The 57,671-nt window shown below is 55.0% G+C and carries 48 protein-coding genes (2 of these 48 only partly in view); 32 read left to right on the forward strand and 16 right to left on the reverse strand.

Annotated elements, in window-relative coordinates; translation table 11 throughout:
* Window positions 1-903, forward strand: the 3' portion of a protein-coding gene (gene gsiD / locus SSARUM2_RS07615) for a glutathione ABC transporter permease GsiD (RefSeq protein WP_049233469.1). 6 nt of this gene lie to the left of the window's left edge; the window shows 903 of its 909 coding nt (coding positions 7-909); the start codon falls outside the window, past its left edge; its stop codon occupies window positions 901-903.
* Window positions 904-1,049: 146 nt separating this feature from the next.
* Here gsiD and fghA read toward each other — a convergent pair whose 3' ends face one another.
* Genes fghA through SSARUM2_RS07630 form a run of 3 tightly spaced genes read right to left on the reverse strand, consistent with a single transcriptional unit; the run spans window position 1,050 to window position 3,981 of the window.
* Window positions 1,050-1,892 (reverse strand): S-formylglutathione hydrolase, encoded by an 843-nt coding sequence (fghA, locus tag SSARUM2_RS07620; protein ID WP_060453200.1) that lies wholly within the window; start codon window positions 1,890-1,892, stop codon window positions 1,050-1,052.
* A gap of 14 nt (window positions 1,893-1,906) precedes the next feature.
* Window positions 1,907-3,031, reverse strand: a complete 1,125-nt coding sequence (locus tag SSARUM2_RS07625) for an S-(hydroxymethyl)glutathione dehydrogenase/class III alcohol dehydrogenase (protein WP_033637718.1) — start codon at window positions 3,029-3,031, stop codon at window positions 1,907-1,909.
* 29 nt (window positions 3,032-3,060) lie between these two features.
* A complete protein-coding gene (locus tag SSARUM2_RS07630) occupies window positions 3,061-3,981 on the reverse strand; it encodes a LysR family transcriptional regulator (protein ID WP_033654969.1) in 921 nt (306 codons plus the stop codon).
* 105 nt (window positions 3,982-4,086) lie between these two features.
* Between SSARUM2_RS07630 and SSARUM2_RS07635 the strand changes: the two genes are divergently transcribed.
* From SSARUM2_RS07635 to mglC, 7 genes are all read left to right on the forward strand, one after another.
* Complete coding sequence (locus tag SSARUM2_RS07635) at window positions 4,087-5,244, forward strand: YbfB/YjiJ family MFS transporter (protein ID WP_033654978.1); 1,158 nt, start codon at window positions 4,087-4,089, stop codon at window positions 5,242-5,244.
* A 244-nt stretch (window positions 5,245-5,488) separates the two neighbouring features.
* On the forward strand, window positions 5,489-6,154 hold the full coding sequence (folE, locus tag SSARUM2_RS07640) for a GTP cyclohydrolase I FolE (RefSeq protein ID WP_060453201.1): 666 nt from the start codon (window positions 5,489-5,491) through the stop codon (window positions 6,152-6,154).
* 79 nt (window positions 6,155-6,233) lie between these two features.
* Window positions 6,234-7,406, forward strand: coding sequence for a DUF418 domain-containing protein YeiB (gene yeiB, locus SSARUM2_RS07645; RefSeq protein ID WP_047568515.1), 1,173 nt, complete (start codon window positions 6,234-6,236; stop codon window positions 7,404-7,406).
* Between the two features lie 127 nt (window positions 7,407-7,533).
* A complete protein-coding gene (galS, locus tag SSARUM2_RS07650; protein ID WP_033646782.1) occupies window positions 7,534-8,571 on the forward strand; it encodes an HTH-type transcriptional regulator GalS in 1,038 nt (345 codons plus the stop codon).
* 264 nt (window positions 8,572-8,835) lie between these two features.
* On the forward strand, window positions 8,836-9,828 hold the full coding sequence (mglB, locus tag SSARUM2_RS07655) for a galactose/glucose ABC transporter substrate-binding protein MglB (RefSeq protein WP_033637723.1): 993 nt from the start codon (window positions 8,836-8,838) through the stop codon (window positions 9,826-9,828).
* A 99-nt stretch (window positions 9,829-9,927) separates the two neighbouring features.
* Complete coding sequence (mglA, locus tag SSARUM2_RS07660) at window positions 9,928-11,436, forward strand: galactose/methyl galactoside ABC transporter ATP-binding protein MglA (protein ID WP_033637724.1); 1,509 nt, start codon at window positions 9,928-9,930, stop codon at window positions 11,434-11,436.
* Window positions 11,437-11,447: 11 nt separating this feature from the next.
* Window positions 11,448-12,458 carry a galactose/methyl galactoside ABC transporter permease MglC gene (gene mglC / locus SSARUM2_RS07665; RefSeq protein ID WP_004938953.1) on the forward strand — a complete coding sequence of 337 codons (1,011 nt, stop codon included), beginning with the start codon at window positions 11,448-11,450 and terminating at the stop codon, window positions 12,456-12,458.
* Window positions 12,459-12,522: 64 nt separating this feature from the next.
* On the opposite strand, the gene sanA is transcribed toward mglC, so the two are convergent.
* The 8 genes from sanA to metG all read right to left on the reverse strand — a co-directional run bounded on the left by sanA (window position 12,523) and on the right by metG (window position 22,277).
* Complete coding sequence (sanA, locus tag SSARUM2_RS07670) at window positions 12,523-13,266, reverse strand: outer membrane permeability protein SanA (protein WP_039566829.1); 744 nt, start codon at window positions 13,264-13,266, stop codon at window positions 12,523-12,525.
* 169 nt (window positions 13,267-13,435) lie between these two features.
* The gene (locus SSARUM2_RS07675; protein ID WP_033637726.1) at window positions 13,436-15,133 is read right to left on the reverse strand and encodes an NAD-dependent malic enzyme; all 1,698 of its coding nucleotides are present in this window, start codon (window positions 15,131-15,133) and stop codon (window positions 13,436-13,438) included.
* Window positions 15,134-15,354: 221 nt separating this feature from the next.
* Window positions 15,355-16,239: a cytidine deaminase gene (cdd, locus tag SSARUM2_RS07680; RefSeq protein WP_049233460.1), complete on the reverse strand. Its 885-nt coding sequence runs from the start codon at window positions 16,237-16,239 to the stop codon at window positions 15,355-15,357.
* Window positions 16,240-16,376: 137 nt separating this feature from the next.
* Window positions 16,377-17,072, reverse strand: a complete 696-nt coding sequence (locus SSARUM2_RS07685; RefSeq protein WP_033646779.1) for a CidB/LrgB family autolysis modulator — start codon at window positions 17,070-17,072, stop codon at window positions 16,377-16,379.
* Window positions 17,069-17,476 (reverse strand): CidA/LrgA family protein, encoded by a 408-nt coding sequence (locus SSARUM2_RS07690; RefSeq protein ID WP_033654965.1) that lies wholly within the window; start codon window positions 17,474-17,476, stop codon window positions 17,069-17,071. The genes SSARUM2_RS07685 and SSARUM2_RS07690 overlap by 4 nt, the downstream gene beginning before the upstream one ends.
* Window positions 17,477-17,614: 138 nt before the next feature.
* Entirely contained in the window at window positions 17,615-18,829 is a 1,215-nt protein-coding gene (locus tag SSARUM2_RS07695; RefSeq protein WP_282488649.1) for an MFS transporter, read from the reverse strand.
* A gap of 130 nt (window positions 18,830-18,959) precedes the next feature.
* Window positions 18,960-20,027 carry a sugar ABC transporter substrate-binding protein gene (locus SSARUM2_RS07700; protein ID WP_060453202.1) on the reverse strand — a complete coding sequence of 356 codons (1,068 nt, stop codon included), beginning with the start codon at window positions 20,025-20,027 and terminating at the stop codon, window positions 18,960-18,962.
* 222 nt (window positions 20,028-20,249) lie between these two features.
* Window positions 20,250-22,277 carry a methionine--tRNA ligase gene (metG, locus tag SSARUM2_RS07705; RefSeq protein ID WP_060421520.1) on the reverse strand — a complete coding sequence of 676 codons (2,028 nt, stop codon included), beginning with the start codon at window positions 22,275-22,277 and terminating at the stop codon, window positions 20,250-20,252.
* A 159-nt stretch (window positions 22,278-22,436) separates the two neighbouring features.
* On the opposite strand from metG, the gene apbC reads away from it, so the two are divergent.
* Window positions 22,437-23,549 (forward strand): iron-sulfur cluster carrier protein ApbC, encoded by a 1,113-nt coding sequence (gene apbC, locus SSARUM2_RS07710; RefSeq protein ID WP_033646773.1) that lies wholly within the window; start codon window positions 22,437-22,439, stop codon window positions 23,547-23,549.
* A 45-nt stretch (window positions 23,550-23,594) separates the two neighbouring features.
* On the opposite strand, the gene SSARUM2_RS07715 is transcribed toward apbC, so the two are convergent.
* Window positions 23,595-24,224 carry a phosphatase PAP2 family protein gene (locus SSARUM2_RS07715; RefSeq protein WP_120150938.1) on the reverse strand — a complete coding sequence of 210 codons (630 nt, stop codon included), beginning with the start codon at window positions 24,222-24,224 and terminating at the stop codon, window positions 23,595-23,597.
* Window positions 24,225-24,455: 231 nt separating this feature from the next.
* Between SSARUM2_RS07715 and udk the strand changes: the two genes are divergently transcribed.
* From udk to dcuC, 4 genes are all read left to right on the forward strand, one after another.
* Window positions 24,456-25,097 carry a uridine kinase gene (udk, locus tag SSARUM2_RS07720; RefSeq protein ID WP_004938922.1) on the forward strand — a complete coding sequence of 214 codons (642 nt, stop codon included), beginning with the start codon at window positions 24,456-24,458 and terminating at the stop codon, window positions 25,095-25,097.
* Window positions 25,098-25,223: 126 nt separating this feature from the next.
* Window positions 25,224-25,805: a dCTP deaminase gene (gene dcd, locus SSARUM2_RS07725; RefSeq protein WP_004938917.1), complete on the forward strand. Its 582-nt coding sequence runs from the start codon at window positions 25,224-25,226 to the stop codon at window positions 25,803-25,805.
* A gap of 44 nt (window positions 25,806-25,849) precedes the next feature.
* The gene (gene asmA, locus SSARUM2_RS07730; protein WP_060429798.1) at window positions 25,850-27,682 is read left to right on the forward strand and encodes an outer membrane assembly protein AsmA; all 1,833 of its coding nucleotides are present in this window, start codon (window positions 25,850-25,852) and stop codon (window positions 27,680-27,682) included.
* 175 nt (window positions 27,683-27,857) lie between these two features.
* Window positions 27,858-29,210 carry an anaerobic C4-dicarboxylate transporter DcuC gene (dcuC, locus tag SSARUM2_RS07735; RefSeq protein ID WP_033654959.1) on the forward strand — a complete coding sequence of 451 codons (1,353 nt, stop codon included), beginning with the start codon at window positions 27,858-27,860 and terminating at the stop codon, window positions 29,208-29,210.
* A 31-nt stretch (window positions 29,211-29,241) separates the two neighbouring features.
* Here the strand turns inward: dcuC and SSARUM2_RS07740 are convergent, their stop codons facing one another.
* Entirely contained in the window at window positions 29,242-30,825 is a 1,584-nt protein-coding gene (locus SSARUM2_RS07740; protein ID WP_033654958.1) for a TerC family protein, read from the reverse strand.
* A gap of 609 nt (window positions 30,826-31,434) precedes the next feature.
* On the opposite strand from SSARUM2_RS07740, the gene galU reads away from it, so the two are divergent.
* Together galU and SSARUM2_RS07750 are read left to right on the forward strand one after the other, a co-directional pair.
* A complete protein-coding gene (galU, locus tag SSARUM2_RS07745) occupies window positions 31,435-32,331 on the forward strand; it encodes a UTP--glucose-1-phosphate uridylyltransferase GalU (RefSeq protein WP_033638708.1) in 897 nt (298 codons plus the stop codon).
* Window positions 32,332-32,384: 53 nt separating this feature from the next.
* On the forward strand, window positions 32,385-33,278 hold the full coding sequence (locus SSARUM2_RS07750; RefSeq protein ID WP_033637738.1) for a sugar phosphate nucleotidyltransferase: 894 nt from the start codon (window positions 32,385-32,387) through the stop codon (window positions 33,276-33,278).
* Between the two features lie 201 nt (window positions 33,279-33,479).
* Here SSARUM2_RS07750 and SSARUM2_RS07755 read toward each other — a convergent pair whose 3' ends face one another.
* On the reverse strand, window positions 33,480-33,791 hold the full coding sequence (locus SSARUM2_RS07755) for a hypothetical protein (protein ID WP_162091248.1): 312 nt from the start codon (window positions 33,789-33,791) through the stop codon (window positions 33,480-33,482).
* On the opposite strand from SSARUM2_RS07755, the gene SSARUM2_RS07760 reads away from it, so the two are divergent.
* The 16 genes from SSARUM2_RS07760 (at window position 33,727) to SSARUM2_RS07835 (ending at window position 53,822) form a co-directional block, all read left to right on the forward strand.
* Complete coding sequence (locus SSARUM2_RS07760) at window positions 33,727-34,863, forward strand: polysaccharide export protein (protein WP_033637739.1); 1,137 nt, start codon at window positions 33,727-33,729, stop codon at window positions 34,861-34,863. The genes SSARUM2_RS07755 and SSARUM2_RS07760 overlap by 65 nt on opposite strands.
* A 14-nt stretch (window positions 34,864-34,877) precedes the next feature.
* Window positions 34,878-35,312 carry a protein-tyrosine-phosphatase gene (locus SSARUM2_RS07765; RefSeq protein ID WP_033637740.1) on the forward strand — a complete coding sequence of 145 codons (435 nt, stop codon included), beginning with the start codon at window positions 34,878-34,880 and terminating at the stop codon, window positions 35,310-35,312.
* 12 nt (window positions 35,313-35,324) lie between these two features.
* A complete protein-coding gene (wzc, locus tag SSARUM2_RS07770) occupies window positions 35,325-37,472 on the forward strand; it encodes a tyrosine-protein kinase Wzc (RefSeq protein ID WP_033637741.1) in 2,148 nt (715 codons plus the stop codon).
* An 88-nt stretch (window positions 37,473-37,560) separates the two neighbouring features.
* The gene (locus SSARUM2_RS07775; RefSeq protein WP_060427949.1) at window positions 37,561-38,250 is read left to right on the forward strand and encodes an acylneuraminate cytidylyltransferase family protein; all 690 of its coding nucleotides are present in this window, start codon (window positions 37,561-37,563) and stop codon (window positions 38,248-38,250) included.
* A gap of 3 nt (window positions 38,251-38,253) precedes the next feature.
* Entirely contained in the window at window positions 38,254-40,494 is a 2,241-nt protein-coding gene (locus tag SSARUM2_RS07780; RefSeq protein WP_282488650.1) for an N-acetylneuraminate synthase family protein, read from the forward strand.
* A complete protein-coding gene (locus tag SSARUM2_RS07785; protein ID WP_033637744.1) occupies window positions 40,495-41,733 on the forward strand; it encodes an oligosaccharide flippase family protein in 1,239 nt (412 codons plus the stop codon). It abuts the gene before it with no gap.
* Window positions 41,730-42,236, forward strand: coding sequence for an acyltransferase (locus SSARUM2_RS07790; protein ID WP_071998120.1), 507 nt, complete (start codon window positions 41,730-41,732; stop codon window positions 42,234-42,236). The genes SSARUM2_RS07785 and SSARUM2_RS07790 overlap by 4 nt, the downstream gene beginning before the upstream one ends.
* A 47-nt stretch (window positions 42,237-42,283) precedes the next feature.
* Window positions 42,284-43,300 (forward strand): hypothetical protein, encoded by a 1,017-nt coding sequence (locus SSARUM2_RS07795; RefSeq protein ID WP_033646768.1) that lies wholly within the window; start codon window positions 42,284-42,286, stop codon window positions 43,298-43,300.
* Between the two features lie 28 nt (window positions 43,301-43,328).
* Window positions 43,329-44,468, forward strand: a complete 1,140-nt coding sequence (locus SSARUM2_RS07800; RefSeq protein WP_060418364.1) for a glycosyltransferase family 4 protein — start codon at window positions 43,329-43,331, stop codon at window positions 44,466-44,468.
* Window positions 44,468-45,802, forward strand: coding sequence for an O-antigen ligase family protein (locus SSARUM2_RS07805; RefSeq protein ID WP_033646766.1), 1,335 nt, complete (start codon window positions 44,468-44,470; stop codon window positions 45,800-45,802). Before SSARUM2_RS07800 ends, SSARUM2_RS07805 begins: the two co-directional genes overlap by 1 nt.
* 31 nt (window positions 45,803-45,833) lie before the next feature.
* On the forward strand, window positions 45,834-46,895 hold the full coding sequence (locus tag SSARUM2_RS07810) for a glycosyltransferase family 1 protein (RefSeq protein WP_060438921.1): 1,062 nt from the start codon (window positions 45,834-45,836) through the stop codon (window positions 46,893-46,895).
* Window positions 46,892-47,956 (forward strand): glycosyltransferase, encoded by a 1,065-nt coding sequence (locus SSARUM2_RS07815; protein ID WP_060438920.1) that lies wholly within the window; start codon window positions 46,892-46,894, stop codon window positions 47,954-47,956. Before SSARUM2_RS07810 ends, SSARUM2_RS07815 begins: the two co-directional genes overlap by 4 nt.
* Before the next feature lie 68 nt (window positions 47,957-48,024).
* Window positions 48,025-49,440 carry a mannose-1-phosphate guanylyltransferase/mannose-6-phosphate isomerase gene (locus SSARUM2_RS07820; protein ID WP_033637751.1) on the forward strand — a complete coding sequence of 472 codons (1,416 nt, stop codon included), beginning with the start codon at window positions 48,025-48,027 and terminating at the stop codon, window positions 49,438-49,440.
* Between the two features lie 63 nt (window positions 49,441-49,503).
* Window positions 49,504-50,877, forward strand: a complete 1,374-nt coding sequence (cpsG, locus tag SSARUM2_RS07825; RefSeq protein ID WP_060438919.1) for a phosphomannomutase CpsG — start codon at window positions 49,504-49,506, stop codon at window positions 50,875-50,877.
* A 126-nt stretch (window positions 50,878-51,003) separates the two neighbouring features.
* Window positions 51,004-52,398, forward strand: a complete 1,395-nt coding sequence (wcaJ, locus tag SSARUM2_RS07830) for an undecaprenyl-phosphate glucose phosphotransferase (protein WP_033638709.1) — start codon at window positions 51,004-51,006, stop codon at window positions 52,396-52,398.
* Window positions 52,399-52,496: 98 nt separating this feature from the next.
* The gene (locus SSARUM2_RS07835) at window positions 52,497-53,822 is read left to right on the forward strand and encodes a cellulase family glycosylhydrolase (protein ID WP_060453233.1); all 1,326 of its coding nucleotides are present in this window, start codon (window positions 52,497-52,499) and stop codon (window positions 53,820-53,822) included.
* Between the two features lie 206 nt (window positions 53,823-54,028).
* Here SSARUM2_RS07835 and SSARUM2_RS07840 read toward each other — a convergent pair whose 3' ends face one another.
* Entirely contained in the window at window positions 54,029-57,019 is a 2,991-nt protein-coding gene (locus SSARUM2_RS07840; RefSeq protein WP_060453205.1) for a hypothetical protein, read from the reverse strand.
* A gap of 255 nt (window positions 57,020-57,274) precedes the next feature.
* Window positions 57,275-57,571 (reverse strand): hypothetical protein, encoded by a 297-nt coding sequence (locus SSARUM2_RS07845; protein WP_125460757.1) that lies wholly within the window; start codon window positions 57,569-57,571, stop codon window positions 57,275-57,277.
* 84 nt (window positions 57,572-57,655) lie between these two features.
* Here SSARUM2_RS07845 and SSARUM2_RS07850 point away from each other — a divergent pair, with 84 nt between their 5' ends.
* Window positions 57,656-57,671: the 5' end (the start) of a type I secretion system permease/ATPase gene (locus SSARUM2_RS07850; RefSeq protein WP_033637754.1), read on the forward strand. The gene runs 1,757 nt beyond the window's last position; the window shows 16 of its 1,773 coding nt (coding positions 1-16); its start codon is at window positions 57,656-57,658; the stop codon falls past the right edge of the window.

Here is a 57,671-nt window from a genome sequence, read left to right on the forward strand (position 1 = left end):
AAGCATTGGCGGCGCAACGCCGCACTGAAGGCGATGCCGCTTATCGATCCCAACGCGGTACGCACGCCGTGGAGCGAGTTTTGGCGGCGTTTTCGCCGCCAGCGGGCGGCGCTGGTCGCCGGTCTGTTGGTGCTGCTGCTGATTGCGGCGGCGCTGCTGGCGCCTTATCTGGCACCGTTCGATGCGGAAAACTATTTCGATTACGATCGGCTGAACGAGGGGCCTTCGCTGATGCACTGGCTGGGCGTGGATTCTCTCGGGCGCGATATCTTCAGCCGCATCCTGATGGGCACGCGCATTTCGCTGGCGGCCGGGGTGTTCTCGGTGCTGGCGGGCGGGGCGATCGGCACCCTGCTGGGGCTGCTGGCCGGCTACTATGAGGGCTGGTGGGATCGCCTCACCATGCGCGTCTGCGATGTGCTGTTCGCGTTTCCCGGTATTCTGCTGGCGATCGGCGTGGTGGCGATCATGGGCAGCGGCATGGCCAACGTGATCGTCGCGGTGGCGATCTTCAGCATTCCGGCCTTCGCCCGCCTGGTGCGCGGCAATACGCTGGTGCTGAAGCACCTGACCTATATCGAATCGGCGCGCAGCATCGGCGCCTCGGACTGGACCATCATCCTGCGGCACATTCTGCCGGGCACCCTGTCTTCGATTGTGGTCTATTTCACCCTGCGCATCGGCACCTCGATCATCACCGCCGCCAGCCTGTCGTTTCTGGGCCTGGGTGCCCAGCCGCCGACGCCGGAGTGGGGGGCGATGCTCAACGAAGCGCGCGCCGATATGGTGATCGCGCCGCACGTGGCGATCTTCCCCAGTCTGGCGATATTCATTACCGTGCTGGCGTTCAACCTGTTGGGCGACGGACTGCGCGACGCGCTCGATCCTAAGCTGAAGGGGTGAGGGCATCGCTAAATTGGCATACCCCTGTTTTACGAGTAAAATTGGTGAAAATTTGACCCGCGTATATTACAGGGATGAGGAATGGATATGGCAATGATGGCTTTTGAAGAAATCCGGGCGCTTTAATAACCGCCCGGATTTTTTTATCAGCGGAACAGGTGCTCGGCGTGGAAGCGCAGGTGATCTTCCACGAAGGTGGCGATGGTGAAGTAGCTGTGATCGTACCCCGGCTGAATGCGCAGCGTCAGCGGCCAGTCGCGCTGGCGCGCCAGCTCCGCCAACCGCGCCGGCTGCAGCTGGTCGGCCAGGAACTGGTCGTCGTCGCCCTGGTCGATAAGGACCGGCATTTTTTCCGCGCCGCTGGCCAGCAGATGGCAGCTGTCGTACTGCAGCCACTGGCTTTCGTCGCTGCCCAGATAGGCGGTGAACGCCTTGCGGCCCCACGGCACCTGGCACGGGTTAACGATCGGCGCGAACGCCGATACCGAGCGGAAGCGCTGCGGATTGCGAAACGCCATCATCAGCGCGCCGTGGCCGCCCATCGAGTGGCCGAAGATCGACTGACGACCGCTGACGCTGAAGTGCTGTTCGATCAGCGTCGGCAGTTCGGCGCTGATGTAGTCGTACATGCGGAAATGGCGATCCCACGGCACCTGGGTGGCGTTCAGGTAGAACCCGGCGCCCTGGCCCAGATCGTAGCCTTCGTCGTTCGGCACTTCGTCGCCACGCGGGCTGGTGTCCGGCATCACCAGCACCAGGCCCAGCTCGGCGGCGATGCGCTGCGCGCCGGCTTTCAACGTGAAGTTCTCGTCGTTGCAGGTCAGCCCCGACAGCCAGTACAGCACCGGCGGCGGGTTGTCATCGCGCGGCGGCGGCAGGTAGATGCTGAATGTCATGTTGCAATTCAGGCTCTGCGCCGCGTGGCGATAGCGCTGCTGCCAGCCGCCGAACATGCGGTGCTCTTCGAGAAGTTCCAATGACAACGTCATCTCTGCCTCCTGGCTTATTGGTCGAAGTGGATGACGGAACGGATCGATTTGCCTTCGTGCATCAAATCGAACGCTTCGTTGATCTGCTCCAGCCCCATGGTATGGGTGATAAAGTCGTTCAGCGCGAATTCACCGTCCAGATAGCGCTCGACGATGCCCGGCAGCTGCGAACGGCCCTTGACGCCGCCGAACGCCGAACCGCGCCAGACGCGACCGGTGACCAGTTGGAACGGACGGGTCGAGATCTCTTCGCCAGCGCCCGCGACGCCGATGATCACCGATTCACCCCAGCCCTTGTGGCAGCACTCCAGCGCGGAACGCATCACGTTGACGTTGCCGATGCACTCGAAGGAGAAGTCGACGCCGCCGTCGGTCAGCTCGACGATCACGTCCTGAATCGGCTTGTCATAGTCTTTCGGGTTGATCAGATCGGTAGCGCCCAGCTTGCGCGCCAGATCGAACTTGCTGGTGTTGATGTCGATGCCGATGATGCGGCCCGCGCCGGCCATCTGCGCGCCGATGATCGCCGACAGGCCGATGCCGCCCAGGCCGAAGATCGCCACGGTATCGCCCGGCTGCACTTTGGCGGTGTTCATCACCGCGCCCATGCCGGTGGTCACGCCGCAGCCCAGTAGGCACACTTCTTCCAGCGGCGCTTCCTTGTTGATTTTCGCCAGTGAAATCTCCGGCACCACGGTGTACTCGGAGAAAGTGGAGGTGCCCATGTAGTGGAAGATCGGCTTGCCATCCTTGAAGAAGCGGGTGGTGCCGTCCGGCATCAGCCCTTTGCCCTGGGTGGCGCGGATCGCCTGGCACAGGTTGGTCTTGCCGGATTTACAGAATTTGCACTCGCCGCACTCCGGGGTGTAGAGCGGGATCACGTGATCGCCGACCGCCACGCTGGTGACGCCTTCACCGACCGCTTCCACCACGCCGCCGCCCTCGTGGCCGAGGATCGCCGGGAACACGCCTTCCGGATCTTTGCCGGACAGGGTGTAGGCGTCGGTGTGACAAACGCCGGTGGCGACGATCCGCACCAGCACTTCGCCTTTTTGCGGTGGCATCAGCTCGACTTCTTCGATCTTCAGCGGCTGGTTCGGGCCCCAGGCAACGGCGGCGCGGGTTTTGATCATCTCCATCATAGTCTCCTCAGTGGTTTTCTTTTAAATCAGGCGATATCGACAACGTCTGATAAATCGTTGGGGGTGCTTTCATCAACAGCGGCGGTTTCCGTCTGTTCAATAATCAACTCTTTCAGCGCGCGCACGTTCGGCCCGAACGCGTCGCGACGCCACAGCAGCCAGGTGGCGGTGTCGGCCACGTCCGGCGGCAGGGGGTGAACCCGCACCCGCTCATGGCCCGGCAGCAGGCTGAGCACCGAATGCGGGATCATCGCCAGCCCGGCGCCGCTGGCGACGCAGGCCAGCATGGCGTGATAGGACTGGATCTCCATAATTTGCCCCGGCCGCGCGCCTTCGCGCTTGAACCAGGCCTCCAGCCGCAGGCGGTAGGAGCAGCTGGCGCGAAAGGCGAACAGCGTTTCGCCGTTGGCGTCTTTGGCGCTGTGGATCGGCGCGTGATCGAGGCAGGAGATCACCACCATATGTTCAGGATAGGCGATGCAGCCGTTCAGCTCGTCATAGGGTACCGGGCCGTCGACCAGCGCCGCGGCCAGCGTGCCGGCGCGCACCCGATCGGCGATTTCGCCGGAGGTGCCGGTGGTCAGCGACAGCGAAACCTGCGAGAAGCGCTGGTGGTAAGCCGCCAGCAGCGAGGGCAGGCGGGTAGCGGCGGTGCTCTCCATCGAGCCGAGGGCGAAGTTGCCCGCCGGTTCGCCGGCGTGGGTGATGCTCATCGCCTCGTCGCTCAGCGCCAGGATGCGGTTGGCGTAGCACAGAAAGTTATGGCCCATCGGCGACAGGCGCAGGCGCTGTTTTTCGCGGATAAACAGATCGGCGCCCAGCTCCTGCTCGAGCTGTCGCAGTCGGGTGGTCAGATTCGACGGCACGCGGTGCAGCTGCTCGGCGGCGCGGGCGACCGAGCCGGTTTCCGCTACGCAGCAGAACATGCGAAGCTGGGTCAGATCCATAATATTCTCGTTTCGTGATGAACTTGATTAGTATTATTCAGTTTTTGTGAGTTTAATACTGCGGCATGATACTGGCAACTTTCTTTTAACCTTTTGGATGCCGATATGGCTTTACGTATTGCCTTGAGCGGTTTTGCCGCGCTGATCGTTGCGATGGGCATTGGCCGCTTCGCTTTCACCCCCCAGGTGCCGCTGATGATCGCGGAACATCAGTTCACCCTGACCGGTGCCGGGCTGGTGGCGGCGATCAACTATTTGGGCTATCTGTGCGGCGCCTACGACGCGATGCGCGCCACGCGCCACGTCGAGCGGCGCCTGTGGCTTGGCGTGTGGGGCGCGGTGGCGCTGACGCTGCTGTCGGCGCTGGCGCAGGATGAATGGACGCACGGCGCGCTGCGCTTCGTCATCGGCTGGGCCAGCGGCTGGGCGATGGTGCTGGTGGCGGCCTGGACCAATGAGCGGTTGGCGCACTACGGCCGGCCGGCGCTGAGCGCGGCGGTGTTCGCCGGGCCGGGCGCCGGTATCTTCCTCAGCGGCATGCTGGCGGTGGGCATCAACACGCTGGGGCTGACGGCGGCGCAGGCCTGGCTGGTGTATGGCGTGCCGGCGCTGGCGTTGGTGGGGGCGATTAGCGCCTTTCTGCCGCGCAGCGGCGAGCTGCATCGCCCGGACGTGGCCCCGGAACCGCTACTGCTGACGCCGGCGCTCAAACGCCTGGTGTGGAGCTACAGCCTGGCCGGGTTCGGCTACATCCTGCCGGCGACGTTCTTGTCGCAGATGGCGGCGGCGCGTTTTCCCGGCAGCCTGTTCGCGCAGTTCGTCTGGCCGGTGTTCGGCGGCGCGGCGGTGCTGGGGATCGTTATCGGCATTTTGACCCGCCATCGGCTCACTACCCAGACCCGGTTGGCGATCACGCTGTGGATACAGGCGCTGGGCGTGCTGAGCGCCGAAGTTGTGCCGGGCGTGGCCGGCCTGGCGTTGGGGGCGTTGCTGACCGGCGGCGGCTTCCTCTGCGTGGTGCAGCTCGCCCTTCAGCACGGCCGTGAACTGGCGCCGCGCCATGCGCGCTACATGGCCGGGTTGCTGACCACCGGTTATGCGATCGGCCAACTGGTCGGGCCGATGCTGTCGGCGCTGTCGACCGCCTTGACCCATCGACTGGAGCCGGCGCTGTACGTAGCGGTGGCGGCGCTGTTGGTGGCCGGTGCGCTGGTGGTGAATACCCCGGCGCGGCGGTTGGCGCAAAAAACGGCGATGCGGTGATTGAAATCCATACAAAAAGCGTGGAATCTCGCAGCCGGCCTGATTGTGCTAAATGCGAATATTTCACCTGCGGATGAAGCACAATCACTGGATAATCGCCGCGCTCTCATCTACAGTGGGGGCAAAATCTTGACCGGGTTCACGTTATCCACCACGAAAACTCTGCCGTCACGAGAGCAAGCAATTCGCCGGCCGCACGCCCTACCAGGCCGCCGGCGGGTTCCGTCCGCAGGAGAACAAATACATGACATCATTAAGTAAAGAAGCCGCGCTGGTGCATGCGGCGCTGGAAGAGCGTGGTCTGGAAACGCCGCTGCGCGGGGAAGTGCTGGATCGCGAAACGCGCAAGCGCCGCATCAAAGAGCACATGACCGAAATCATGCAGCTGCTGAACCTCGATCTGTCCGATGACAGCCTGGCGGAGACGCCACATCGCATCGCCAAAATGTATGTCGACGAGATCTTCTCCGGGCTGGACTACGCCAACTTCCCGAAAATCACCGTTATCGAGAACAAGATGAAGGTGGATGAGATGGTGACGGTGCGCGATATCACGCTGACCAGCACCTGCGAACACCACTTCGTGACCATCGACGGCAAGGCCACCGTGGCCTATATCCCGAAAGACTCGGTGATCGGCCTGTCGAAGATCAACCGCATCGTGCAGTTCTTCTCCCTGCGTCCGCAGGTGCAAGAGCGCCTGACCCAGCAGATCCTGGTGGCGTTGCAGACCCTGCTCGGCACCAATAACGTGGCGGTATCGATCGATGCGGTCCATTATTGTGTCAAGGCGCGCGGCATCCGCGACGCGACCAGCGCCACCACCACCACTTCGTTGGGGGGGCTGTTCAAGTCCAGCCAGAATACCCGCCAGGAGTTCCTGCGCGCGGTGCGTCATCACCAGGGGTGATGGCGTTGCGGGGCGACCCGCACGACGACAACAGGCGCCTGCGGGCGCCTTTTTCATGAGCGGAAGACAGCGATAAAAAATGAACAGTCATCCTCTGCCGCGCATCGCCACGCTGGACTGCGTGCGCGGCATCGCCATCCTCGGCATTTTATTGCTGAACATCAGCGCCTTCGGCTTGCCGAAGGCCGCCTACCTCAACCCGGCCTATTTGGGCATGCCGTCATCGCGCGACGCCTGGACCTGGGCGCTGCTCGATCTGTTCGCCCAGGCCAAGTTCCTGGCGATGTTCGCGCTGCTGTTCGGCGCCGGGCTGCAAATGCTGCTGCGGCGCGGCAAAAGCTGGATCCGCGCGCGGCTGTCGTGGCTGCTGCTGTTCGGCCTTGCGCACGCCATCTTCCTGTGGGACGGCGACATTCTGCTGGCCTACGGGCTGATCGGCCTGGTGTGCTGGCGCATGATCCGCGAAGCCAAAGAAACCTTCCAGCTGCTGAAAACCGGCGTGGTGCTGTATTTGATCGGCGTGGCGGTGCTGCTTTTGCTCGGCTTCGTCTCGCACGGTGAGCCGGGCAGCTTCTGGCAGCCGGGCGCGGCGGAGCTGCAGTACGAGAAGTTCTGGAAGCTGCAGGGCGGTTTCGAAGCCTGGCGCAGCCGCGCCGATCTGCTCTCGTCCAGCCTGCTGGCCATCGGCGCGCAGTATGGCTGGGAGCTGGCGGGGCTGATGCTGTTCGGCGCCGGACTGATGCGCAGCGGCTGGCTGCGCGGCAGTTATTCCTCCGGTTATTATTTGCGGCAGGCGGCGTGGCTGCTGCCGCTTTCGGTGCTGATCCAGCTGCCGGCGGTGGCGCTGCAATGGCAGGTGCATTGGGACTATCGCTGGAGCGGTTTCCTGCTGCAGGTGCCGCGCGAGCTGGGCGCCCCGCTGCAGGCGATGGGCTATCTGGCGCTGTGTTACGGTTTCTGGCCCGCGTTGTCGCGCATGCGCATCGCCCACTGGCTGACCCTGGTGGGGCGCATGGCGTTGAGCAACTACCTGCTGCAAACGCTGATCTGCACCACGCTGTTTTATCGCTTTGGCCTCTATGAGCAGTTCGACCGGCTGCAGCTGTTGGCGTTTGTGCCTCTGGTCTGGCTGGCCAACCTGGCGTTTTCCGCACTGTGGCTGCGTTACTTCGAACAGGGGCCGATGGAGTGGCTGTGGCGCAGGCTGACGCAGCTGGCCGCCGGCGAAGCGGAACCCAAAACGCTGAAGTGAGCGCCCGCCGGCAGGTTAAAAAAATGTATGTAAACGTTTTCTTTCCTGTGACGTAATTCACGCAGAGCAGCGGGCCAATCGGGGTAGGATAGCGCCACCGGCCACTACCCCGATTTCAGGATCCCGCATGCCTCCAGTTCATCCGATCACCATCCGCGACGTGGCGAAACGCGCCGGGGTCTCCGTGGCGACCGTCTCCCGCGTGCTGAATCACAGCGCGCTGACCAGCAAGGAGACGCGCGAGCAGGTGCTGCAGGCGGTGGCGGAGCTGGGCTATCGCCCCAACGCCAACGCGCAGGCGCTGGCGACCCAAAGCAGCGATACCCTGGGCGTGGTGGTGATGGACGTCTCCGATCCGTTCTTCGGCGCGCTGGTGAAAGCGGTAGACACGGTGGCGCAGAAACACCACAAATACTTGCTGATCGGCAACAGCTATCATCAGGCGGACAAAGAGCGCCACGCGATCGAAGTGCTGATTCGCCAGCGCTGTAACGCCCTGATTGTTCACGCCAAAGCCCTGAGCGATGCCGAACTGATCGGTTTTCTGGAGCAGGTGCCGGGCATGGTGCTGATCAACCGGATTATCCCCGGCTATGAGCCGCGCTGCGTCGGGCTGGATAACGTCTGCGGCGCGGAAATGGCGATGCGTCTTTTGCTGTCGCAGGGCCATCGGCGCATCGGCTATCTGGGCTCCAATCACCCGATCGAAGACGGGCCGCTGCGCCAGCAGGGCTATGCGCAGGCGATGGCCGCCGCCGGGCTGGCCACGCCCGACAACTGGCGCGCCTACGGTTCGCCGGATCTGCAGGGCGGCGAGGCGGCGATGGTGGAGCTGCTGGGGCGCAACTTACAGCTGAGCGCGGTGTTCGCCTACAATGACGCCATGGCCGCCGGCGCCATGGCGGTGCTGAAAGAAAACGGTATCACGGTGCCGCAGCATTTCTCGCTGATCGGCTTCGACGACATCCCCATCGCGCGTTACACCAGCCCCAAGCTTACCACGGTGCGCTACCCGATCGTCTCGATGGCCACGCTGGCCACCGAGCTGGCGTTGCAGGGCGCGGCAGGCCTGACGGAGCCGCAGGCCGCTCATCTGTTCATGCCGACGCTGGTGCGGCGCCATTCTGTCGCCCCCTGGCAAAGTGAGGCGACGGTCACTCTCTGACGATTTAATCTTGTGTAACCGTTTTCAATCTGTGAGAAAATTCACAGAATATTAACATCACGCCGTCTATGCTCTAGGCGTTTTCCGGCGCAAAGGCCCTTGCCGCTGCAACCTTTATCTCGCGCTGACACAGCATTTCTCGGAAATAACAAAATCCACGGACGGCAGGTGTTGAGTGGAAATCGCCTGGCCTGGGGTGTGCGCACTGCCGGTGACCATTGGCTCAAAGACGAGTAATACCCTACACAGAACCGGAGACTGACAATGAATAAGAAGGTTTTCACCCTGGCCGCCATGGCCGCAGCCATGATGTTTGGCGCCGCAGCCCATGCTGACACCCGTATTGGCGTCACGATTTACAAATACGACGACAACTTCATGTCGGTGGTGCGCAAGGCGATCGAGAAGGACGCCAAGGCTTCACCGGACGTCACCCTGCTGATGAATGACTCGCAGAACGACCAGTCCAAGCAGAACGATCAGATCGACGTGCTGCTGGCCAAGGGCGTGAAAGCGCTGGCGATCAACCTGGTCGACCCGGCCGCGGCGCCGGTGGTTATCGATAAGGCGCGCGCAAACGATATCCCGGTGGTGTTCTACAACAAAGAGCCTTCCCGCAAGGCGTTGGACAGCTATGAGAAGGCATATTACGTCGGCACCGACTCCAAAGAATCCGGCGTGATCCAGGGCGAGCTGATCGCCAAACACTGGCAAGCCAACCCGGCCTGGGATCTGAACAAAGACGGCCAGATCCAGTTCGTGCTGCTGAAAGGCGAGCCGGGCCACCCGGATGCCGAAGCGCGCACCACCTACGTGGTGAAAACGCTGAACGAGAAAGGCATCAAGACCCAGCAGCTACAGATGGATACCGCGATGTGGGATACCGCGCAGGCGAAAGACAAGATGGACGCCTGGCTCTCCGGCCCGAACGCCAACAAGATTGAAGTGGTGATCGCCAACAACGACGCCATGGCGATGGGCGCGGTGGAGGCGCTGAAGGCGCATAACAAGACCACTATCCCGGTGTTTGGCGTCGATGCGTTGCCTGAGGCGCTGGCGCTGGTGAAATCCGGCGCGATGGCGGGCACGGTGCTGAACGACGCCGACAACCAGGCGAAAGCCACCTTCGAGCTGGCGAAGAACCTGGCGGCGGGCAAACCGGCCACCGAAGGCACCCAATATAAAATCGAAAATAAAGTCGTGCGTATTCCTTACGTCGGCGTAGATAAAGACAACCTGTCTCAGTTTGTTAAATAAGAATTGAGATCCCGCTAAGACCCCGCCTGCGGCGCCAACACCAGGAATACCGCCGGCGGGGATGTTTACGACTGCAAGACAGTTAAGCCAGGTGTATTTATGGCCGATAGCTCACGCGAATTTTTGCTGGAAATGACGGATATCTGTAAGTCATTTCCCGGCGTCAAAGCCTTGGACAATGTCAATTTACGCGTCCGCCCGCACTCGATTCACGCCCTGATGGGGGAGAACGGCGCGGGTAAATCGACGTTGCTGAAATGCCTGTTCGGCATTTACAAAAAAGACAGCGGCAGCATTGTGTTTCAGGGCCGGGAGATCGATTTCAAGAGTTCGAAAGAAGCGCTGGAGCACGGCGTTTCCATGGTGCACCAGGAGCTGAACCTGGTGCTGCAGCGCACCGTGATGGACAACATGTGGCTGGGGCGCTATCCGACCAAAGGCCTGTTCGTCGATCAGGAAAAAATGCTCAAAGACACCCAGGCGATCTTCGACGAGCTGGATATCGACATCAACCCGCGCGAAAAGGTGGGCAACCTGTCGGTGTCGCAGATGCAGATGATCGAGATCGCCAAGGCGTTTTCCTACGACGCCAAAATCGTCATCATGGATGAGCCGACCTCCTCGCTGACGGAGAAAGAGGTCAATCACCTGTTCACCATTATCCGCAAGCTGAAAGAGCGGGGCTGCGGCATCGTCTATATCTCGCACAAGATGGAAGAGATCTTCCAGCTGTGCGACGAGATAACGGTGCTGCGCGACGGGCAATGGATCGCCACCCAACCGCTGGAAGGGCTGGATATGGACAAGATCATCGCCATGATGGTCGGCCGCTCGCTCAGCCAGCGCTTCCCCGACAGGCAGAACACGCCGGGTGAGGTGATCCTCGAGGTGAAAAACCTGACGTCGCTGCGTCAACCTTCGATCCGCGATGTGTCCTTCGATCTGCATCAAGGCGAGATCCTCGGCATCGCCGGGCTGGTGGGCGCCAAACGCACCGATATCGTCGAGACGCTGTTCGGCATTCGCGAAAAGGTGGCGGGCACCATCAAGCTGCACGGCAAAGCGATCGATAACCACAGCGCCAACGAAGCGATCAACCACGGTTTTGCGCTGGTGACCGAAGAGCGCCGATCCACCGGGATTTACGCCTACCTCGACGTGGGCTTCAACTCGCTGATCTCCAATATCCGCAATTATAAAAACAAGCTCGGCCTGCTGGATAACGCGCGGATGAAGAGCGACACCCAGTGGGTGATCGACGCCATGCGGGTGAAAACGCCGGGGCATCACACCCATATCGGCTCGCTGTCCGGCGGCAATCAGCAGAAGGTGATCATCGGCCGCTGGCTGCTGACGCAGCCGGAGATCCTGATGCTGGATGAACCGACGCGCGGCATCGACGTGGGCGCCAAGTTCGAGATTTATCAGCTGATGACCGAACTGGCGAAGAAGGGCAAGGGGATCATTATCGTCTCGTCCGAAATGCCGGAGCTTTTGGGGATAACCGACCGTATTTTGGTGATGAGCAATGGTCAGGTTGCGGGCATCGTTAACACCAAACAGACCTCGCAAAATGAAATCTTACGTCTCGCCTCCCTGCACCTTTAAGGATCGGAATTATGAACGCGCTAAATAAAAAAACCTTATTTACCTATTTCAAGGAAGGCGGCATTTACGTGGTGTTGCTGGTGCTGTTGGCCATCATCATCATTCAGGATCCGACTTTCCTCAGCCTGATGAACCTGAGCAACATCCTGACGCAGTCTTCGGTGCGCATCATCATCGCGCTGGGCGTGGCGGGGCTGATCGTGACCCAGGGCACCGACCTGTCCGCCGGGCGGCAGGTGGGGCTGGCGGCGGTGGTGGCGGCCACGCTGCTGCAGTCGATGGATAACGTCAACAAGGTGTTTCCGCACATGGAAACCTGGTCGATTCCCCTGGTTATTCTGCTGGTGTGTGCGGTCGGCGCGGTGATCGGCCTGGTTAACGGCCTGATTATCGCCTATCTCAACGTGACGCCGTTCATCACCACCCTGGGCACCATGATCATCGTCTACGGCATCAACTCGCTGTATTACGACTCGGTCGGCGCTTCGCCGGTGGCGGGCTTCGATCCGAAGTTCTCCACCTTTGCCCAGGGCTTTTTGCGCTTCGGCGACTTTAAGCTGTCGTACATTACCTTCTATGCGCTGATCGCCATCATATTCGTCTGGATCCTGTGGACCAAGACCCGCTTCGGCAAGAACATCTTCGCCATCGGCGGCAACCCGGAAGCGGCCAAGGTGTCCGGGGTCAACGTGCCGTTGAACCTGATCATGATCTATGCGCTGTCCGGCGTGTTCTACGCCTTCGGCGGCCTGCTGGAAGCGGGGCGCATCGGCAGCGCCACCAATAACCTCGGCTTTATGTACGAGCTGGACGCCATCGCCGCCTGCGTGGTGGGGGGCGTCTCCTTCGCCGGCGGGGTGGGTACGGTGTGGGGCGTGGTGACCGGGGTGATCATCTTCACCGTCATCAACTACGGCCTGACCTATATCGGCATCAACCCGTACTGGCAGTACATCATCAAGGGCAGCATCATCATCTTCGCCGTGGCGCTGGACTCGTTGAAATACGCCAAGAAGAAGTAGATTTACCGCAGTACAGACGACAAGGCCGGCAAAATATGCCGGCCTTTATTTTGGGCATTGCACGTCAGGGCTGTTTGGCTTTCTGCTTCTCTTCTTTCAGCTTGTGCTCCAGCTCGACCAGCTGTTCCGGCGAAACGGCGGGATAGCCCTGGGCGTCTTCCGGTACGGTGTGCATGGCGGAAATCGGGATCAGCGGGCCGAGGAAGCGCGGTTCGCGCTTGAGGATATAGAGATCGGTCAGTGCGCCCAGGCGGGCGAAGATCTCGCGGGCGCGCACCGTCATCATGTCTTTCGGCGACGGCACCGCGTAGCACTGCGCCTGAATGCCCATGTGCAGGGCGATGAACAGCGCGCGCTCGCAGTGGAAGCGCTGGGTGATGATGATGAAATCGTTGGTGTCGAACACCTTGCGGGTGCGCACGATGGAGTCCAGGGTGCGGAAGCCGGCGTAGTCCAGCACGATATCGCTCGGCGCCACGCCGGCGGCGATCAGATCGCGGCGCATGGTCATCGGCTCATTATAGCTTTGCTGGGCGTTGTCGCCGCTCAGCAGCAGGTATTTCACCTTGCCGCTGTTATAGGCGTTGATCGCCCCCTGAATGCGGTAACGGTAGTACTGGTTGATCACCCCGGTGCGGTAATACTTGGCGGTGCCGAGCACTACGCCGACCTGGCGGTGCGGCAATGCCTGCAGTTCGTCGTAGACGTAAGGCGCGGTTTTCCAGCTGATCCAGCGATCGAGCGCAATAGCCGAACCCATCAACACCGCAATGATGATGAACAGGCTGATGATCAGGCGTTTCCACATGTTGTTGCCTTACGCGCGCCGGGCTGAAAAAGATGGATCAAGGCTACTTTACCTGACCGACCTACGCAAGACGCGAACCGCCTGAAGCACGCGCGCCGCCGCATTTTTCGGCGTTTTTGCCGCACAAAAAAGCCCGGCGGAGCCGGGCTGGGTCATTTCAGCGCGCCATTCAGAACGAGGTGCGCTTGTAGCTGCGGTATTGCGGCCGCCAGAAGTTGTGTTCGATGGCTTTCGACAGCGCGTCTTCGGAGGTGACGATCGCCACGCCCTGCAGCTGCGCGGCTTTACCCACTTCCATGGCGATGCACTTCGACACGCCCTGAATATCGTCGATATTCGGCAGCAGCGCGCCGTGGCCGTCGGTGGCCAGCGGCGAGCAGTCCGCCAGCGCGCGGCTGGCGGCCATCAGCATGGCGTCGGTGACGCGGGTGGCGCCGGAGGCCAGCACGCCGAGGCCGATCCCGGGGAAGATATAGGAGTTGTTGCACTGGGCGATCGGGTACAGCTGATCTTTATAGCTCACCGGCGCGAACGGGCTGCCGGTCGCCACCAGGGCGGCGCCGTCGGTCCAGTTGATGATGTCTTCCGGACGGGCTTCCACGCGCGAGGTCGGGTTGGACAGCGGCATCACGATAGGGCGTTCACAGTGCTTGTGCATCTCGCGGATCAGCTCTTCGGTAAACAGCCCCGGCTGGCCGGACACGCCGATCAGAATGGTCGGCTTGGCGTTGCGCACCACGTCCAGCAGCGAGATGGCGTCGCTGGCGGTTTCCCAGCCGGCCAGGTTGTCGCTCTTCTGCACCAGCTTGCTCTGGAAGTCGAGCAGGTTCGGCAGTTTGTCGGTCAGCAGGCCGAAGCGGTCGACCATGAACACGCGGGCGCGCGCTTCGTCTTCGCTCAACCCTTCGGACTTCATCTGCGCGATGATCTGCTCGGCGATGCCGCAGCCGGCGGAACCGGCGCCGAGGAAGGTGACGGTCTGATCGCGCAGCTGGCTGCCGGCGGCGCGGCTGGCGGCGATCAGGCTGCCGAGGGTCACCGCGGCGGTGCCCTGGATGTCATCGTTGAAGCAGCAGATCTCATCGCGGTAGCGATTCAACAGCGGGGTGGCGTTGTTCTGCGCGAAGTCTTCGAACTGCAGCAGCACGTTCGGCCAGCGGCGTTTGACCGCCTGAATAAACTCTTCGACGAAGGCGTGGTACTCCTCGCCGGAGATGCGCGGATGGCGCCAGCCCATGTACAGCGGATCGTTGAGGCGCTGTGGGTTGTTGGTGCCGACGTCCAGCACCACCGGCAGGGTGTAGGCCGGACTGATGCCGCCGCAGGCGGTGTACAGCGACAGTTTGCCGATCGGAATGCCCATGCCGCCGATGCCCTGGTCGCCCAGGCCGAGAATGCGCTCGCCGTCGGTGACCACGATCACCTTGACGTTCTGCTTGGTGGCGTTTTGCAGCATGTCATCGATGCGATCGCGGTTCGGGTAGGAGATGAACAGCCCGCGCGCGCGGCGATAGATATCGGAGAAGTGCTCGCAGGCCTCGCCGACGGTCGGGGTGTAGATGATCGGCATCATCTCGCTCAGGTGCGAGTCCAGCAGGCGGTAGAACAGGGTTTCGTTGGTGTCCTGGATGTTGCGCAGGTAGATGTGCTTGTCGTTATCGTTCTTGAAATCCTGATACTGACGGTAGGCGCGTTCCACCTGTTCTTCGATGGTTTCCACCGCTTCCGGCAGCAGGCCGTGCAGGTTGAAGTGGCTACGTTCTTCCTCGGTGAAAGCGCTGCCTTTGTTCAGCAGCGGAAATTCCAGCAGAATCGGGCCGGCGTAAGGGATGTAGAGCGGGCGTTTGCTTTCGTATTCTAGTTCCATCAGTTTTACTCTTCACGTATCAGATAACTTTATTGCCGACGATCCTAAGAGATAAAGAGCAGATGTACAGCATTTGTTGCCAGATGATGAACCAGGTTGGCGTAATTATCGACAATCAAATGATTTTTTAACTAAAGAAAGTGTCTCTGGCGGCGTCGGGGCATTGTATTTGGCGGGCGGGGCTGTTAGCGGCGGAACCGGATGGCTCCGCCGTTGAGCGCTTAGAACGCGGCGCGGCTGACGTTTTGGCAGCCCAGCGCCGCCAGGGTGACGCGGGTGGCGTCCCATTGGCTGATGATCGCCTCCTGCGGTTCGGCCAGCACGGCGCGGCGGATGTTCAGGCAGTCGCCGCCGGAGAGGTTCAGCAGGATCAGGGCGGCCTGCAGCGGCGGCAGGCTCGGGTTGAAGGCGGCGTTTTCCGCATAGCGGCCGGCGTAGATGATGCCGTCCGCCGTTTCCAGCGCCACGCCGCTGTGGGCGTTGCTGTACGGCGCGTGGCTTCGGTTGGCCGCCGCCAGCGCCGCTTGTGCCAGCGCATCGTTCAGCGCCAGCTGATGGCCATGATCGACCTCGTCCATCAGCAGCGAGGCGACATCCAGATCTTTCGGGCCGAAGGCGTCCGGCAGATAGTCCGCCAGCGTGGCCGGCGCGCGGCCCGGCAGACGGATCTGCAGCTCGCCGCCGCTGTTCAGTTCATTCATAAACTGGCGGCAATGGCCGCACGGCGTGTAGTTGACGGTGACCGAGGCCAGCGCTTTTTCGCCGCGCAGCCAGGCGTGCGTTACCGCACTCTGTTCCGCATGCACGGATTGCTGCAGCGGCGCGCCGCTGAATTCCATATTGGCGCCGAAATAGAGGTTGCCGCTTTGCCCGCGCGCGATGGCGCCGACGTGGAAGTGCGATATCGGGGTTAACGAGCAGGCCGCCGCCAGCGGCAGCAGCGCGAATGCCAGCGCATCATCGTCCAGCCCGCAGCCTGTGCGGATCGCCGCCGCTTGCTCGGCCGTGAACATCGCCGGAAAGTCAGGCGCGTCCAGATAGGGCTGCAGGGCGGATTGCAGTGTCGCGGGCAGTGCGCTGAACGCGGTGTGAAAACGCGGATGCATAGAAAGTCTCTCTACAGGTTAACGGGATAACATTCTAGGCAGGCCAGAGACATTAAAGTGTGATTAATGTCTCTTAATTGATGAAATTAATGCAATGAGATACATAAATGCGAGATGTATCGCAAGTTTCACCCTGTTCAACTGAACAGGTGCAGCAGCACCGGGAACAGGAACGGTGCCAGCAGCGAGGTGATGATGCCGCAGATCACCAGCGCCAGCGAGCCGAAAGCGCCTTCCTGGTAGTCCATCTCCGCGCAGCGTGCGGTGCCCAGCGCGTGGGACGCGGTGCCCATCGCCAGGCCGCGCGCCGAGTGGGTGGTGATTTTCAACAGGTTGAACAGCGTATGGCCGAACACGGCGCCGAGGATACCGACGAAAATGACGCAGACCGCGCTGATCGCCGGAATGCCGCCGAGTGAGTCCGCGACGGCCATGGCGATCGGCGTAGTGACCGATTTCGGCAGGATAGAGGCGGCGATTTCCGGCGTGGCGCCCAGCCACAGGGCGATGGCGCCGCCGCTGATCATGGCGGTCAGGCTGCCGATGAAGCACACCGCGATAATCGATTTCCAGCGCGCGCGGATCTGGTGCAACTGCTCATACAGCGGGAAGGCCAGCGCGACGACCGCCGGCTGCAGCAGATCGTTGAGGATTTTGCTACCCAAGAAGTAACGCTCATAGGGGATGCCGGTGAGCAGCAGCAGCGGGATGATCACCGCCATGGAAACCAGCAGCGGGTTGAGCAGCGGCATATTCAGCTTGCGCGCCAGCCAGCGCGCGGCGAAATAGACCGCCAGCGTCAGCGGCAGCGACCACCAGATTTCATGGATCATGAGTTACCCTCCGTGTCGTCGGGTTTGCCGGCGATGCGGCGCTCGCGATGAAAATAATGTGAGGTATAGCCGACCACCACCAGCACCATCAGCGTACTGATCAGGCAAGAGATAACCAGCGGGCCCAGATGCGCGACGATCTGGTCGTAGTATTTCATCACCCCGACGCCGATCGGCACGAACAGCAGCACCATGTAGCGGATCAGCAGATGGCAGCCGGGTTTAACCCATTTGGCCGGCATAATCTGGGTAGAGAGCAGGGCGAACAGCAGCAGCATGCCGAGAATGCTGCCGGGAATGGCGAACGGCAGCAGCGCCGCCAGCGCGTTGCCGACGAACAGACAAAGGTAGATGAGGAGCAGAGCCCTCAGGTATTTCCAGCATAGTGTGAGCACGTTGGCCATTGTCTTTTCCCGTTTAACCGATGCATTCATCATACAATTAAACTGTGAGCCATGCCACAGATCGCGCCATGAATTCTCGCTATGGGCGCCATGCCCGATCGGCGGGTTGACAGCCCGGAATGGCCGCTACGCGCGGATTCAGCGCGCGTCTTCGGCGGTTGCCGCAGCCTGTTCTGCCAGCCGATGGCCAAGGAAGAAAAACAGCAGGCTAAGCAGCGCGCAAACGATCAACATCACGAACATCAACGGCGGTGCGGCATAGCTGAGCAGCATACCGCTCAGAACCGGATTGATGGCGCCGCCCAGCGCGCTGAGGTTTTGCACGCCATAGTAGCTGCCTTTCAGATGCGGCGGCGCGATAAAGTCGATGAACATGTATTCCACCGGAATGACGATGATTTCGCCGAGGGTAAACACCGCCATCGCCACCATCCACAGCCAGACCGCCTGGCCGGCCATCATGAAACCGAGCAGCCCGACGATGAAAAACAGCGTGCCCAGCACCAGCCAGCGCAGCATGTTTTCCTGGCGCATGCCGCGGCTGAGCAAGTATTGCAGGGCGATAACGATGCCGGCGTTGACGATCATCACCAGCCCGATGATCTTGTAGGCGAACTCGGCGCTGGAGACGGTGATCAGGTACTGCGACAGATAGCCGGTGAACTGACCGAACACCACGGCGCCCAGGGTGCTGCCGAGAGTGAAGTAGATAAGCCGCCGATCGCTGCGCAGGATAGTTACCGTCTGGCGGAAGTTGGGGAGCGCCGCCGGTGCGGCGGCGGTTGGCGCCGGGCGCTGTTCCCGGCCGCGCAAGCGCAGGCTCAGCGCCGCCACCGTCGCCAGCGCCAACCCGCCCGACAGATAAAACGGCAGCAGCGGGCTAAGCCCGGCCACCAGCACGCCGAGCGCAGAGCCGATCGCCCAGCCGACGTTGACCAACGTATAGTTGATAGAGAAAGCCTTGATGCGCTGCTCGACCGGCAGCCAGTCGGCGAAGCAGGCCTTGATGGTGATGCTCAGCACCGAATAGCAGGTATGCAGGATCGCCAGCACCACGATGACGCCGCCGGGGCGCGGGATCCAGGGAATGGCGAAGAAGCTCAGCGCAAACAAGACAATCGACAGCAGGATCAGGCGGTTTTTGCTGAATTTGTCCACCAGATAGCCGCCGTACAGGCTGGCAAGGATGCCGAGGGTCAGGCTGACGCCCAGGATCACGCCCACGCTCTTCGGCAGCAGATGGAAATGCTCGGTGAGGTAGATGATGATGAACGGCAGCGTCACGCCGCGGCCGATGGTCAACACCAGTGAACTGGCCAGCAGTACGTTGATCAGCGAGGGGAATCCCTTCATTCGAAGCCTGTTTATGCATACAGTTATGGGCGATGCAGATAACATAGCGTATTTTGGCGAGGACGGAAGGGGAAAGCCGATAATTAGGTTAAAAACAGAGGCTGCGTCGCCAGCCTCGTCAAAAACAGCACTATTTACCGTGTTCGGCCTGCAGCGTGGCGAACCACGGCTGGACGAAATCGCTGCTGCTGCCCCAGCCGGGGATGATCTTCGCCAGCCCGGCGACGTTGACCGGCCCCGGCTGCGCCAGCAGCAGCGCTTGCGGAATGACCGTCGCTTTGAACTGATAGCTGTCCGGCGTGCTTTCCCCGGCGATCTTGTTGGCCACCAGGCGCAGGTTGATCGCGCCGATAAGTTTCGGATCCACCGCCACGCTGACCTGCCACGGGCTGCCGGCTTCGCGCATCAGCTGCAAGTCCTGGTTGGAGATATCGATGCTGTACAGCTTGATTTCGGTGCGGCCGTTCTCTTTCAGCGCCTTGTAAGCGCCTTGGGTAAAGGCATCCCAGGTGCCCCAGATGGCGTCAATCTTGCCTTTCGGGTATTTCGCCAGCACCGCGCCCACCTTGTTGGCGGTATCGCCCTGCACGTCGGAGGAGACCGCGCCGATCGATTCCAGCTCGTGAATGCCCGGATGCTGTTTCAGCAGCTGCTGATAGGCGGCCTGGCGGCGTTCCATCGGCGGGAAGCCGGCCACCCAGAGTTTGATGATGTTGGCCTGGCCGTTGAAATCCTTCACCAGCTGGCCGAAGGAGGCGTTGGCCAGCGAAGCGTCGTCCTGCTGCGAGACGGTGACGCCGGGAACGCTGCCGCTGACGTCGGTATCGAAAGCCGCGACGGCGATGCCGGCCGCCGCGATGCGTTTGACCAGCTCGGTGGAATAGGGGGCTCGCCCCTGCGAGAGAATGATGCCGTCATATTTCTGGCTGATAGCCTGGTTGACGAAGTCCTGGAAGCGCGCGTCGTCGCCGTTGCTGAGGAAAGTGTCTACCTTGAAGCCCAGCTTGCGCCCTTCCTGAATGGCGCCCGCCAAGAATTGCGTGGTGTTGTCGTCGGAGCCGAGATTGCGGATCACCGCGATGCGCACCGGCCCCTGATGCTGAGCGATGGCGGCCGGCACGGCGGCATTTTCCGCCGCCTGCAGCGGCAGGGCGGCCAGCAGGCTGAGGGCGAGCAGTGAAGTCTTGAGGTTTTTCATTATTATAGGCTCCAAAAAAGCGGGTAAAGGGTCCCGGTGAAGGTCTGTTATAGCAGTCTTTCTGTCTGGACGTCTATTTGTTGTTGCTGAGCATCATAGCGGGATACGACGGGCGAGGGAATCGGAGCGGTTATGACGTTTTCTTACTGTTTATAACCTTGGGTTTGAGGCATTAAAAAAGGGCCGAGCAAGCTCGACCCTTGATGTAACGCGCTGGTGCGGTTACTTGACCTGCATGCCTGGCTGCGCGCCGCTGTCCGGGCTCAGCAGGAAGATCTCTTTCCCGCCGGGGCCCGCCGCCATCACCATGCCTTCCGAAACGCCGAAGCGCATTTTGCGCGGCGCCAGGTTGGCGACCATGATGGTCAGGCGGCCTTCCAGCGCTTTCGGATCCGGGTACGCGGAGCGAATGCCGGAGAAGATCTGGCGCGATTCGCCACCCAGATCCAGCTGCAGCTTCAGCAGTTTGTCGGAGCCTTCGACAAAGTCGGCGCTCTTGATCAGGGCGATGCGCATGTCCACCTTGGCGAAGTCGTCGAAGGTGATGGTTTCCTGAATAGGATCATCGGCCAATGGGCCGGTCACCGGCTTGGCGGCGGCCATGTCTTCCTTCGAGGCGTTGACCATCTCGCTGACCTTGTCCAGATCGATGCGGTTGAACAGCGCTTTGAATGCGTTCACCTGATGGCCCAGCAGCGGTTGCGGGATTGCGTCCCAGCTGAGCTCGGCGTTGAGGAACGCTTCGGCGCGCTCGGTCAGCGAAGGCAGCACCGGCTTCAGGTAAGTCATCAGCACGCGGAACAGGTTGATGCCCATCGAGCAGATGGCCTGCAGATCGGCATCGCGGCCTTCTTCCTTCGCCACCACCCAAGGTGCCTGCTCATCCACGTAACGGTTGGCCAGATCGGCCAGCGCCATGATTTCGCGGATCGCGCGGCTGAACTCGCGGCCGGCGTAAGCATCGGCAATGCTCTGCGCCGCGTCGACGAAGGTCTGGTACAGCGCCGGATCGGCCAGGCTGTCGGCCAGCTTGCCGCCGAAGCGCTTGTTGATAAAGCCGGCGTTGCGCGACGCCAGGTTCACCACCTTGTTGACGATATCGGCGTTTACGCGCTGCACGAAGTCTTCCAGATTGAGATCGATGTCATCAATGCGTGAAGAGAGCTTGGCGGCGTAGTAATAGCGCAGGCAGTCGGCGTCCAGATGCTGCAGGTAGGTGCCGGCCTTGATGAAGGTGCCGCGCGATTTGGACATTTTGGCGCCGTTCACCGTCACGTAGCCGTGCACGAACAGGTTGGTCGGTTTGCGGAAGTTGCTGCCTTCCAGCATCGCCGGCCAGAACAGGCTGTGGAAGTAGACGATGTCCTTGCCGATAAAGTGATACAGCTCGGTGGTGGAGTCTTTGCGCCAGAACTCGTCGAAGTCCAGATCGCCGCGCTTGTCGCACAGGTTCTTGAAGGAGCCCATGTAGCCGATCGGCGCGTCCAGCCAGACGTAGAAGTATTTGCCCGGCGCATCCGGGATCTCGAAGCCGAAGTAAGGCGCATCGCGGGAGATGTCCCACTGCTGCAGGCCGGATTCGAACCACTCCTGCATTTTGTTCGCCACCTGCTCTTGCAGCGCGCCGGAGCGCGTCCACGCCTGCAGCATTTCGCTGAAGGCCGGCAGGTCGAAGAAGAAGTGCTCGGAGTCGCGCATCACCGGCGTCGCGCCGGAAACCACGGACTTCGGATCGATTAGCTCCGTCGGGCTGTAGGTGGCGCCGCACACTTCACAGTTGTCGCCGTACTGATCCGGCGATTTGCATTTCGGGCAGGTGCCTTTCACGAAACGGTCCGGCAGGAACATGCCTTTCTCCGGATCGTACAGCTGAGAAATGGTGCGGTTCTTGATAAAACCGTTTTCTTTCAGGCGGCTGTAAATCAGGGTGGACAGCTCGCGGTTTTCATCGCTATGGGTCGAATGGTAGTTGTCATAGCTGATGCCAAAGCCGGCGAAATCCTGTTGGTGCTCCTGGCTCATCTCCGCGATCATTTCTTCCGGTTTCACGCCCAGCTGCTGCGCTTTCAGCATGATCGGCGTGCCGTGCGCGTCGTCCGCGCAGATGAAATGCACTTCGTGGCCGCGCATTCGTTGGTAACGCACCCAGATATCCGCCTGGATGTGCTCGAGCATGTGGCCGAGATGGATGGAACCATTTGCGTACGGTAGCGCGCACGTCACCAATAATTTTTTCGCGACTTGAGCCATAGTGAGAACTTGCTTTCTGTAATGAATAAAAGGGCCTTCGATGTTAACCGATCGCGCCCTTCGCTGCTAGGGCGGTTTCTTGCAGGTTATATGCGTCAGCGGCAGCGCAGTTCTGATATGCTTAGCCGGAAGCTACCCATTCAAAATCAAGGAGCCGGGATGAACGCAAAATCCCCTGAGCAGACCAACCCCGAAGTTCTGCGCGCCCTGGTGACCGGTGTACTGGCCGCCTTTGAACACCCGACGTTGAAAAACAACCTGACCGCATTGAAGGCCATTCATCACTGCGCGTTGCTGGACGATGTGCTGCATATCGAACTGACGATGCCGTTTGCCTGGCAGAGCGGTTTTGAGGCGCTGCAGGCGAGCGTCGGCCCCGAATTGCTGCGCGTGACCGGCGCTTCCGCCATCGACTGGAAGCTGAAACACGACATCACGACGCTGAAACGCGCCAACGGCCAGGCCGGCATCAAAGGCGTGCGCAACATCGTCGCCGTCAGCTCCGGCAAAGGCGGGGTGGGCAAATCCAGCACCGCCGTCAACCTGGCGCTGGCGCTGGCCGCCGAGGGTGCCAAGGTCGGCATTCTGGACGCCGACATTTACGGCCCGTCGATCCCCAACATGCTGGGCACCGAACATGAGCGGCCGACTTCGCCGGACGGTCAGCACATGGCGCCAATCATGGCGCACGGCCTGGCGACCAACTCCATCGGCTATCTGGTGACCGACGACAACGCCATGGTGTGGCGCGGCCCGATGGCCAGCAAGGCGCTGATGCAGCTGCTGCAGGATACGCTGTGGCCGGATTTGGATTACCTGGTGCTGGATATGCCGCCGGGCACCGGCGACATCCAGCTGACGCTGTCGCAGAACATTCCGGTAACCGGCGCGCTGGTGGTCACCACGCCGCAGGATATCGCCTTGCTGGATGCCGCCAAGGGCATCGTGATGTTCGAGAAAGTGCATGTGCCGGTGCTGGGCATCGTGGAGAACATGAGCGTGCATATCTGCAGCAACTGCGGCCACCATGAGCCGATCTTCGGCACCGGCGGCGCCGAGAAGCTGGTGCAGAAATACCACAGCCGCCTGCTGGGGCAGATGCCGCTGCATATTTCGCTGCGCGAAGACCTGGATCGCGGTACGCCGACGGTGATCAGCCGCCCGGACAGCGAATTCGCCGAAATGTATCGTCAACTGGCCGGCCGCGTGGCTGCGCAGATGTATTGGCAGGGCGAGGCGATCCCGACGGAGATCGCGTTCCGCGCGCTGTAATCTGCCTATCGCACTGCAAGAACCCGGCTCAAGCGCCGGGTTTTTTTATGGGATGCGGGTGGGGTTGTGCAAATCTGCCCGGGTATAAGGGCGTTCGATCTGCGCCAGCGTTTTGGCGATATGCTCCAGCAATCCCTGGGTGGGGGCCGGCTGCCGCTGCCCCATCAGCGCCAAGGGCAAGGCCAGCGCGATGGCGAAGTGCGGCCAGGAGAGATGCGGGCGCGCTTTGTTCCGCTGCAACCACAGGAACAGTGCGCTGGCCAGGTAGCCTAAAATCAGCCCGCTGATCACCTCTGATACCGAATGCACGCGAATTTCCAGCCGCGACACGCCGATGGCGAAAGGCAATATCCATCCGGTCAGCAAAGCGATGCTGCGTATCGGGTGGGAAAATCGGCCGCTCAACGTCCAGAGCAGTGGCGGCCAGATGCTGGCCGCGAGAGCTGAATGGCCGCTGAATCCGGTGAAATCATAGCGCTCGCTGCCGATGCCCCAGCCCATAAAGGCCAGTTTGGACAGGCAGACCACCCCGCCGGTGAATCCGAAGATCAGCGCCCACTGCCAACCCGCCGCGCGGGTGGCGGGAGATATGAGCAGCAATAAAAACAGAATCAGCGCGCAGGGCAGCAACAACATGCTGTCGCCGAAAAAAGTCAGAAAATACCAATCCAGCACATCAATCTCCGATGAAAGGGGGCGGGGAGCAAAAGTCAGCGCCGGGGAGTGTAACCCGTTACGGCGCGTTGCCCTAGCCGCGAGATTCTTAAAATGCCGCGTGCCCGTGGCGTGGCAGCCCGAATTCGCCCGCCGCCGCGCAATATACAGTGGCGCAATCCCCGGCGACTCCCTATAATTGTCGCGTTTTAGTTCCCCCCCTTCACAATACGAAATCAGGTCTTTAATTTTATGACTGACAATCCGCATCAGTGCGTCATTATTGGTATAGCTGGCGCATCTGCCTCCGGAAAAAGCCTTATCGCCAGCACGTTGTACCGCGAACTCCGCGAGCAGGTCGGCGATGAGCACATCGGCGTTATTCCAGAAGACAGTTACTATAAAGACCAGACTCACCTGACCATGGAAGAACGGGTCAAAACCAACTATGACCACCCGAGCGCCATGGATCACAACCTGCTGTTCCAGCATCTGCAGATGCTGAAGGCCGGCAAGGCGATCGAGCTGCCGCTGTACAGCTACACCGAACACACGCGCAAGAAAGAAACCGTCCATCTCGAACCTAAAAAAGTGATCATTCTGGAAGGGATCTTGCTGCTGACGGATATCCGCCTGCGCCAGGAGATGAACTTCTCGATCTTTGTCGACACGCCGCTCGATATCTGCCTGATGCGCCGCATGAAGCGCGACGTCAATGAGCGCGGCCGCTCGATGGATTCGGTGATGGCGCAATACCAGAAAACCGTGCGCCCGATGTTCCTGCAGTTTATCGAACCTTCCAAACAATACGCCGATATCATCGTCCCGCGCGGCGGCAAAAACCGCATCGCGATCGATATTCTGAAAGCCAAAATCAGCCAATTCTTTGAATAATGCCGCTTACATGGCCGGAAATGCGCATTTCCGGCCGGCGGCCAACTATTTGCACCTCGGCGTAGACCTTTCGCCCGTTGTGTGGCAATTTTTGTTTAGTTACGCGTTTTGATGGAGAAGAAAGACATGAGACTGTGCGACCGCGATATAGAAGCCTGGCTGGATAGCGAGAAACTGGTGATTTCCCCGCGCCCGCCGCTCGAACGCATCAACGGGGCCACAGTAGATGTCCGTTTGGGCAATCAGTTCCGCGTGTTCCGCGGCCATACCGCGCCTTTTATCGATCTTAGCGGGCCGAAAGATGAAGTCAGCGCCGCGCTGGATCGCGTGATGAGCGACGAGATTGTCCTGCCGGAAGGCGAGGCGTTCTTCCTTCATCCCGGTGAACTGGCCCTGGCGGTGACCTTCGAATCCGTGACGCTGCCGAACGATCTCGTGGGCTGGCTCGACGGCCGCTCTTCTCTGGCGCGTCTGGGGCTGATGGTGCACGTGACCGCGCACCGTATCGATCCGGGCTGGCACGGGCGCATCGTGCTGGAGTTTTACAACTCCGGCAAGCTGCCGCTGGCGCTGCGGCCGGGGATGCTGATTGGTGCCTTGAGCTTTGAGCCGTTGTCCGGCCCGGCGGCCCGGCCATACAACAGCCGGCAGGACGCAAAATATCGCGATCAGCAGGGCGCAGTAGCCAGTCGAATCGACAAGGACTAACGGCGCGGGATGCACCGTCGGTGTGGCGCTGACAAGAGGGTGGCATGAGAAGATTACTGACGACATTGGCGATTTTACTGGTGGTCGTGGTGGCGGGGATGTCCGCGCTGGTACTGCTGGTCAATCCGAATGATTTTCGCGGTTACATGGTCAAAAAGGTCGAGCAGAAGAGCGGCTACCAGCTGACGCTCGAAGGCGACCTGCGTTGGCATATCTGGCCGCAGCTCAGCATTTTGGCCGGGCGCATGACGCTGACCGCGCCGGGCGCCAAGGCGCCGGTGGTGAGCGCGGAAAACATGCGCCTTGACGTCAAACTGTTGCCGCTGCTGTCGCATCAGCTGTTTGTGAAACAGGTGATGTTGAAAAACGCCGTCATTCGCCTCACCCCCGACAGTGAAGAGCACTCGCAAGTGGACGCCCCGATTGCGCCGGCCGGCAGCGGCGCTGATGCGGCAGACGCGGCCTGGAAATTCGATATCGATAACCTGCGCGTCGTGGACAGCCTGTTGATTTGGCAGCGCGCCGACAACGAGCAAATCAATGTCCGGGACATCAATCTTACCCTGCAGCAAACGGAGAAACGGCAGGCGCGGCTGGACATCTCCAGCCGGGTCAACCGCGATCAGCGCGACCTGGCCTTCAGCATGGCGGCCGATATCGATCTGCAGCAGTTCCCGCACCAGATCGGTGCCAAGGTGACCCAGTTCAATTACCAATTGGCGGGGGCAGATATTCCGAACGGCGGTATTCAAGGCGAGGGCAATGCTCAGGTGGTCTATCAGCAGACGCCGGCGCAAATTGCCGTCAGCCAGCTGAACGTCAGTGCCAATAACAGCCAGTTGACCGGCGATATCAGCGCCAGCCTGGGGGCGGTGCCCGGCTATGTGGTGAACCTGAATTCGGCTAATCTCGATCTCGACGCGCTTTCCGGTTGGCAATCCAGCACCAATACCGCCGAGCAGCCCGCCGTGACCGCCGCGCCGGTGATCGCCAGCCAGGTTGACGATCGGCAGCAGAACCTGGAAGCGCTGCGCGATTTCAATGCACAGCTGAATCTGCAGGCGGCGCAGTTGACCTACCGCGGTATGAACGTTACCCAGTTAGCCGTCGCGGCGGATAATCAACGCGGCCTGCTGACGCTGAATAAACTTGCCGGGCAATTGGCCGGCGGTGATTTCTCCTTGCCGGGATCGCTCGACGCTCGCGGCAATAAACCGGTGATAAACGTGCAGCCGACCCTGAACCAGGTTGAGCTCGGCACGGTGCTCAAAGCCTTCGACATGCCGCAGATGCTGACCGGCAAATTCAGCATGAAAGGAGATTTGACCGGCGATCGCCTTTCTTCACAGTCATTTGAGCACCGTTGGCGCGGTACGGCGCAGTTGGCAATGCAGGATGCGCAGTTGCACGGCCTGAACATTCAGCAATTGATCCAACAGGCGGTGGCGCGCAACGATAACAGCGTGCGCGGGCAAGACAGCTATCAGCGCTATACCGAAGTCAAAAGCGTCTCGGCGCGGGCCAGCCTGAGCCAGGGCACTGTCAAGCTCAGCAGCCTGACGGCGGATTCGCCTTTGCTGGCGCTGACCGGCGCCGGCAGTATCGATATGCCGGGAAAACAGTGCGATATGGCGCTTAACGTGCGCGTTACAGGCGGCTGGCAAGGGCGCGGCGAACTGATCGAGCAACTGCAAAAAACGCCGATCCCGCTGCGGGTTTACGGGCCGTGGCAACGGCTGAATTACCAACTGCAGGTCGATCAGGTGCTGCGTAAAACGCTGCAAGATCGGGCTAAAGATGCGCTGAACAAATGGGCTGAAAAGAACAAGGATTCGCGCGAAGGCCAGGATCTGAAGAAGCTGCTCGACAAGCTGTAATCCCTCCTGACGCGGGCCGTTTTACGGCTCGCGTCAATATCGGCGTTTCCCGCGATAATTTCCCTCCGTTACCTTGATGAAGGTCATGAAGACTCACGCTCGATTTGTGCAGAGTAAGAGCATATTTTGCTATGACTATGCGCCTGAGCGCGAAAACATAACGAGTTGAGGAAACATGATAGAGCTTCTTATTGGCGCGGCGGTGGCGGCGGGCGTGGGCCGTTACATCATCAAAGGATATTCCGCCACCGGTGTCTTGATGGTGGGCGGGTTACTGCTGCTTGGCATCAGCGCCCTGATGGGGAAAACGCTGTTGCCGTCCGGCGCCGCGTCTACCGGCTGGCGCGCGACCGATATTATCGAATACGTCAAGATCTTGCTGATGAGCCGCGGCGGCGATCTGGGCATGATGATCATGATGCTGTGCGGTTTCGCCGCCTACATGACGCATATCGGCGCCAACGATGTGGTCGTCAAGCTGGCCTCGCGCCCGTTGCAGATGATCAACTCGCCTTATCTGCTGATGGTGGCTGCCTATTTTGTCGCTTGCCTGATGTCATTGGCGGTCTCTTCCGCCACTGGCCTCGGCGTATTGCTGATGGCGACGCTGTTCCCATTGATGGTGAACGTTGGCATCAGCCGCGGGGCGGCGGCGGCCATTTGCGCTTCGCCGGCGGCGATTATCCTGGCGCCGACCTCCGGCGACGTGGTGCTGGCGGCCAAGGCGGCGGAGATGCCGCTGGTGGACTTCGCGTTCAAAACCACGCTGCCTATCTCGATTGCCGCCATCGTCTGCATGGCCGTGGCGCACTTTTTCTGGCAGCGTTATCTCGACAGGAAGAGTGATGAACAGCATCACATCGTGGACGTCAGCGAAATCAAAACGCATGCGCCGGGGTTCTACGCGATACTGCCGTTTACGCCAATCCTCGGCGTGCTGATCTTCGACGGCAAATGGGGGCCGGAGCTGCACATCATTACCGTGCTGGTAGGGTGCATACTGTTGGCGGCATTGATTGAGTTCGTGCGCAGCTTCAGCGCCAAACAGGTATTCAGCGGCCTGGAAGTGGCGTATCGCGGCATGGCGGACGCATTCGCCAGCGTAGTGATGCTGTTGGTGGCCGCGGGCGTCTTCGCGCAGGGGTTGAGCACCGTCGGCTTTATCAGCGGATTGATCGGGTTGGCGCAGTCGTTCGGCACCGGCGGTTTGATCATGATGCTGGTGTTGGTGGTGATTACCATGCTGGCGGCCATGACCACCGGCTCCGGCAATGCGCCGTTCTATGCGTTTGTCGAACTGATCCCGAAACTGGCGGCGCAGATGGGCGTGAATCCGGCCTACCTGGTGATCCCGATGCTGCAGGCGTCTAATCTCGGCCGCACGCTGTCGCCGGTCTCCGGTGTGGTGGTGGCGGTCTCCGGCATGGCGAAAATCTCGCCGTTCGACGTGGTGAAGCGCACTTCGGTGCCGGTGATTGTCGGGCTGGTGGTGGTGATCGTGGCGACGGAGCTGCTGGTTCCCCAGTAACACAAAGGCCGGGCAATGCCCGGCCTCAATGTTAAACCTCGTAGTCCTCCGCTGGGAGAGGCGGGGTGATCTTCACTTTAAGGATGCGGTGGCTGTTGACCTCCAACGGCTCGAACAGGTAGTCACCGATCCTGATTTGTTCGCCTTCTTGCGGCACGCGCTGGCTGTGTTCCATCAATAGCCCCGCCAGCGTGTGGTATTCGCGCTTTTCTTCCAGCGGCATCGGCAAGTACAACACCAGATCTTCCAGCGGCATATAGCCGTTGGCGATCCAGCTGCCGTCCTCGTTTTGCTGAATGTCGTGGCGTGCGTCCACCTCTTCGCCGGCCTCCGGCAGGTTGCCGGCGATGGTTTCCATCACGTCCGTCAGGGTGACGACGCCTTCGACGGAGCCGAACTCATCGACCACAAAGGCAAAGTGCGTCTGCGCCTGGCGGAATTGTTCCAGGGCGCTTAACAGCGTGAGCTGTTCCGGGAAGATCAACGGTTGGCGTATCAGCGCACGCAGATCCAGCGGCGCCTGCGCCAGCTGCTGTTTGAGGACGTCGATGGTGTGGATCACGCCCAACGGCTCATCGCTGGCGCTGCTTTCCACCACCACGATGCGCGTGTGCTGATTACGCTCCAGCAACTGCGTCAGCTTTTCCTGCGGATCGTTCAGCTCAAGGTATTCGACGTCGTGACGCGAGGTCATGATGCTGCTGACGGTGCGCTGCGCCATGCCCAGCACGCGTTCGATCATGCGCCGCTCTTGCTGGTTGAAGATCTCGCCGTTTTCGCTGTCGCTGTCCGCCAGCAGGTTGGCGGAATGGCTGTCGACCTCCGCTTCTTCATGTTTGCCGCTCAGCATGCGCAGCACAGCCTCGGCGGTACGTTCGCGCAGTGGCCGCACCTTTGACAGGAAACGACGGCGGTTGAACTGCGCCAGTTGGTTCAATGCCTCGATCATTACCGAGAAGCCGATCGCCGCGTAGAGATAGCCTTTCGGAATGTGGTAGCCGAAGCCCTCCGCCACCAGGCTGAAACCGATCATCAGCAGGAAGCTCAGGCATAGAATAACGATAGTCGGGTGAGCGTTGACGAAACGCGTCAGCGGTTTGCTGGCCAGCAGCATCAGGCCGATGGCGATACAGACCGCGATCATCATCACCGCCAGGTGATCGACCATCCCAACGGCGGTGATCACCGAGTCGAGCGAGAAAACGGCGTCCAGCACCACGATCTGCGCCACCACCAGCCAGAAACGTGCGCCTTTGCGCGCGCCGTGCTGCTCTTCATCCTTGCCTTCCAGCCGCTCATTAAGCTCCATGGTGGCTTTGAACAGCAGGAATATCCCGCCGACCAGCATGATCAGATCGCGACCGCTGAAGGGGTGCTCCGCGACGATGAACATCGGTTTGGTCAGCGTCGCCAGCCACGAGATGGAGGCGAGCAGCGCCAGACGCATGACCAGCGCCAGCAACAGACCGACGACACGGGCCTTATCTCTTTGTTGTTTTGGTAGTTTGTCCGCCAGAATGGCGATGAAGACAAGGTTGTCTATACCCAGCACGATTTCCAGCACGACCAACGTGGCCAGGCCGGCCCAAATTGTTGGATCAGCGATCCATTCCATACGCCCAATTTCACCTGTAAGTTCTACGGCTTATGCCGCTCGGGAATGATGGGCGTTGAGGCGGCAAAATTCAACTTTAATCGGGAGGACGTGGATCAGAACAGGAGGATTGCCGCAAACATCGATCGGCGCTGAGTGGCCAACGGAGCCAGGGGCCGGAGGGCGCAAATATCTACCGGGATGTATGCGCTCAGAAAAGAAACGCCTTATTAAATTTATTTAAATCAAAACATTAAAACAATTTTCCTTGACTATGATTCTTATCGGTATCAGGCATGAGTAGTCTTATTCTGAAAACGGCTGGCTGGGGGGATCTAAGGCTTGTATCACTTAGACATTAGTATAAGAATCTTAGTCATATAACGGCAGTAACTAGCATTGTTTGGTTATAAAGGCACCGGTTTTTTTACTTTTTTGTGAACGGCATGGCAGTTCAAACGAAGAATGAGAGCCGTTTTGCATAAAAATTGTTTGGCTCATGCAATGACGTGGTGGATACGTCATAACAGTACTTTGGTAGCTGCAAGCCAAGGGCGGTAGCGTGCCCGATTGAATCCCTTTGTTCACGCTGCGCAGGTGAATGCAGCGCTACGATGAATTGGAATGAAAATGCAAACAAGACTCAAGGCAGTGATCCCCGTTGCGGGGTTGGGAACCCGTATGTTGCCGGCGACCAAGGCGATTCCTAAAGAAATGTTGCCCGTGGTCGATAAGCCCTTAATTCAGTACATTGTTGCTGAATGCGTGGCGGCGGGGATTAAAGATATCGTATTGGTTACGCACTCATCTAAAAACGCGATTGAAAACCATTTTGACACTTCGTTTGAGCTGGAGGCCATGCTCGAAGCGCGTGTGAAACGTCAGCTCCTGAGTGAAGTGCAAAGTATTTGCCCGCCGGACGTTACCGTGATGCAGGTGCGTCAGGGACAGGCGAAAGGGTTGGGGCATGCGGTGCTGTGCGCCAAGCCAATGGTGGGTGATTCTCCTTTCGTTGTGCTGTTGCCCGATGTTTTATTGGATGATTCTACGGCGGATTTGCGTAAGGAAAATCTGGCTAAAATGATCCAGCGTTTTGGTGATACGGGTTACAGCCAAATCATGGTTGAACCGGTGCCGGAACAAGATGTGTCCAAATACGGTGTGGTAGATTGTGCTGGCGCGACGATCGCGGCAGGAGAAAGCGCGCCGATGACGGCGGTGGTTGAGAAGCCGGCCCGCGAGGATGCGCCTTCCAATCTGGCCGTCGTCGGCCGATATGTGCTTGCCGCCGATATTTGGCCGTTACTTGAGAAAACCCCTCCCGGCGCGGGCGATGAGATTCAACTGACCGATGCGATTGCGATGTTGATGGATGAGCAAACGGTGGAAGCATTCCACATGAGCGGCAAGTCCCACGATTGCGGCGACAAGTTTGGCTATATGAAGGCGTTTGTGCAGTATGGTCTGCGTCACGGTACGGAAGGTGAGAATTTCAGCCGCTGGTTGAAGCAGACGTTAGGAAAGTAACAGGTTGTCGCCACCGCGGCTGAAAGCGATCACGAGATTGAATGAGGTCTACCATGACGAAGTTGAAAGCGGTTATTCCCGTTGCCGGATTGGGCATGCGTATGCTGCCGGCGACCAAAGCGATTCCGAAAGAAATGTTGCCAATCGTTGATAAGCCGTTGATTCAATACATTGTCAACGAATGCGTCGCGGCGGGGATTAAAGAGATCATCCTGGTGACGCATTCTTCCAAGAACGCCATTGAAAACCATTTCGATACCTCATTCGAGCTGGAGGCGATGTTGGAGGCGCGCGTGAAACGGCAATTGCTGGATGAGGTGCAGTCGATAACGCCAAAAGGCGTGACGCTGATGCACATTCGCCAAGGGCAGCCTAAAGGACTGGGACATGCCGTTCTCTGCGCTAAGCCGTTGGTCGGTGATTCTCCGTTTGTCGTGCTGTTGCCGGACATCTTGCTGGATGACGCGAAAGCCGATTTGAAGAAAGACAACCTGCCACACATGATTGCGCGCTTTGAGCAGACCGGTCTTAGCCAGGTTTTGGTGCAAAAGGCAGACGAACACGTACTGCACGATTATTCCGTGGTGGAGTGTGAGGCCAGCAGCCTGGCTCCTGGCGAAAGTGCTCGTATCACATCAATTATCGAAAAACCGGCGCCGGAAACCAAGTTGGAATCCAACTACTCGGCGGTGGGGCGCTATGTCTTGTCTGCAGATATTTGGCCGCTGCTGGAGACCACGGAACCGGGAGCCTGGGGGCGCATTCAACTGACCGATGCGATAGCAGAATTGTTGAAACGCAAACCGGTAGAGGCGACAGAGCTGGTGGGGGAATCGTTCAACTGCGGCGAAAAACTGGGTTACCTGCGCGCTTTTGTCACTTATGGCTTGCGTCACCCGACCCAAGGCAAAGCGTTCCGCGAGTGGGCTGAACGGCTGTCGCTTTGAGTAAAACTTATCGCTTCTCTCGATGAGGGCCGTTGCCATCATGGCGGGAGAAGCTAGAATAGTTGTTGAATTTTGGGGAATTTCACTGTTCCAATTTTTATTTTAGTATACATTCTACTGCGAGTAGCCAAGTTGCTATGGCGAGAGAATTTTATGCGTATGGCCGTCTGATTCTGACAAGTCGCTGTTATTTTTAAAAAATTAAAGCTTTAAACTTGCCTCCGCACTGATTTTTACCGGTGCCGGGCATTTCAGTTTATTTACCTCGCTCATAATAGCTTTGCTCTTATCAACGGCAGATAAACGTTCTTGATAATTGCAAACAGAGCTTATGTTTTGAGACGGCACAGCAAGCGACAGACAGTTTGATAAGGTTACAGAGACGCTGCCACGGTTGGCGCGCATAGTAGCTTTGCAGATACATTTACCTGAAAGTGATGATAATTTGATGGCAAAACGACAATTGAAAGTGATATCGCTATTGATATCGATCAGCGTAATCAGTGGATGCACCGTGTTTCCTGGAACCCATTTATCGACCAGCGGAAAAGAAGTCGTAAAACAAGAAGATGCTGACTTCGATATCGATAAGATGGTTAACATTTACCCGATGACACCGAAGTTGTTGGACTCGATGCGTCCGACAAAGGTGGTTGCTCAGCCGAATGCGCAGTTGGACGCATCGCTGCGCACGTATGAATACCGGATCGGGGTAGGTGACGTCCTTAATGTCACCGTTTGGGACCATCCAGAATTGACCACGCCTGCGGGCCAATACCGCAGCGCCAGCGACACAGGCAACTGGGTACACTCCGACGGCACGATTTTCTATCCTTATATCGGTAAGGTTAACGTGGTGGGTAAAACCGTTACCCAAATTCGCGATCAGATCGCCTCCCGTTTGGCTCAGTACATCGAAAGCCCGCAGGTTGACGTTAATATCGCCGCTTTCCGCTCGCAAAAAGCTTACGTGACGGGCGAAGTTACCAAATCCGGGCAGCAGCCTATCACCAACGTACCTTTGACGGTGATGGATGCGATCAACGCCGCCGGCGGGCTGACGGAGAATGCCGACTGGCGTAACATCATCCTGACCCACAACGGCAAAGAACAGCGTCTTTCATTGCAGCAATTGATGCAGAATGGGGATTTGACTCAGAACCATCTGCTCTATCCTGGGGATATTCTGTATATTCCGCGCAACGACGATCTTAAAGTGTTCGTCATGGGTGAAGTTAAAACCCCATCGACGCTAAAAATGGATCGCAGCGGCATGACGCTGACGGAAGCGCTGGGCAATTCTCAGGGGATAAGCCAAGCTGCGGCAGATGCGACCGGTGTCTTCGTTATCCGCCCACTGCACGGAACACAGGGCGACAAACTGGCTAATATTTATCAGCTCAACATGTCTGATGCGACAGCATTGGTGATGGGGGCTGAATTCCATCTGCAACCGTATGACATTGTTTACGTGACGGCAGCGCCTATCGCGCGTTGGAACCGCCTGATCGTTCAGCTGGCACCAACCATCGATAGCTTCAACAATCTCACGGAAGGCTCACTGCGTATCCGTAATTGGCCGTAGTAGGGAGGCTAGCCATGTTTGATTCTATCTTGGTTGTCTGCGTAGGTAATATTTGCCGCTCCCCTACGGGGGAGCGTCTCTTGAAGCAGCATCTGCCGGACAAAGAGATCGCTTCCGCAGGCATCGGTGCCTTGGTTGGCAAAACCGCGGATAAGAGCGCTATTTCCATTGCGGAAAAACATCAGCTGTCGTTAGAAGGGCATGAAGCCAGGCAGTTGACGAAAGAAATGTGCCGGGAATATTCATTAATTCTGGTTATGGAGAAAGGGCATATTGATGCTGTTTGCCGCTTGGCGCCGGAGGTCAGAGGCAAAACCATGCTTTTCGCCCATTGGTTGGGGCAGAAAGAAATTCCCGATCCTTACAGAAAGAGCGCCGAAGCGTTTGAGTTTGTTTACCGCCTTCTTGATGATGCAGCCCAAAAATGGGCCCAGGCATTAAATCGTTAACCAGAGATTACAATGACTGATAATACGAAACCAGGCTTATCAACAGCCAATAATCATGATGAGATTGATCTAAGTCGCTTGCTGGGAACTTTAATTGATCACCGCTGGCTCATCATCGGGATTACAGCGTTATTCTCTGTTGCCGGTATCATTTATTCCCTGTTCGCCACGCCTATATATCAAGCTGACGCCATGGTTCAGGTTGAGCAAAACGTCGGGAACTCGTTGGTCAACGACCTATCTCAAATGCTGCCTAACAGTCAGCCGGGTTCTTCCACGGAGATTGAACTGATCAAGTCACGCATGGTGACGGGTAAGACTGTCGATGATCTGAATCTTGAAACGGTGGTGCAGCAGAAGTACTTCCCGATTTTTGGCCGCGGCTGGGCTCGTTTGACGGGTACCGAACCTGCCAAAATTGCGCTGTCCCGTCTCAATGTGCCTGCCAACTCTGACGATGTTGAGCTGGAATTGACCGTGATTGATGCCCAGCAATATGTGCTGAGCAACAACGGCACTGAGATTATCAAGGGGAAAGTTGGCGCGCTGGAGAGTGGCCATGGGATTTCTTTGCTGGTTAGCGAAATTTCGGCGGAGCCAGGCACTGTCTTTGAAATCGCCAAGTTGCCGCGTTTGGTGGCGACCAACAATCTGCTGGATGCTTTGACGGTTGAAGACAAAGGTAAAGACACCGGCGTGCTGGCGTTGAGTCTGGTCGGGGATGATCCTGTCTTGGTGCGAAACATTCTTGACAGCATCAGCAAAAATTACCTGTTGCAGAACGTCGAACGTAAATCGGAAGAGGCGGCTAAAAGTCTGGACTTCCTGAAAGATCAGTTGCCTGAAGTTCGTAGTTCTTTGGATAGTGCCGAAGATAAACTCAACCGTTTCCGTCAGGCGAATGATTCTGTCGATTTGTCCCTTGAAGCGAAGTCTGTTTTGGACACGATTGTGGGGGTTGAGGCTCAACTGAACGAGCTGACGTTCAAAGAGGCGGAAATTTCCAAGCTTTATACCAAAGAGCACCCGGCTTATCGTGCATTGATGGAAAAACGCGCCACGTTGCAACAAGAAAAAGATAAGCTGAACAAGCGCGTTAGCGTTATGCCGAAGACCCAGCAGGAAATCTTGCGTTTGACCCGTGATGTACAGGCAGGGCAAGAGATCTACATGCAGTTACTGAATAAACAGCAAGAACTGGGCATCACCAAGGCAAGCACAGTCGGTAACGTACGTATCGTGGATCCTGCCGTTACGCAGCCTCGTCCGGTTAAACCGCAAAAAACCATTATCGTTTTGATAGTCACGTTGTTAGGCGGTCTATTCTCCACCGGTTTCGTTTTGCTTAAAACCATGCTGCATCGCGGCATCGAAAGTCCGGAACAGTTGGAACAGCAGGGGATCAACGTTTACGCGAGTATTCCGCTGTCCGAATGGCAGCAAAAGAGCGACCGCGAGACCATGCTGTCCGGCAAGCGCAGCAGTAACAGGAGTTACACCCTACTTGCCGTGGGCAACCCGGCGGACTTGGCGATTGAAGCCGTCAGAAGCTTGCGTACCAGTCTGCATTTTGCCTCGCTGGAAGCCAAAAATAACGTTCTGATGATTTCCGGTGCCAGCCCAAGCATCGGTAAAACGTTTGTCAGCATTAACCTGGCGGCGGTGATCGCCCAGGCGGGTCAGCGCATTTTGGTTGTTGACGCCGATATGCGCAAAGGTTATGCCCACTCGTTGTTGAACTGTGAATTGGGATTGGGGTTGTCTGACGTGTTGTCCGGCCAGGCGTCGGCGCAGCAAGCGATCAAGCAAACATCGATCGAGAATCTCAGCTTTATCTCGCGCGGCAAGATTCCTCCGAACCCATCGGAGTTGTTGATGCACAACCGCCTGACAGAGTTCCTGGAATGGGCGGGCAAAGAGTATGACATCGTGTTGGTCGATACCCCACCGATCCTGGCGGTAACGGATGCCGCTATTGTGGCGCGCAATGTCGGCACGACGCTGTTGGTTGCACGTTACGGCGTGAACTCGCTGAAAGAGATTGAGGTGAGTATTCGTCGCTTCGAACAAAATGGCATGGAAATTAAAGGTATTATCCTTAACGCCGTTGAAAATAAATCGGGTAGCGCCTACGGCTACTACGCTTACGAATATAAATAAACTCCCTTCTATGTAAAAGCTCCTCATTATGAGGAGCTTTCTGATTCATTCAAAAGTAATGCATAAAATCCAATTTCGGAGAGAATAAATGAGTAATCTTGCAATTATTCCGGCAAGGGGTGGGTCGAAAGGTATTCCCAAAAAAAATATTAAAGAAATTGCAGGTAAACCATTAATCGCTTGGAGCATAGAGCAGGCATTAAATTCTTCGAGTATTGATCGTGTTATTGTTTCTACAGATTGTGAAGATATCGCTGCCGTAGCCAGAGAATATGGCGCGGAAGTCCCGTTCATGCGTCCGGCCCATCTGGCGAACGATACCGCTGCGACTGAGCCCGCGCTTTTGCATACGCTGGAGTGGTTGGCTGAACATGAGAGTTACCACCCTGAGTATACCGTCCTGTTGCAGGCTACTTCTCCTGTTCGCAAAGATGATGCGATTGATTCTGCAATCAGAAAGATTCTTGAAAAGAAAGCCGATTCACTGCTGAGCGTATGTGAGTTTTGGCATTTCTTGTGGGAAAATGAAGATAATCCGAAAGCCTATTACGACTACTTAAACCGTCCGCGTCGGCAAGATATTAAGCCTGAAAATATCAAACTTAAAGAAAATGGTTCAATTTACGTTACGAAAAGCGAAATTCTCCTCAGTACCGGTAATCGTCTTGGTGGCAAAGTTGTAGCGCATAAGATGTCGGAAGAGGAAAGCTTTGAAATTGACACCATGCTGGACTGGGCGGTTGTTGAAGTAATTTTGAAAAATTGGAGTGGGAGATAATTTATGTTAATTCAGAAAAAAATATCTGACTTTTTAGTGTTTGAAACCGAATCAATCATTAAAGCCTTAGAAAAAATCAACTCGAATAAAAAACGCATTATTTTTGTTGTCACCGAAGACGGCAAGCTGTGCGGCTCTTTCTCAGACGGTGATTTCCGTCGTTGGATCACTAACGGTGACTTCGATCTGAGCCGCGAAATGTCGGAAGTGATGAATCAGAACGTCCGCTATAAAAAAGTGGATGCGCCACGCAATGAGATTGAATCGCTGTTTTCGAATGGCGTTGACGTTCTGCCGCTGGTTGATGATTATCGTCGTTTGGTCGCCGTTGCGCTGCAAAGCGAAAAAGGCCTGACGATTGGCAAACACACTATCACGGAAACCTCGCCGACTTACATTATTGCTGAAATTGGCAACAACCATAATGGCGATATTAAGCTGGCTAAGCATCTGGTTGACCTGGCGGTTGACGCGGGCGCCGATTGCGTCAAGTTCCAAATGCGCGATCTGAGCTCTTTGTATAAGGGCGGCAACGATAAAGACAAATCCGCCGATCTTGGCGCACAGTACACGCTGGATCTGCTGAGAAAATTCCAGCTCAGCAATGAAGAACTGATTGAAGTGTTCGATTATTGCAAGGAGAAGGGGCTGACCCCGCTGTGTACTCCTTGGGATCTGAAGAGCCTGGAAGTGTTGGAAAACTACGGCATGGAAGGTTATAAGGTCGCTTCCGCTGACTTCACTAACCACGAAATGTTGGCCGCGTTGGCCGCTACGGGCAAACCGCTGATTTGTTCTACCGGTATGTGCAGCGAAGCAGAAATCAAAAGCTCGGTAGACTTCTTGAAATCGAAAGGTGCCGAGTTTGTGATCCTGCATTGCAACTCTACGTATCCGACGCCGTTCAAAGACGTCAACCTGGCCTATATCAAACGTCTGCAGCAGGTGACGGGCTGCTTGGTCGGCTATTCTGGCCATGAGCGTGGCATTTCAGTGCCGATCGCCGTGACCGCGCTGGGCGCAAGAGTGATCGAAAAACACTTCACCATCGACAAATCCATGGAAGGCAACGACCACAAGGTGTCGTTGTTACCCCCTGAGTTCAAAGAGATGGTCGTACGTATCCGCGAAGTTGAAGAGTCCATGGGCAACGCCGGCGAACGTACTATCACCCAAGGCGAAATGATCAACCGCGAAACTCTGGCAAAAAGTTTGATTATCAATCGCGATCTGAAAAAAGGTGAAATCATCACTCGCGAGATGGTTGAAGTGAAGAGTCCGGGGCAGGGTCTGCAGCCTCTTTATCTGGAGCAATTGGTCGGTAAGAAAGCCAATCGTGACCACGAAAAAGGCGGGTATTTCTATGAGTCGGATCTAAATGATGTGGCGATAGAAGCCAAGGACTATGATTTCAATCGTCCGTTCGGCATTCCAGTGCGCTACCACGATTACGGCAAGTTGAAGAATAAATCCAATCTGGACTTCGTCGAGTTCCATCTGAGCTATCAGGATATGGAACTCGATTTGACAGAATTCTTCTCCGGCGCTGAAAATATCGGTTTTGCGGTACATAGCCCCGAGCTGTTCGCCAACGATCATATTTTGGATCTGGCGACGGATGATCCCGTTTATCTTGCTCATTCGATCAAACAGCTGCAGCGTGTCTGCGATGTGACTCGCGCGTTGAAGCAATATTTCCCGAAAACTGAGCGTCCGGTCATCGTGGTGAATGCAGGCGGTTTCAATACCACCGGTTTCTTGCCAAAAGAATCACGTCAGGCGATGTACGAACGCATTGGCGCCGCTCTGGGTGAAATCAATCAAGAAGGCGTTGAAATCATCATCCAGACGATGCCTCCGTTCCCATGGCACTTTGGTGGTCAAAGCTACCATAACCTGTTTGTCGATCCGGACGAGATTAAAGCGTTCTGTGAGAAATACGGCTACCGCATCTGCTATGACACGTCGCATTCCATGATGGCTTGTAATTACTACCAATGGGATCTTCATGAGTTTACCCAGAAGGTCGGCCCTTACACCGCACATATGCATATTGTTGATGCTTTGGGAGTGGATGGTGAAAGGGTACAGATCGGTAAAGGCGATGTGAACTTTGACGAGCTGGCTGATGATCTGCGGCGTCATGCGCCGGGAGCGCAGTTTATTCCTGAAGTGTGGCAGGGGCACAAAAACCAAGGGGAAGGGTTCTGGCATGCGCTTAACTTCCTGGAAAAGTATCTGTAAATGAGTAAAGCCATTATGGGGGCTGCGGCCTTGTCGGTAGGGGACATTCTCGGCAAGGTCATCGGCTTCATCATATTGCCTTATTTGACAGCACACCTAGGCGCGTCGGGGTACGGCGCGCTGACTCTTTATTTGTCCGTTATTCAGATCTTGATCATTTTCATTTCGTTCAGTGGTCAAGGTCTGTTGCCGGTCAAATACATGCAGGAGGGGGAAGGGAGCTCCCTGGTGTTCCGCAGAGATAACATCGCCTTGGCTTTCGCGTCGAGCGCGCTACTGGTGGCTATATTCTACATTGTCACACTGGTCACCAAGATCTCTGTTTCTTTCAGCGACGGTTTTCTGGTTGTTTTGGCATCTCTGGCGCAGGCGCTGAACTTTATCAATTTATCGCATTTGCGCATTAGTCAGACCTATAAAGTTGCCGCTATCGGCCAATTTTTGCTTTCCGCATTCAACGTTTTATTCACTATCGCTCTTTTTGAAATGATAGCGTCGACGCCAGGACAACGTTTGATAGCGATCGCGGCATCATTTTTCAGCATTCAGCTGGCCTACGAGTTCTTTGTTTACAGAAAAATAGCGGTTGAACGCAGCGTGCTCCAACCGTTGCGTAAGCGTTATAAGGAAATCATTAGCTACGGGGTATCCCTATTGCCACATCATGGCAGTTATTGGATTAAATCCTCGGTGGATAGATTCTTCATAGCGCATTACATGAGTACGGCGGTAGTCGGGGTTTATGGCTTGGCGTTTCAGCTAACCTCTATCGTTATGCTCTTTTTCGGCGTAATCAACCAGGCGTTCCAACCTTTCATTTATCGCAAGCTTAAAGCGAACGATTTTAGAGGGGTCGAGCTCATTCAATATGGTTACACAGCTCTGGTTATCGTTTCGTGCATTATTTACTTCTTTATTTTGCCATTTGCTTTCCCGTATCTGTTTAATGCTGAGTTCAATCGCGCCATTTATTATTTCAACATTCTTTTGCCTGGAACTGCATTTTTATCGATTTATTATATTTTTACGCACTCACTGTTTTACTATCGTAAAAATAAATTAATCTCAATTATTACCATGGGTTCGATGATAACGCATTTGATTGGTATATTTGTCATCACCATGACAGAAATCAAAGTTGAGTATTTCTGCCTGGTTTATGCAATTTCTAGTTTTTATGCGTGTGCAGTGACTTTTTATTGTGGCAAGCGACAGATCAGTATTGAGAGGAAAAGATGATAGCAAGTCTTAAACGATGGTTGCGAAACTTACGTAAGCAGCGTTATCGTTCAAAAGTTATCAGAATGGCTGAAAGATGTGGTCAAGATCCGAAAATTAACTTTTTAACTATCGTTAATAATAAAACCCGACTTGGTGATAACTTTAACTCCAATGGTTTGACGGTGGTTGGAAAGGGCGGTGTTACTATCGGTGATAATTTCCACTGTGGTTTTGGTTGTGTATTGATCACAGAAAATCACAATCATCATGGGAATGCGATTCCCTACGATAACACTTATGTGATTAAGGATACGCATATCGGGGATAATGTTTGGCTTGGGATCAATGTGATTGTTCTGCCCGGGGTTTCCATTGGGGAAGGGGCCATTATCCAAGCCGGCAGCGTGGTGGTTAAAGATATAGAGCCCTACGCTATAGCCGGCGGCCATCCAGCGAAACCCTTTTCGCAACGCGATGTTGCTCACTATCTGCAGCTTAAGGCTGAAGGCAAATTTCATTGAACGGCAGTTATACATTCATGCCCGTAGCTTAATCGGATATTAGAAATATGAGTAAATACATTGCGTATATTGAGTCACCGCTTCAGGCTTTTAATCTCATTGAGTATCTTGATGCGAAAAACATTGTGCTCGATCTGCTGATTGTCAATAAGCGTTCGGCCAATTCTGCGTTGAATCACGGGCAGATTGTTTATCTGTTGAACATGATTAAGCATCGCTCCCTGGAAACCATTGATGTTGAAGGGAAACTGGGTAATGCTTTTGATATTAAACGGCAATTGAAGAGTGTAACATCGGTGGTGAGTGCGAAGGAAACTGTCACTTTGATTGCCGGTGAGTATCGCGCGAGGGTTTTTTGGATTTTAGCGCATAAATATTCGAGAAGAAATGTGGTCCTGCTGGATGATGGTACGGCAACGCTCAGAATTAAACGCTACAATAATCTCACTGCTCGGGGCGTCGTGAAGTCGGTTTTCCTCAAGTCACTTGGTATGACCAATAATGAGAGAGAAAAAATAACCTTTTTCTCTGTTTATGACATCGAAGGTAATGTTTCAAAAAGAGATGTGGTCGTTAAGCACAGTTACCAAAATTTTAAGGCTAAACTGGCCAGTCTTCCTGATGGAAAGAACAGGGTCTTCATTATAGGTACGCCGCTTTATGAGGCAGGGGTAACGTCTGTTGATGATATTGACTTGACGCTAAGAATGATAAATGACTTAAAGTCAAATCAGATGGGTGCCGAGCTTGTTTATATTCCCCACCGCCGCGAGCGTGAAGAGAAAATAGATGAAATCAGAAAGTCTGTAGAGGTCCGTCGGTTGGATTTTCCCTTTGAGGTTTATCCCATTGTGGCTGGTGAGAACGTCAGTTGTATAGCCGGATTTTATTCATCATTGTATGACAATCTCGTAAAAATATATGATGAAAAAATTAAAATAATCGCTTACGTTCTTGATGAGAAAGTTTTATCGCCAGAGTGGAGTGGTTTTGTTAACGCGATTTATAAAAACTATGAGAGTTATGAAAACGCGGATATTACGCTGATTAAAAACAAATTTTAATTTTATAAATTTACCGTGGTGATGGAAAATGAAGATTGCTTTAATTAACACACTTTATGCTCCTTATAAAATCGGTGGTGCTGAAGTATCAGTTCAGTTGTTGGCTGAAAGCCTGCAACGAGCCGGGCATGAAGTTGGTGTGTTTTGTCTTCATGAATTTGATGAGATAAAATATGACACTCTTAATGGCGTTCATATTGCTTATTTACCTCTCAAAAATATGTACTGGCCATTTCAGGCTTCTTCGGCAAGCAAATTAAAGAAAGCGGTGTGGCATCTGCTTGATTCTTATAATCCATTTATGGCTCGTGCCATGCGTAAGGAGCTGCGCAAATTTTCTCCGGATGTGGTGCATACCAACAACCTCAGCGGTTTTTCCGTCGCAGCGTGGCGAGTGGCCAAGAAGCTGGGGGCGCGCGTGGTACACACGACTCGCGATTATTATCTATTCCATCCGAACGGCACGTTGTTTAAACATGGCCAAAATATGGACGTACAGTCGTCTGCAGTGCGCATCGCATCTTTTCTGAAGAAAAAAGCCAGTCAGCGCGTAGACGTTTTTGTTGGCATAAGTAAATATATTTCCGCCTTGCATCGGGAAAATGGATTTGCGCGCAACGCGGTACATACGCATATCTACAACCCTGTCGCCGCGATAGAGTATGTACCGACCGTCAACGAAAAGGTCAGGATCGGTTTTGTCGGTCGCCTCACCGAAGACAAAGGTTTTGATGAGTTTTGTGCTCTGGCAAAACAGGCCAGCGGCGATCCGCAGGTTGCATTCTACGCCGCCGGCAGATTCAATGGTGACGCCGCTGGCGAGAAGTTGAAGGTGTTAGCGTTGGAGGCAGGTATTCATTTGCTTGGCTTTATCAAGATTGAAGAGTTTATGACGCAGATTGACGCCGTTGTTCTACCAACGCGATGGAATGAGCCCTTTGGGCGAACCGTTGCGGAATCGGCCATCTCTGGTAAGGTTGTGTATACGCCTTTCAATGGCGGAGTGGCAGAAATCGCAGCTTTTTATGATAATATTTTCGAGCTAAAAGATTTTTCTGTCGCCAGTGTGGTTAGCGTCGTGAGAGAAAATAACAACAAACCGCGTCGTTCATTTTTTGAACTAGAAAAAATAACCGATGCTTATGAGAGCGTGTATAGAGGGTCATAATGAGGGTATCGACAAAGTCGTTGGTTGTTTTTCTTTTGCTGATGTACATGACATTGCTCTCATTGAATGGCGTTGTGACCGTCGCTGCGTATATGTCGACCAGGGCACTTTTATTATATAAAGACTTTTTTGCCATGGCAGTACCGGTTTTCGTCCTAATCTTGCTTTTTGCGCGTAACCCTAACGTGTCAAAACAGTGTAGAAGCGTAATGATCTTTTTCCTGTCGATGGTGATCTTCTCGTTAGTTTATGTACTTTTAAGTATGATCACCGGCAGGTTTGATTTCTTCCGCTCTATCGTTCAGTTTCGCTTAGAGTTACTGACATTCGGTTCTTTTTTCTTTGCCGCCGTTTTACTTCTTTTTGAATATAATGAGCGTGTCGAGATTGTTAATAAAATCATTAAGTACTATATTTTCTTTGCCGTGTTGAATGCGCTCTTTGCGGTCGCCGAATCCAGTTTGGCAGGCCTGCTTTATGCACTAATCGGTTTTGACCCTGGCCCACAGTTGACACAGTTTGGTAAAGAATATGGTCTTCTGTTACGCACCATTCAGGGGCAATTACGTGCTTTTGGTCTGCTCACCGGGCCATTCAGCCTCAGTGAATATCTGTTTTTTGCACTGGTATTATCGCCTTATGTAAGCGAAAAAAATCGCAAGAAATATATTCTTCTCATTATGGTTGGGATCGCATTTTCAACATCGAAAACGGCGATTATCATGGCACTGCTTTATATCATGTTCCTGATGCTGAGACGCTTTTTCTCTCAACGTTTTAGCCTGAATTCAGTCACTATGGTAACGATGGTCTTGTCACTGTTCTTTTATATTACGACGACCAATTACAGTATTTATGAGATGATATTCCCGAAGGAGAATGCTTACGCGGAGAACAGCATTTTACTTCGTACGGTCAATATAGAAGCCGTGCGAGCTGACAGTGAGTATTCGCCATTTATCGGTGCTGGGTACGCTGTGAATGGCAACGCGGTGGTTGGTGATGACAATACGAACTCAATCCCGCTTGATAGTATGTATATCTACATGTTGTCGAATTACGGTAATGTCGGCATTATCCTTCTGGTTATTGTCGCTACGTTAATTCTTGGCATTCTTTATCAGCGTACTCGTCTTGGCCTTAATCCCAGTGTTTACCTATACTGGATGATCTCGCTTTCGATGAATTTCGTTTATAATAACCCGTTGACAAACTATCCAGGCTATATATTCGCAATCATAATATCGATTTTGTTATTATCGATTAGAACGCCGGAGACGGGTTCCGTGAGTCGCTCAAGAAAGAATGTAGGTTATGTGCAATCGCTACATTGACACGGTATTATTTAAAATTGCGAGGTAATTAATGATTTATGTCAATGCGCGATTCTTAACGCAGGATTTGACAGGGGTTCAGCGGTTCGCTCAGGAAATATGCCTTGCGCTGAGTAAGATTAGGCATGATATCGTTTTTGTCTCGCCATCTAACATTATTCACCACGATATCGCGTCGCAATTGAATGTTCAGGTGGTGGGTAAGAAAAGCGGTCACTTTTGGGAGCAGGTAGAGCTTCCTACTTTTTTAAATAAAAATAAAAGCCCGCTTCTAATAAATCTTTGCAATACGGCTCCGATCTTTTATCGTAATAAAATTGTTACTCATCACGATGTTATATATAAACGCTACCCGCAAAGTTACTCTGCAAAGTTTCGTTTCGTTTATAATAACTTTGTTCCCCTGATGTTGCGTCACAGTAAGGCGTTGATTACAGTTAGCGAATTTTCTAAAAAAGAAATTAGCCAGGCATTTGACTACCCATTAAATAATATTTACGTAATCTATAATGCGGTGTCCGAGCAGTTTAAACCCATTGCGTCGGCGTCCAATACAGAACGCCCTTATTTATTGGCCGTTTCGTCTCCAAATTATCATAAGAACTTTCATGGTCTGATTGCCGCTTTCTCTCAAATGGCAAACGGCCAGGATGTGACGCTGAAAATCATTGGGGCCGCCAACAAGAATTTCGCGGATGTTGGGTTTTCGACGGAAGGAACTGCAACGAACGATAACATACAGTTTTTGGGGCGTGTGAGCGATCAACAGCTTGTAGAACTCTATTCTCATGCTCGCGCCTTTGTGTTCCCCTCTTTATATGAAGGGTTCGGCATTCCTCCGTTAGAAGCGCAGGCTTGTGGTTGTGCGGTAGTAGCGTCCAATCGGGCTTCTATGCCCGAGGTATTGTCGAAGAGTGCATTGTACTTTGATCCGGAAAACATCCTGGAAATGAAACAGGCACTGGAGCGGATTATGCAGGATGAAGCGTTGCGCCAAATTTTAATCGCTGAGGGATTTACGAATGTCAAACGTTTCGATTGGATGCGTTCGGCAGCAGCGTTGAGCGAGATAATGACGAGATCTATGCAATGAAAAAAAAAGTGCTGCATGTCGCCGAAACAGTGAAGGGTGGCGTCGCTACGGTAATTAGACAACTTGTACAGCAAAATGATGAATTTGATTTTTACTGTGTGTTGCCCGATAGTCAATATCGTGAGATTGGCGCTTTCCCCGCAGAAAAAATGAAGGTATTTACGCGGACAGGGAGAAATATTTCTTCGTTTATCTCTTTGGCTATTAACTATATCCAGATAGTACGCAAAGAAAAACCGGATGTCATTCACGTCCACAGTACTTTTGCGGGGGTTGTTTGCCGACTGTTAACACCATTGGTAAGAATGACATGCAGGCCTAAAATTATTTATTGTCCGCATGCTTTTTCTTTCCTGATGGACACATCAGAAAAGAAAAAGAAGATTTATGCCAAGATAGAGAAAATTCTGCAAAAGAATACCGATGTTATCATCTGTACCAGCGAATATGAGAAACGAACGGCACTGATGGCCGGATTGAGTCCCGATAATTTGACTGTGGTGTATAATGGCGTTGAACCCCCTGTAACGCTGTCGGATGATACCAATCCTTATCGCCAAGATAAAATAAATATATTGTTTGTCGGCCGTTTTGATTATCAAAAAGGATTTGATTTGGTTCAGCGGATTGCCGACGAATTGGATGACAGATTTTTAATCACGATCGTCGGCGGCAATGTACACGCAAAAGAGCAACCGGCATCACATGCCCGGATGGATTTTAAAGGTTGGTTGACTTCGGCAGAGATGGCGCCTTATTTCACCTACGCCGACGTGTTGTTGATGCCAAGCCGATGGGAGTCGTTCGGTCTGGTCGCCGTTGAAGCTGAAAGCTATGGGTTGCCCGTTGTCGCCAGCCGCTGCAGTTCATTGCCGGAGGTGGTGAGCGAAGGCGTTACGGGGTATCTGTTTACGACCAATCAGGCCGATGAGGCCGTTGAGATATTGAATGCTCGCGACCAACGCGATTGGAGTGCAATGAAAGTTGACTGTGTCGATTTCTACAATGCTAATTTTACTTCAGAAAAAATGATATCCAATACTTATCGTCATTACAGATAATCGATACATCCGTTTTTTGGAATGAAAATAATTTTTTTACTATTTATATTTAATCGGTGAGAGTAAAAATGAGTAACCTTTATCCTGTTATTATGGCTGGGGGAACAGGGAGTCGCCTGTGGCCGCTTTCTCGTGAATTATTCCCCAAACAGTTCTTAGCGCTGTGCAATGAATTTTCCATGTTGCAAACGACAGTCATGCGGCTTAAAGGGTTAGAGATTATTAATCCTCTTGTTATATGTAACGAAGAGCATCGTTTTATCGTCGCTGAACAACTGCGCCAAATCACGCGTTTGTCGCATAATATTATTCTGGAGCCGGTAGGGCGTAATACGGCGCCGGCGATTGCGCTTGCCGCTTTGCAGGCGGTTTCCAGCGGTGACGATCCGCTCATGTTGGTTTTGGCCGCGGATCACGTCATTCAGGACGAAGCGATTTTCCGCGATGCGGTCAATCAGGCGATTCCTTATGCTGAAGCGGGAAAACTGGCTACTTTCGGCATCGTTCCGACGGGCCCGGAAACGGGCTATGGGTATATTCAAAAAGGTACCAGCGTCGACGGTTCCAGTATCTGCGGCGTTTCGCGCTTTGTCGAAAAGCCTAATCTTGAAACGGCGCAGCAGTATCTGGCCAGCGGCGACTATCTCTGGAATAGCGGTATGTTTTTGTTCAAAGCCAGCCGTTACCTGGAAGAATTAGGCCGTTTCCGCCCAGATATTCTGGACGCGTGCAAGCAGTCGCTTGCGCATTTGACCCCCGATATGGACTTTATCCGCGTTGACCGAGATGCATTCATTGCCTGCCCGGATGAGTCTGTCGATTATGCCGTGATGGAACAGACTGCCGATGCTGTCGTCGTACCCCTGGATGCGGGATGGAATGACGTGGGATCATGGTCTGCGTTGTGGGAAATCAGTGAAAAAGACACAAAAGGGAACTCTACTTTCGGTGATGTTCTTGAGCATAACTGTTCAAATAACTATATTCGCGCGGAGCATAAATTGGTGGCCGCTGTCGGGGTGACCAATTTGGTTGTGGTTGAAACCAAAGATGCCGTGTTGATTGCCGATAAAGATAACGTCCAAGACGTAAAAGAAATCGTCAACCAACTGAAGCGACAAAAGCGTTCCGAAAGCAAACAGCACCGTGAAGTTTATCGTCCGTGGGGCAAACATGATGCGATTGCGCAGGGCGATCGCTTCCAGGTGCGCCGCATTACTGTAAAGCCAGGCGAGAAATTGTCCTTGCAGATGCACCATCATCGTTCGGAACACTGGGTAGTGGTGTCAGGCACTGCCAAAGTGCATACCAATGGTAAAATGCAACTGATCAGTGAAAACGAATCCGTTTATATCCCTCTTGGGGTCGAACATTCTCTCGAAAACCCGGGAAAAATCCCGCTGGATTTGATTGAGATTCAGTCGGGTGCCTATTTGGGAGAAGACGATATCGTGCGAATCGGCGACTCCGCTCAGCATAATTAATCATTTTGGTGCGGTGGATATTTGAGCCGCATCACTGTATTTACGTTTGGTAAGGATCTCAACATGTCTCAATCATTGACTTGTTTCAAAGCATACGACATTCGCGGGCAGCTGGGTGAAGAGCTGAACAACGATATTGCCTATCGTGTCGGCCGTGCATATGGGGAGTTTTTGCAACCTAAAAGCGTTGTCGTCGGGGGAGATATCCGTTTGACCAGCGAGGAACTGAAACTCGCGTTGGCGGAAGGGCTGCGCGATGCCGGGGTTAATGTTCTGGATATTGGCGTCAGTGGGACGGAAGAAATTTATTTTGCCACTTTCCACTTAGGTCTCGATGGCGGCATAGAAGTGACGGCCAGTCATAATCCTATGGATTACAACGGAATGAAGCTGGTGCGTAGCCAGGCTAAACCGATCAGCGGCGATACCGGTTTGCGCGATATTCAGCGTTTGGCAGAAGATAATAACTTCGCTGCGGTGGATCCGACCCGACGCGGCAGCTACGAAACAATATCGATTGAAAAAGAATATGTGGATCATCTGCTGAGCTATGTGAATACGGCTAACTTCAAACCGTTGAAGCTGGTCGTCAACTCCGGCAACGGCGCTGCAGGTCACGTTATCGATGCTGTCGAATCGCGTTTCAAGCAGCTTCAGGTGCCGGTTGAATTTATCAAGGTTCACCACCAGCCTGACGGCAATTTCCCCAACGGTATCCCTAACCCGCTGCTGCCGGAGTGTCGGGAAGATACGGCGCAAGCAGTGCGTGCGCACAAGGCGGATATGGGAATCGCGTTTGACGGTGATTTCGATCGCTGCTTCTTGTTCGATGAACACGGCGGATTCATTGAAGGTTACTATATCGTTGGCTTGTTGGCGGAGGCGTTCCTGGAGAAAGACGCTGGGGCGAAGATCATTCATGACCCGCGCTTGAGCTGGAACACCATCGACGTGGTCATGCAGGCAGGCGGGGTGCCGGTGATGTCGAAAACGGGCCATGCATTCATTAAAGAGCGTATGCGCCTGGAAGATGCCGTTTACGGTGGTGAGATGAGCGCCCACCATTACTTCCGCGACTTTTCATATTGCGACAGCGGCATGATCCCATGGTTGTTGGTTGCTGAGTTGCTGTGCATTAAAAACAAGACGCTCGGGGAGTTGGTCGGGGATCGGATGATCGCTTATCCAGCATCGGGTGAAATTAACAGCAAACTGCAAGATCCAAAAGCTGCAATTGAAAGAGTACTCAATCGCTATCAGCCTTCGGCACTGGAATTTGACACGACCGATGGCATTAGTCTGGAATTTGCAGACTGGCGATTTAATTTACGTAGCTCAAATACTGAGCCGGTGGTGCGTTTGAATGTCGAATCACGAGCCAATCCTGCACTGATGCAGCAAAAAACAGAGGAAATACTGGCCTTGCTTCGACGCTGATCTCTGGTTTTAAAGCTATATTTTAATGCTGGGCGAGCGGTATATGCCAGCGTTGTGAAGCGATATAGGTACCAGAGAAAACTAACAAAAGGCATCTATACTATGATAGTTAATAGGCAGTTATCTATGAACGGTTTCCGTCGGGGCGTGTTGCATACTAATGCGTCTCTTACTTCAATGCTTCAGCGCTTCTCTGATATTTTCGTTATCTTTAGCGGGCTGTACTTGTCTTGCCTAATCTCCGGTGCCGCATTTAGCGTGCAACACTGGATTATGGTATTAATATCGATCGTTATCTTCCAAATGATTGGTGGGATTACTGACTTTTATCGTTCGTGGCGTGGTGTGCGTGCGGGGCTGGAGATCCAGCTCATTTTGCAAAACTGGTCGCTGAGCCTGCTGTTGACCTCAGGAACGGTGGCGTTGATAAATGTCTTCAATAACGAGTATTCCGTCTATATCCAATGGTATCTGCTGGTCTGCTGCGGTTTGGTCATTACGCGCAGCGTGATCCGGCTGCTCTTGGGATACATGCGCAATATTGGCTTCAATACCCGTAATGTGGCCATCATGGGTGCGATGCCCGTCGGTATTCGTCTGGCAGAATCTTTACGTGACGCGCACTGGATGGGATTTAAAGTGTTGGGCATTTACGACAACGATAATTCTCCGTTGAACAGCAAAATCGAACGCTGCGGCGACTTGTCTCAGCTCGTGAGCGACGCGAAAAGTGGGCGTATCGATAGGGTCTATATCGCAATGTCGATGGAGCAGGAAAAATTGATCAAAGATACGATCGCGGATCTTTCTGATACGACCTGCTCAGTGATGCTGATCCCGGATATCTTTACGTTCAACATATTACAGTCGCGATCGGAAGAGATTAATGGCGTTCCCGTCGTTTCGTTATTCGATACGCCAATGAGCGGGATTAATCAGGTAATTAAGCGTATTGAAGACATCATTCTGTCAATATTTATTTTGCTGTTCATTTCTCCGGTTCTGTTGCTGATCGCCTGCATGGTCAAATTTACCTCTTCCGGGCCCATCATTTTCAAACAAAGGCGTTATGGCATGGATGGCAAGGCCATCGAGGTATGGAAATTCCGCTCGATGACCGTGATGGAAGATGGCGATAAAGTCGTTCAAGCGAAAAAAGGGGACGCGCGCCTGACGCCGGTCGGCTCCTTCTTGCGTCGTACCTCTCTGGATGAATTGCCGCAATTTGTCAATGTACTGAAAGGCGACATGTCGATTGTAGGCCCAAGGCCGCATGCCGTGGCACATAATGAACAGTATAGAAAGTTGATCAACGGCTATATGCTGCGCCATAAAATGAAGCCGGGTATCACGGGGTGGGCGCAGATCAACGGTTGGCGTGGCGAGACGGATACGTTGGAAAAAATGCAAAAGCGCGTTGAGTTCGATCTCGACTACATCCGTAACTGGAGCGTTTGGTTGGACATTAAAATCGTCTTCCTGACCATTTTCAAGGGATTCATTAATAAAGCGGCGTATTAGATTTTCTTTAAGGATGTCGCGCCTGGGAAATGTGGATTTCCTGATCTCTGGGGATGTTGAGACAGTTCATTTTTCTTTTAAAACTGGAGGTCGGTCAGATGTTGACTAAAACAAACCGTAAACTGAGGTGCTGGAAGGGGGCGGCTTCATCGCTGGCCCTCGCATTGCCGCTGATGTTTATCAGTGCGAACGCGTTGGCTTTCGAAGTCGGGGTTCATGCGCATTTTCGCTGGTACCCCAACGATCCGGATAAATATTTGGATCTGATTAAGCGTTACGGTTTCACGTCGTATCGAGCGGATTTTCCCTGGAGCGGATTGGAACAGCAAAAAGGGCAGTATGTCATAACCGGCAATATGCAAAAGGCCGACCAAGCGTTTAACGATGCCCAGGCAAAATTTGGTCTGAATGGGTTATTAGTATTGGCGTACGGTAACAAACTCTACGATCCATCGGGTTATCCAACGACGCCTGAAGCCATTCAGGCTTTTGCCAACTACGCGTATTGGACGGCCTCCAAATATAAAGGCAAGATCAAGTATTACGAGATCTGGAACGAATGGACGAATGCCACTGCGATTAAGCCGAAGCCGCGCACGCCACCGCCGCCGGAGATTTTCGTCGCGTTGGTGAAAGCTACGGCTGCTGCGGTTCGAAAGGCCGATCCCAACGCAATTGTCATTACTGGAACGGCCAACCCAACAGGAACCCGCGATCCTTCCTGGGTTGATAACATCGTTAAACTCGGCGTGTTGAATTACGTTGATGGTTTCTCCATCCACCCTTACTCCTATGGCAACGATAATTACGCTATACGGGCCCCTGAGGGGAACCTCGGCGTCGTGGATAAATTCGAGGCCCGGCTTGCAAAGGCAGCAGGTAAGACGGTGCCGATTTATATCACTGAAATCGGCGTGCCAACCTATGACGGTAAAGGCGGGTTATCAAAAGATGTGGCTGCGCAATATGTGGTGAAATATACTTTCTTGGCCAAATCGCGGCCCTTTATCAAAGGGATATGGTGGTACGATTTGCTCGATGATGGAGACAACCCGAAAATCAATGAACATCGATTTGGGCTGCTGACGAGAAACGGTCAACCGAAGCCGTCGATGCTGGCTTTAAGTAAGGTCGCAGATGTTGCGCGATCGTATTCCGTTGAGAAATACCAAGTGCTGCCGGGCGGTAAAATTTCCATCGCATTGAAAGGGAATAATCAACATGCGATGCTATTCTGGCAGGAAAAACCGGTGGCTAAGCCTGCCAGCGGTATTTCTTCAAGCTTGCGCAGTTTTATGGCGAGTGAGGCGCCGCAAAACCAAAGTGCTACGCCGCTCAAAGAGGTTCAGGGGAATACGGCTGCGCCCGATGGCGATGTACCGGTAATGATGCGCTCCAGTGCTCCGATTGCCTCGCCCTGGTAGGCAGGCTGTGAGTAAAAAACCGCAAGCTTATTAAGCTTGCGGTTTTTTTTTGTCCAGCTTCATAAGCGGCTTGCTGCTTCGCTATTCGCCTGCATTTGCCGCCTATAAAAAAGCCAGCCGGCATAGCCGGCTGGCATCAGTATATAACTGCCGTTCTCCATGCGGCCCTGAATAAATAATCAGGGCGCTTGGTGAAGGCGTTACGCTTACGCGTAGTGCAGCGTATCCACCAATTGCTGGTGGTTTTGCCCAGTCAGGTATACCACGGTATCGTTGAGGTCCAGCGAGTGGTTATCGTTGTTGTCGATAATCACGTAAGAGCTGGCAGTGTTACCGCCACCGCTGAATACAACGGATGCCACACCCACTTTCGACGTCAGCGAGTTGCTGCTATCCAGGCCAAGAATACCGCCCAGCAGGCCGATAACGCCATTGGTCAAACCGCCCACCAGTGTCCCCAACAATGCATCCAACGTGTCGGCAGAACGCGTACCGTAGTTCGCTACCGCGGTGCCGCTGGCGTCATCGGAGATAGTCAGGCCGCCATGGTTCACGTCGACAATCGAGTCCTTGAGGCTATTAAAGTCCTTGATGGTCACACCCGCCTGCGTGTTACTGGCCTTGATGTCGTAGGTGTTGGCACCTGCGCCGCCGGTCAGCGTGGTGTTGCCAATCACGCCCAGAGTATCGGCAGCACTGGTACCTTCTACGGTCATTTGGTAACCGTTCAGGCCCAACGCCGTCAACACCGGTGCCAACAGGTTGGTGGTGACAACGCTCAGCGGCAGAATGTTCAGCAACTGAATGATGATACCGTCACCGGTACCGCCATGGCTGGAGTCGAGATTCAGCCCCGCGGTATTGGTGGACGCATTGATATCACGCACGTTGCTGAAACCGCTGCCCACCGTCAGATCCAGCGCGTGATCACCGGTCACGTTGATGGTCTGAACCTGCGCATTGGTGCCGGCCAATGACAGAATATTGTCAAAGCTGCCGGTACCGCCCGAGGCCACGTTAACCGTGGTCAGAGCGGTGCCCAACAAGGCGCTGCTGCTGCTGTTGAGAGTGATGGCGCCGGCATTCACGTTGGCAGAACTCACCGCATCGAAGTTGATATTGAAGTGATCGGTGGCGTTCTGGACAAAGGTGAAGTTCAGCGTACTGGCAGCGGTCGCGTCCCCTTTCACTGCCAACTGCGCGGCGTTGCCGCCGGCGGCGTTGATGACGTTGACGTTAGCCAGACCGGAGACCACAAACCCCTGAGTGCCCAGATTGGTGGCCGCTGCGTTCTGCGTAACCGTGCCGCCGGTGGTGCCTTCGACCGTGGACGTGCCGTTGGTCAGGCCAAAGTCAAAGGTGTTGTTTGGCGTGGTCACGCTGGTGGTAGTCGGTGAACCGATCAGCGGCGTCGTAATCAGCGTGCCGACGGACTTGCCGATATAGCCGGTCAGGTCGATCTGCTCGAAGTTCGAGAAGTTGTTGGCGTTGCTGGTCACGGTGCTGGTACGAACGCCCAAGGCGTTTTGGTTGGTCACCACGGTTTTGGTGATGAAGTTGGCGGAGATGGAGTCCGTACCCGCGCCGCCATTAGCGGAGATGCCGGCGCCGACGGTGTTGGCTGCGCCGGTTGCCGCATTCCCCGCCCATTTCAGCGAGTCGTTGCCGTTGCCAAGGTTAAAGTCGCCGGTGCCCGTGGCGATATTGGCCGTCGACGTTACGATGACATCATCATTCCCGGAACTGGCGTTCAGAATCACGTTGCCATTGTTAACGGTAATATCGACACCAGGGTTAACCCCGTTGTCAGACAGGTTGACCGTTGCTGCACTGGTGCCGTTGATGGTCAGATTCGCCAGGTGGTCGGCGAACTTCAGGTTCACGATGCTGGCGGCATTGGCGTTCAGTTGCACATCCGTCAACACTGCCGTTTCGGCATTGCTAATTTGGTGAGATGCGCCTGTGTTGACGGTGCCCGTCGCGTTGCCGCCGGCGGCCGTTGCCGTCAGAGACGCCGCGGTTTTGTACAGCAGGCTAGTACCGATGTCGAACTCGAAACCATGCTGCTGAGTGACGGTGGCACTGTCAGTGGCGACGGAGCTGCGCAGGTCGTTGATAATGGCCTGCGTGATGGCCGTTTTGCTCCCCAGCGCACCATAGCTGGCTAATTGCGCAGCGGTGGCGGCGGTGCCATGCACCAGGGTAAAGATATGCTGAACAAAATCATCGCCAGTCAATTGAGCGCCTTTCTTTTGCGACTCAGCTGAATTGATCAGGGTAGTGATGACCTGTGCATAAGTTTTACCGGCAAACAGTTCTTTGCTCCAGGTGTCCAGCCCGCGGGCATCGACGCCACGGCCAGGAATTGCCAGGAAGGCCGCTGCGACTTGTTCTTGATAGTTCAGAGCCGGCAGTTCACCCGGTTGCCACACGTGCGTCGCCGCCTGGAAGTGCTGTTGGGCCGTGGTATCGCCGGCGGCAACGGTGCCCTTCAGTGCTGCGATCACTTGAGCTACGACGTCGCCGCGAGTCGAGCCGCCACTCAGCAAGGCGAGATAGCTGCTGCTTTCGGCCGAAGTTGGTGCGCGTTCATAGCTGTTTTGGAAGATGGCGTTGATGAAATCGCTATCGCTTAACGTTTTCAGCGGGCTGTTGTTCACGAAGGTTTGTGCGACCGCCGCCAGCGTTTTGCTGCCCTGCGCCAATACGGTTCCCCAGTAGGTAATGCCGTCCTGAGTTTGCGTTAAGCCCACGACATGGAAAACACCCTGAACGTCAGCTGCGCCGGCCGACGATGCTGCTGTCGCGACAGGGAACAGGGTTTTTTCGACTTGAGCTTCGAAATTGCTCTGTGCTGTCAGCAGCGTTGAATCAAAACCGCTGTAGCTAAGTACGTCGTTAATCACCTTGGCAACAACGGATGCCGTGGTGGGGTTGCCCGCTAAAAGATCGGCAAGCACGCTGCTGCTGGGGGCACTGCCGTTCACTGCGGTGTAGACCTTGGTTACGATTTGAGAAGCCGTCAGACCGTTCAGGCTTGAGGTGCCGGTAATGAATTTTTGCGCAACTTGCTCCAGAGAAAGTGCAGAAGTTTCAATTTTCTGCGAGTAGTAATCTAACGCCGCGGTATCAATATTCTTTCCAGAGATTGCAAGGAAAAAAGCAGCCGCTTTTTGCTGTGCTACTAATGTGGCCATACGTTACCCCTTTGGATGTACCCATTTTCTACGGACATAAGAAAGATGTGACCGGCCCCCCATAGCCGTGCCAGGAAGAGGTTTGGTCAGATTTTTTAGTATTAAAACTTGTGAAAACAACGGCATATAAAAATGACATACTAATGCCAATTGTTGCTTTCACGTTTTAATCAAAGGAGCTGATGAGATTTTTGTCAAGGCTATAGGATTTTTTTTATTTCTATTGTTTTGGTTTTTCTATAACTAATTGTGTTGTCAATTAATCCTGCGTTTTTGTCGCAGTGGATTAATATTTTTTATGAGTGCAGTGATTTTGGTTGTTTTTTTAACGGTGGGGATTATTAGATTTCTAATTATTTCCAGTGGTGGCGGTTTGACTTTGCCGGGGCGTGGGAAAGGGGGGCGGTGTCCTGCCATTTGGGTTTGGATAACTTTTTGCTTTATATTGGTTTTTTTTTGAATTTTTGAGGAATGTTTTTTTCGTCTGCCGCCTTGCTGGAATTCCAAATGTGTATCTATAGTTAATGAAAAAGCAGCTGCAGTCTTGAGCATGTTTGGGGGCTTTTTTTGTGAGGTTAATCTCATAAAAATCAATGCGGATTTTGACTGACAGTGCACATGATGTAAGGGCAGAAAGTGAATCAATTTATAC

Source organism: Serratia sp. K-E0102 (assembly GCF_029962625.1).
GTDB lineage: Bacteria > Pseudomonadota > Gammaproteobacteria > Enterobacterales > Enterobacteriaceae > Serratia > Serratia sarumanii.

Excerpts from the sequence above, each read along its gene's own strand:
- galU (WP_033638708.1), top strand. The coding sequence starts at position 31,435 with ATGCAAACAAGACTCAAGGCAGTGATCCCCGTTGCGGGGTTGGGAACC.
- dcuC (WP_033654959.1), top strand. The coding sequence starts at position 27,858 with ATGATAGAGCTTCTTATTGGCGCGGCGGTGGCGGCGGGCGTGGGCCGT.
- asmA (WP_060429798.1), top strand. The coding sequence starts at position 25,850 with ATGAGAAGATTACTGACGACATTGGCGATTTTACTGGTGGTCGTGGTG.
- SSARUM2_RS07845 (WP_125460757.1), bottom strand. The coding sequence starts at position 57,571 with ATGCTCAAGACTGCAGCTGCTTTTTCATTAACTATAGATACACATTTG.
- SSARUM2_RS07815 (WP_060438920.1), top strand. The coding sequence starts at position 46,892 with ATGAAAAAAAAAGTGCTGCATGTCGCCGAAACAGTGAAGGGTGGCGTC.
- SSARUM2_RS07625 (WP_033637718.1), bottom strand. The coding sequence starts at position 3,031 with ATGGAGATGATCAAAACCCGCGCCGCCGTTGCCTGGGGCCCGAACCAG.
- SSARUM2_RS07635 (WP_033654978.1), top strand. The coding sequence starts at position 4,087 with ATGGCTTTACGTATTGCCTTGAGCGGTTTTGCCGCGCTGATCGTTGCG.
- SSARUM2_RS07690 (WP_033654965.1), bottom strand. The coding sequence starts at position 17,476 with ATGGCCAACGTGCTCACACTATGCTGGAAATACCTGAGGGCTCTGCTC.
- SSARUM2_RS07740 (WP_033654958.1), bottom strand. The coding sequence starts at position 30,825 with ATGGAATGGATCGCTGATCCAACAATTTGGGCCGGCCTGGCCACGTTG.
- cdd (WP_049233460.1), bottom strand. The coding sequence starts at position 16,239 with ATGCATCCGCGTTTTCACACCGCGTTCAGCGCACTGCCCGCGACACTG.
- yeiB (WP_047568515.1), top strand. The coding sequence starts at position 6,234 with ATGAACAGTCATCCTCTGCCGCGCATCGCCACGCTGGACTGCGTGCGC.
- SSARUM2_RS07695 (WP_282488649.1), bottom strand. The coding sequence starts at position 18,829 with ATGAAGGGATTCCCCTCGCTGATCAACGTACTGCTGGCCAGTTCACTG.
- SSARUM2_RS07775 (WP_060427949.1), top strand. The coding sequence starts at position 37,561 with ATGAGTAATCTTGCAATTATTCCGGCAAGGGGTGGGTCGAAAGGTATT.
- SSARUM2_RS07765 (WP_033637740.1), top strand. The coding sequence starts at position 34,878 with ATGTTTGATTCTATCTTGGTTGTCTGCGTAGGTAATATTTGCCGCTCC.
- SSARUM2_RS07805 (WP_033646766.1), top strand. The coding sequence starts at position 44,468 with ATGAGGGTATCGACAAAGTCGTTGGTTGTTTTTCTTTTGCTGATGTAC.
- SSARUM2_RS07780 (WP_282488650.1), top strand. The coding sequence starts at position 38,254 with ATGTTAATTCAGAAAAAAATATCTGACTTTTTAGTGTTTGAAACCGAA.
- dcd (WP_004938917.1), top strand. The coding sequence starts at position 25,224 with ATGAGACTGTGCGACCGCGATATAGAAGCCTGGCTGGATAGCGAGAAA.
- SSARUM2_RS07750 (WP_033637738.1), top strand. The coding sequence starts at position 32,385 with ATGACGAAGTTGAAAGCGGTTATTCCCGTTGCCGGATTGGGCATGCGT.
- wcaJ (WP_033638709.1), top strand. The coding sequence starts at position 51,004 with ATGAACGGTTTCCGTCGGGGCGTGTTGCATACTAATGCGTCTCTTACT.
- sanA (WP_039566829.1), bottom strand. The coding sequence starts at position 13,266 with ATGTGGAAACGCCTGATCATCAGCCTGTTCATCATCATTGCGGTGTTG.
- fghA (WP_060453200.1), bottom strand. The coding sequence starts at position 1,892 with ATGACGTTGTCATTGGAACTTCTCGAAGAGCACCGCATGTTCGGCGGC.
- SSARUM2_RS07835 (WP_060453233.1), top strand. The coding sequence starts at position 52,497 with ATGTTGACTAAAACAAACCGTAAACTGAGGTGCTGGAAGGGGGCGGCT.
- SSARUM2_RS07790 (WP_071998120.1), top strand. The coding sequence starts at position 41,730 with ATGATAGCAAGTCTTAAACGATGGTTGCGAAACTTACGTAAGCAGCGT.
- SSARUM2_RS07810 (WP_060438921.1), top strand. The coding sequence starts at position 45,834 with ATGATTTATGTCAATGCGCGATTCTTAACGCAGGATTTGACAGGGGTT.
- SSARUM2_RS07820 (WP_033637751.1), top strand. The coding sequence starts at position 48,025 with ATGAGTAACCTTTATCCTGTTATTATGGCTGGGGGAACAGGGAGTCGC.
- SSARUM2_RS07675 (WP_033637726.1), bottom strand. The coding sequence starts at position 15,133 with ATGGAACTAGAATACGAAAGCAAACGCCCGCTCTACATCCCTTACGCC.
- wzc (WP_033637741.1), top strand. The coding sequence starts at position 35,325 with ATGACTGATAATACGAAACCAGGCTTATCAACAGCCAATAATCATGAT.
- udk (WP_004938922.1), top strand. The coding sequence starts at position 24,456 with ATGACTGACAATCCGCATCAGTGCGTCATTATTGGTATAGCTGGCGCA.
- galS (WP_033646782.1), top strand. The coding sequence starts at position 7,534 with ATGCCTCCAGTTCATCCGATCACCATCCGCGACGTGGCGAAACGCGCC.
- SSARUM2_RS07795 (WP_033646768.1), top strand. The coding sequence starts at position 42,284 with ATGAGTAAATACATTGCGTATATTGAGTCACCGCTTCAGGCTTTTAAT.
- SSARUM2_RS07700 (WP_060453202.1), bottom strand. The coding sequence starts at position 20,027 with ATGAAAAACCTCAAGACTTCACTGCTCGCCCTCAGCCTGCTGGCCGCC.
- SSARUM2_RS07840 (WP_060453205.1), bottom strand. The coding sequence starts at position 57,019 with ATGGCCACATTAGTAGCACAGCAAAAAGCGGCTGCTTTTTTCCTTGCA.
- SSARUM2_RS07760 (WP_033637739.1), top strand. The coding sequence starts at position 33,727 with ATGGCAAAACGACAATTGAAAGTGATATCGCTATTGATATCGATCAGC.
- SSARUM2_RS07685 (WP_033646779.1), bottom strand. The coding sequence starts at position 17,072 with ATGATCCATGAAATCTGGTGGTCGCTGCCGCTGACGCTGGCGGTCTAT.
- SSARUM2_RS07800 (WP_060418364.1), top strand. The coding sequence starts at position 43,329 with ATGAAGATTGCTTTAATTAACACACTTTATGCTCCTTATAAAATCGGT.
- mglA (WP_033637724.1), top strand. The coding sequence starts at position 9,928 with ATGGCCGATAGCTCACGCGAATTTTTGCTGGAAATGACGGATATCTGT.
- SSARUM2_RS07785 (WP_033637744.1), top strand. The coding sequence starts at position 40,495 with ATGAGTAAAGCCATTATGGGGGCTGCGGCCTTGTCGGTAGGGGACATT.
- metG (WP_060421520.1), bottom strand. The coding sequence starts at position 22,277 with ATGGCTCAAGTCGCGAAAAAATTATTGGTGACGTGCGCGCTACCGTAC.
- folE (WP_060453201.1), top strand. The coding sequence starts at position 5,489 with ATGACATCATTAAGTAAAGAAGCCGCGCTGGTGCATGCGGCGCTGGAA.
- SSARUM2_RS07630 (WP_033654969.1), bottom strand. The coding sequence starts at position 3,981 with ATGGATCTGACCCAGCTTCGCATGTTCTGCTGCGTAGCGGAAACCGGC.
- cpsG (WP_060438919.1), top strand. The coding sequence starts at position 49,504 with ATGTCTCAATCATTGACTTGTTTCAAAGCATACGACATTCGCGGGCAG.
- mglB (WP_033637723.1), top strand. The coding sequence starts at position 8,836 with ATGAATAAGAAGGTTTTCACCCTGGCCGCCATGGCCGCAGCCATGATG.
- apbC (WP_033646773.1), top strand. The coding sequence starts at position 22,437 with ATGAACGCAAAATCCCCTGAGCAGACCAACCCCGAAGTTCTGCGCGCC.
- mglC (WP_004938953.1), top strand. The coding sequence starts at position 11,448 with ATGAACGCGCTAAATAAAAAAACCTTATTTACCTATTTCAAGGAAGGC.